Genomic DNA, 57671 nt, shown 5'->3' with positions numbered 1-57671 from the left:
GGTCGAACGACCGGTCACAGCCTGATCACGTCATGGCATCGGGATGCGCCGCCGGTCATCGCGGCCTTCGACGCCGTGCCATCATCGAGCTTCGATCGACCAAGTGGAGCCTAGTTGGGAGGGCGCGTGGCGATGGAGGCCGGCCCTCGCGACACCGCACGAAGTGCCGAGCACCTGACCACTGAGGGTGACGATCCAGGCCGGGGCGAAGCCCGCCCGGACGAGGACCGCCCCCGGGTGAACGGTCTGCGCGAAGGCCTGCGGCCGACCGGCGCCCAGGCGTCCGGTCCGCACGAGAACGGCCTGATGAGCGACGGCCCGACCGAGGACCGTCTGTCCGGAGACCGTCTGTCCGAGGTCCGCTCGGCCGAAGACCGTCTGGTCGGGGACCGTCTGTCCGGAGACCGCCTGGCAGGGGACCCTCTGACCGAGGACCGTCTGGCGGGGAACCCCCTGGCCGCGGACCCCCTGGCCGAGGACCCTCTGGCCGACGACGGGCCCGACGACACCGCGGGCGGCGTCACCGCCGACGGACCGGCGCCCGAGGAGATGTATCCGAGCGGGCCGGAGGTCGAGGTCGAGCTCCGCCCGCAGGGCCGGCTGCGCATCTGGCAGCTCGCCCCCATCGTCGCCCTCGCCGCCGTCGGCTCCCTGATGTTCGCCTTCCCGCTCGCCTTCGACTTCGGCGACAGCGGCGCCGTCATCGCCATGCTCGGGCTGCTGATCTGCTCCTGCGCCGCCGGCTGGGGCATGATGGCCGCCCGCAGGGTGGGCTACACCTGGCCGGGGCTGCCGGCACGCGGTTCGGGCCGCCGGCCCGACTGGCGCGTCGTACTCGGATACGTCCTCCTCGTGGCCGTTGTGGCGGTCCTCGCCGTCTGGCGGGTGGCGAGGCTCCGCTGAGGTGACGGGCGCGGACGACAGCGCCCCTGGGACCCGCCGACCGGTACGGACCCACCGTCCCACCAGCCACTCCCCGCCATCGGCCCCCCGGCGGAGCGACCCCGTACGATCGAGGAATGAGCACACCGATCGCCTTCCTCAAGGGGCACGGCACCGAGAACGACTTCGTGATCGTCCCGGACCCCGAGAACGCCCTCGACCTCTCCCGGGCAGCCGTGGCCGCCCTGTGCGACCGCCGGGCGGGCATCGGCGGCGACGGCGTGCTGCACGTCGTGCGGTCCGCGGCGCACCCGGAGGCCCGGGCGATGGCCGGCGAGGCGGAATGGTTCATGGACTACCGCAACGGCGACGGCTCCGTCGCCGAGATGTGCGGCAACGGTGTGCGTGTGTTCGCGCGCTACCTCCAGCACGCGGGACATGTGGCCGAAGGCGACCTCACCATCGCCACGCGCGCGGGCGTGAGGACCGTCCACATCGCGAAGGACGGTGACGTCACCGTCGGCATGGGCCGCGCCCGTCTCCCCGAAGGGGACGTCACGGTGACCGTCGACGAGCGGAGCTGGCCCGCGCGCAACGTGAACATGGGCAACCCGCACGCGGTGGCCTTCGTGGCCGACCTGGCCCACGCCGGCACCCTGTACGACGCGCCGCCGGTCAGCCCGCGGGCCGCCTACCCGGACGGGGTGAACGTCGAGTTCGTCGTCGACCGCGGCCCCCGCCACGTCGCCATGCGCGTGCACGAGCGCGGCTCCGGCGAGACGCGTTCGTGCGGCACGGGCGCGTGTGCCGTCGCCGTGGCCGCCGCCCGCCGGGACGGCACCGACCCGGCCGTCACCGGCACCCCGGCGACGTACACCGTCGACGTGCCCGGCGGGCGCCTGGTCATCACCGAGCGGCCTGACGGCGAGATCGAGATGACCGGACCGGCCGTGATCGTCGCCGAGGGCGCGATCGACGCCGACTGGCTGGCCCGGGCGTCCGGCTGACCCGAGGAGCGCGGACGGCCCCGGCCCCGGGTCCCGTCCGTCCGGTCCGTCGGTCGCGGCGGGCCCGGAGGCCGGGGCGTTCGAAACCGCGGCCGACAACAGGGCACCTGACGCAGACTCTAAACCTCGATTTCATCGCTCGAATGGGTGATCCGTTTCACGCTCGGCGAGAGGCGGTCCGTCGTACGTGGTGGGCTCGGTAGCATCAAGCACCGGCACGGACGGGGGAACGTCGCCAACCCTGAGCCGCGTGTGCCATGGGGCTCCGTCCGCCGGTCCACGAGCCGGAGGTGCCCATGAGTGCGGAGGCCACGAATCCTGCGACGGCTGGTCCTGTGGCGCCCACAGCGCCACAAGCGCTCACAGCGTCCGCGGTGCCGCGCAGAAAGGCCCGGCCCCGGATCGACCTGCGTCGGCTCGGCCGCGCCGCACTGCTCGGCTCCGCCGCCCGCGACAAGCTGCCCGACGCCATCAGCCACGTCGTGGAGGCGCACCGCGCCCATCACCCCGACGCGGACCTCGAACCCCTGCGCCGTGCCTATGTCCTGGCGGAGTCCTCGCACCGCGGCCAGATGCGCAAGAGCGGCGAGCCGTACATCACGCACCCGCTCGCCGTGACCCTGATCCTCGCCGAACTCGGCGCCGAGACGACGACGTTGACGGCCTCCCTGCTGCACGACACCGTCGAGGACACCGAGGTGACGCTGGATCAGGTGCGGGAACAGTTCGGCGAGGAGGTCCGTTATCTGGTCGACGGCGTCACGAAACTGGAGAAGGTCGACTACGGAGCCGCCGCCGAACCGGAGACCTTCCGCAAGATGCTCGTCGCCACCGGCAACGACGTGCGCGTGATGTCGATCAAACTCGCCGACCGCCTGCACAACATGCGCACCCTCGGCGTGATGCGCCCCGAGAAGCAGGAGCGGATCGCCAAGGTCACCCGAGACGTCCTGATCCCGCTCGCCGAGCGCCTCGGCGTGCAGGCGCTCAAGACGGAGCTGGAGGACCTGGTCTTCGCCATCCTCCACCCCGAGGAGTACGAACACACCCGCGAACTCATCGCGGAGAACGCCGCCCGCCCCGGCGACCCGCTCGCCGAGGTCGCCGAGGAGATGCGCCGGGTGCTGCGCGAGGCCGACATCCCGGCCGAAGTCCTCATCCGTCCACGGCACTTCGTCTCCGTCCACCGTGTGGCGCGCAAGCGCGGCCGGCTGCGTGGCACCGACTTCGGACGTCTGCTGGTGCTGGTGAACGAGGACGCGGACTGTTACGCCGTCCTCGGTGAGCTGCACACGTGCATGACACCGGTGGTCGCGGAGTTCAAGGACTTCATCGCCGTACCGAAGTTCAACCTCTACCAGTCCCTGCACACCGCCGTCGCCCTGTCCCGGAAGCGAACCGATCCGCCCGGGGGGACCCCCGGTGCCGCCCAGGTCGTCGAAGTCCTCATCCGCACCCACCAGATGCACAAGGTCGCCGAGGCCGGTGTGGTGGCCCTCGGCAACCCGTACGCGCCCGCGTCCGAGACCTCCGCCGCCGGAGCCGCCACGACCCCCGCCGGCACCTCCGTCCCCGAGACCGCCGACGCCCCTGCCGACGGCGAGCGCGCCGACCCCACCCGTCCCGGCTGGCTCTCCCGCCTCCTCGACTGGCAGCGGGCCGCCCCCGACCCCGACACCTTCTGGTCCACCCTGCGCGAGGACCTCGCCCAGGACCGCGAGATCACCGTGTTCCGCCCCGACGGCGGCGCCCTCGGCCTGCCCGAGGGCGCCACGTGCGTGGACGCCGCGTACGCGGCGTACGGCGAGGACGCCCACGCCTGTATCGGCGCCCGTGTGGGCGGCCGCCTGGCCACCCTCAGCACCGTCCTGCGCGACGGCGACACCGTGCAGCTCCTGATGGGCCAGGACCCGGAATCCGAGCCCTCCCGCGAATGGCTGGAGCACGCCCACACGCCGGCCGCCCGCATCGCCATCCAGCGCTGGCTGGCCACGCACCCCGGCGCCGGCACCGACCCGGACGACGGCACCGACCCGGCCGGGCCGGACGGCACCGGCACCGTCCCCGGCGAGACGGCCGGCGCGGCCCGTACCGCCTCGGCGGGGGCCGGGAAGGCCGCCTCCGCCGGCCCGCCCGACGTGGCCGCCTCCGCCTCCCGCCCCGACCCGGCCGCCCCCGCAGCGCGCCCCACGGGCGGCGCCCCCGCCCCCCGCCCCCGGCGCGCCGACGTCCTCGCGGACCCGCCGGGCACCGCCGTACGGCTCGCCGGGTGCTGCACACCCGTACCGCCGGACGAGATCACCGGCTTCGCCGTGCGTGGGGGAGTGGTGACCGTGCACCGCGCGGAGTGCGCCGCGGTGGCGCACATGAAGAGCCGGGGGCGCGCGGAGATCGGCGTGCGCTGGGGGGACACCGCCGAATGCCGGGTCACCCTGGTCGCCGAATCGTTCGGCCGCCCCCATCTGCTCGCCGACCTCACCGAGGCGATCGCCCTGGAGGGAGTCGAGATCGTCTCCGCCACCGTCGAACCGCCCAGCCAGCAGCGGGTGCGCCACACCTACACCCTCCAGCTCCCGGATGCGGCCGGCCTCCCGGCCCTGATGCGCGCCATGCGGGACGTACCGGGGGTGTACGACGTGAGCAGGGCCCAGCACCAGGCACCGGCCTCCTGACGACGGCGCCCGGCCCACTCGTTCGGGTGGGCCGGGCGCGCGTCGCCGCCGTACGGCGGGCGCGCGCTGGTAGCGGTGGTGCAATGCTGCTCACCCCCCGCCCTCGCCCCCGGCCCCAGCCTGAGACCTCCCAGCAACCGGCCCAACCTGAGACCTCCCGGCAACCGGCCCAGCCCGAGACCTGCCAGGACCAGCCTCAGCCCGGGACCTCTCAGCACCGGTTCCGGCCCGCCGCCCGGCGCCGGACCCGGTCCGGGCCCACCCGGCACCGCAAGGCGGCCCTGCTCGCCTCCGCCGTCTCCGTCTGCCTCGTCGCCGCCGCGGCCCCGGCCGAACCGCTCGGCGTCGGCGACCGGCTCTACCCGTACCTGGGCAACCCCGGGTACGACGTCACCTCGTACGACCTGTCCCTCACCTATACCGGCGCCAACGACAAGCCGCTCGAGGCCGTCACCACGATCGACGCCCTGACCACCGCCGGCCTGGAGCACCTCAACCTCGACTTCGCCCACGGCACCGTGCGCTCCGTCGAGGTCGACGGACGTCCCGCCGGCTTCACCGGCGCCGGCGAGGACCTGGTCGTCACGCCGGAGCACCCCCTGGCAAAGGGCAGGTGGGCCCGGATCACCGTGCGGCACACCAGTGACCCCGTCTCCGGCAAGGACCAGCAGGGCGGCTGGGTGCGCACCTCCGACGGCCTCGCCATGGCCAACCAGGCCGACGCCGCCCACCTGGTGTTCCCGTGCAACGACCATCCGTCCGACAAGGCCATGTTCACCTTCCGGATCAGCGTGCCCGACGGCTACACCGCCGTCGCCAACGGCCTGCCCGCCGAAGCCGTCCGGAGCGGAAGCACCACCACCTGGACCTACCGCACCCGGCACCCCATGGCCACCGAACTGGCCCAGGTGTCCATCGGCCGCTCCGCCGTCGTGCACCGCGAGGGACCGCACGGGCTGCCCGTGCGCGACGTCGTGCCCGCCGCCGACCGCAAGGCCCTCGAACCCTGGCTCGCGAAGACGCCCGACCAGCTCGCCTGGATGGAGAGCAAGGTAGGCCGGTACCCCTTCGAGACCTATGGCGTGCTCATGGCACAGGCGTCCACGGGCTTCGAACTGGAGACGCAGACGCTCTCGCTCTTCGAGAAGCACCTGTTCACCGAGCCCGCCTACCCCAAGTGGTACATCGAGTCGATCATGGTGCACGAGCTGTCCCACCAGTGGTTCGGCGACAGCGTCACCCCGCGCAGCTGGTCCGACGTCTGGCTGAACGAGGGGCACGCCACCTGGTACGAGGCGCTCTACGCCGACGAGACCGCGAAGCGGCCCATGGAAGAGCGGATGAAGGCCGCCTACGGTGCCTCCGACCACTGGCGCGAGGCCGGCGGCCCGCCCGCCCGGCCCAAGCCCCCGGCCGCCGGGCAGAAGATCGACATCTTCCGGCCCAACATCTACGACGGCGCCGCCCTCGCCCTCTACGCCCTGCGGCAGGAGATCGGCCGGCCGGCCTTCGAGCGGCTGGAGCGGATCTGGGTGCGGGAACACCGCGACGCCACCGCCACCACCGCCGACTTCGTCCGGCTGGCCTCGACCGTCGCCGGCCGCGACCTCGGCGGTTTCCTGGAGCCCTGGCTGTACGGCGAGAAGACCCCTCCGATGCCCGGTCACCCGGACTGGAAGCCGGCGGCGTCGGTCAAGGCGGCCACGCCCCACACCCGGCGTTAACCCGATGACGAGACGCGCCGTGCCGTGCGACCATCTAAGGGTCGGCGCGGGCACGGGACCCGGGAATCTCCCGGGGTACTCGTGCGTTGACCAAGGCGAGCGGTCCAGATGACCGCCACCGACGCCGTAACGGCACTCTCATCGACGTAAGGATCCAATGACCTCCTCTTCTTCCCCTTCCCAGGACACCAAGCGCCTCGCGCACGCCTACCCCGAGGGTCTTCGGGCCGATGCCCTGATGGAAGAGGACGTCGCCTGGAGCCAGGAGATCGACGGCGATCGGGACGGCGAACAGTTCGACCGCTCCGAGCGCGCCGCCCTGCGCCGCGTCGTAGGCCTCTCCACCGAGCTGGAGGACGTCACCGAGGTCGAGTACCGCCAGCTCCGCCTGGAGCGGGTCGTGCTCGTCGGAGTGTGGACCACCGGCACCGCCCAGGACGCCGACAACTCCCTCGCGGAGCTGGCCGCCCTCGCGGAGACCGCGGGCGCGCTCGTGCTCGACGGCGTCATCCAGCGCCGCGACAAGCCCGACGCTGCCACCTACATCGGCTCCGGCAAGGCGCTGGAGCTGCGGGACATCGTCCTCGAAACGGGCGCGGACACCGTCATCTGCGACGGTGAGCTGAGCCCCGGCCAGCTGATCCAGCTGGAGGACGTGGTCAAGGTCAAGGTCATCGACCGTACGGCCCTGATCCTGGACATCTTCGCCCAGCACGCCAAGTCCCGGGAGGGCAAGGCGCAGGTCGCGCTCGCGCAGATGCAGTACATGCTGCCGAGGCTGCGAGGCTGGGGTCAGTCGCTGTCCCGGCAGATGGGTGGTGGTCGCGGCGGCCTCGCCACGCGTGGCCCCGGTGAGACCAAGATCGAGACGGACCGGCGCCGGATCCGCGAGAAGATGGCGAAGATGCGCCGGGAGATCGCGGACATGAAGACCGGCCGCGAGATCAAGCGCCAGGAACGCCGGCGCAACAAGGTGCCGTCCGTCGCCATCGCGGGCTACACCAACGCCGGTAAGTCCTCCCTGCTCAACCGCCTCACGGGCGCAGGCGTCCTGGTCGAGAACGCCCTGTTCGCGACCCTGGACCCGACCGTCCGACGGGCGGAGACCCCGAGCGGCCGGCTGTACACGCTGGCGGACACCGTCGGCTTCGTCCGGCACCTGCCGCACCACCTGGTCGAGGCGTTCCGCTCCACCATGGAGGAGGTCGGCGACTCCGACCTCATCCTGCACGTGGTGGACGGCTCGCACCCGAACCCGGAGGAGCAGCTCGCCGCCGTACGCGAGGTCATCCGGGACGTCGGCGCCACCAAGGTGCCCGAGATCGTCGTGATCAACAAGGCGGACGCGGCCGACCCGCTGGTCCTCCAGCGGCTGCTCCGGGTCGAGAAGCGCTCGATCGCCGTCTCGGCGCGCACCGGCCGGGGTATCGAGAAGCTGCTCGCCCTGATCGACGACGAGCTGCCCCGCCCCTCGGTCGAGGTCGAGGCGCTCGTGCCCTACACGCACGGCAAGCTGGTCGCCCGCGCCCACACCGAGGGCGAGGTGATCTCCGAGGAGCACACCGCGGAGGGCACCCTGCTCAAGGTCCGGGTGCACGAGGAACTGGCGGCGGACCTGGCGCCCTACGCACCGGTCTCCGCGGCCTGACCCACGGCAGCACGAACGCGGCAGCACGAAGGCCGCGGTGCGAACGCCACAGCAGTAGGGCCGCAGCACGAAGGCCCGCCACCCCAGTCGGGTGGCGGGCCTTCGTCACGCTCACCGTCCGGCGAACTGCTTGCTCACCGAGTCGTACACGCCCTTGGCGACATCACCCAGCCGGGGACCGGCCAGCCAGCCCGCGGTCACCGGGCCGATCGAGGTGTTGGACACCAGCATGGGCTTGCCGTCCGCGCCCGTCTCGACCCAGCCGCCACCGGAGGAGCCACCCGTCATCGTGCAGCCGATCCGGTACATCGTCGGGTCGGACTCCTCGATGGAGAGCCGGCCCGGCTTGTCCTTGCACTGGTACAGCAGCTGACCGTCGTACGGTGCCGCCGCCGGGTAGCCGGACGCGGTGATGTTCTGCACCTTCGGCACGGCCGGCGCGTCGAAGTTCACCGGCAGCGCCCCGCCGACCGTCTCCTCCAGCGACTTGCCATCGCTGCCCTGCTCCGGTGTCACGTGGATGACCGCGAAGTCGTACGAGGCGCCGTCGCCGCCCGTCGAACCGCCCTTGTTGATCCACTGCTGCGAGGTCTTGGCCGCGTCGGCCCACCACACGCCGTACGGCGCGATCTCGGACCGGCTCGCGTTCTCCAGCTCGGCCGACGACTTGCCCTGGTTGTTGTACGACGGCACGAAGGCGAGGTTGCGGTACCAGCCGCCCTTCTTGCCGGCGTGCACACAGTGACCGGCCGTCCAGACGAGGTTGGACTTGCCGGGGTGCGCCGGGTCCTGCACGACGGTCGCCGAGCAGACCATCGTGCCCTCGGGAGAGTCGAAGAGCAGCTTGCCGGAGGTGGCCGCGTTGGTGTGGTACGGCGCCGAGACCGTCTGCGCCTTCACCGGCTGCGGAGTCGGGTCCGTCACGCCCTGGTCACCGGAGATGTCGTTGTCGTCGACGCCCTGGTCCGGGTCGTCGGCGTCGCGCATCCGGTCGGGGTCCCACAGGCCCTTGATGATCGGGTTGATGAAGTCGTTGGCCTCGCGCAGCCACTCTTCCTTGTTCCAGTTCTTCCAGGCGCCGTTCTTCCACTTGTCGATGTCGATCCCGTGCTCCTTGAGCCTCTTCTTGAGGTCCTCCGGGATCGTGATCTTTCCGTCGCCGGTGCCCGCGGCGGTCGCGGTGGCGTTCACATCGCCGTTGGCGTTGTCGTCACCGTCGTCGTTGCAGGCGGTGGCGGTCAGCGCCAGCGCCGAGACGAGCGCGACCGCCGTCAGCGAGGTCGAGGTGCGGCGACCGCCCCTTCCTCGCCGAGCGGTGAACGACGGCCGTATGGATCGCATGTTCTTGACTCCCCTTGCTGTGAAAGGAACTCGGCGCTTCGGCCCTGACACCGGCGGCGAACTCATGGAAGGTTCAAGCCGGTCCCACGACCTTCTGGGAACGGCATCACACACTATGCGGTCGCTGTGGGGGAGTTCTGCCGGGACGGCAACGGTTCCGTCACAGGCTGCCTGAACAGGGCCTCGGCTCCCGACGGGCGTCGGGCGGGTGCCGGGCGGACAACGGGCGCGCATCGAGCGGCCGTTGCAACGGCCGCCGCGAGGGCGTACGGGGCCGCGCGTGGGGACGTCGTCGGGGACGGTGGCGGGGACGGTGGTGGAACCGGGGCCGGGCGCCGGAACCGGTCCTCGGCCTCCCGGTTCCGTCTCCTGACCGGCATGCGGCGGCCGTCGTGCAGCGACCGGACCGGCCGTCGGCAGGACACCGCCGGACGCCACCCGCGCCGCCCGGCCAAGGATTCCAAGACGACCCCGTAACCGCCCGAACCGTCCGGGGTTGTAGCCGGTGGGGACCGCTGCCTGTGTCCGGTCCCGAGGGACAACTCGCCGTCGAGCAGCGGGAGGGACAGCGCGCCGTGGCCGTTACGGAGTCGATGGCCGGAGGCACGCCCGGGCAAACGCCGGCCGTGCACGAGGGCATCCTGAAGCGCCAGTCGGCGCGTGAGTCGTCGGCGCGCACCTACGCCCGCGCGCTGCCCATCGTGCCGGTGCGGGCACGAGGGCTCACCATCGAGGGCGCCGACGGCCGCCGGTACCTGGACTGCCTCTCGGGCGCCGGCACCCTCGCCCTCGGCCACAACCACCCGGTCGTGCTGGAGGCCATCCGCTCGGTCCTCGACTCCGGCGCCCCCCTGTCCGTCCTCGACCTCGCGACACCCGTCAAGGACGCCTTCATCACCGAGTTGTTCCACACCCTCCCGCCCGGCCTCGCCGACCGCGCCCGCGTCCAGTTCTGCGGACCGGCCGGCACCGACGCCGTCGAGGCCGCCCTCAAGCTGGTCCGGGCCGCGACCGGCCGCACCGGCATCCTCGCCTTCACCGGTGCCTATCACGGCATGACCGCCGGTGCCCTCGCCGCCTCCGGCGGTGCCCGCGACGTCCAGGTGACCCGCCTGCCCTACCCGCAGGACTACCGCTGCCCCTTCGGCGTCGGCGGCCCGCCCGGCGCCGAGCTCTCGGCCCGCTGGACCGAGTCCCTCCTCGACGACCCCAAGTCCGGCGTACCGCTGCCGGCCGGCATGATCGTCGAACCCGTCCAGGGCGAAGGCGGAGTGATCCCCGCGCCGGACGACTGGCTGCGCCGCATGCGCCGGCTCACCGCGGACCGTTCCGTCCCGCTGATCGCCGACGAGGTCCAGACCGGGGTCGGCCGCACCGGCGCGTTCTGGGCCGTCGACCACAGTGGCGTCACCCCCGACGTCATGGTCCTGTCCAAGGCCATCGGCGGTAGCCTCCCGCTCGCCGTGATCGTGTACCGCGACGACCTCGACACCTGGCAACCCGGTGCCCACGCCGGCACCTTCCGCGGAAACCAGCTCGCCATGGCCGCGGGCACCGCCACCCTCGGATTCGTCCGCGAGAACGCCCTCGCCGAACGAGCCGCCGCCCTCGGCTCCCGCATGCTGTCCCAACTCAGGGAACTCAGCGCCGCGTACGCCTGTGTGGGAGACGTACGAGGACGCGGGCTGATGATCGGTATCGAACTGGTGAACCCGGAAGCCGACCCCGCCCCCTCCGGCGAGAGCCCCCGCGCCGACGCCGCCGATGCCCCCGGCGCCACTGCCACCACCAGCGGCTTCGGCGTTTCCGGCGACCGGGGCGTCTCCGGTGGCGTTGCCGACCCCGGCGGCTTCGGCGCTTTCGCTGATCTCGGCTTCTCCGGTGGTGTCGGCGTCTCCGGTGGCGTCGTTGGTCCTGGAGGTCCTGGAGGTCCCGGCGGTCCGGCCGGTCCCGGCGCCGCGCCGTCCTGGCCGGGACCCGGTCGGACTCCGCACCCGGCCGCGCCCGGACTCGCCACCGCGGTGCAGCGCGAGTGCCTCCAGCGCGGTCTGATCGTCGAACTCGGCGGCCGTCACGCGTCCGTGGTCCGGCTGCTTCCGCCCCTGACGATCAGCGACGAACAGGCGACGGCGGTACTCGACCGCCTGGCCGACGCCGTCGCGGCGGTGGCTCGCCACCACAAACCCCACGAGCCACGCCAGCAACGACACCCCGGCCCTGCCCAGCACACCGGCTGAACCCCACGCACGCGCCACCGACGCCCAGGCTCCGGCAAGCGCCTCACGACCCGCCACCCCCCGTCCCCTCCGCATTCCGCCCCTTGGCATCCACGCCGGAATCGATCCCCGGCGACAACCTCACAGCCATCTCGTACACGCCCCGCTCTGCCGTCCCACCCGCCCCACCCAGCCGCTCCGCCGCCCGGCAACCGCGCCTAACCGGCGAGGGCCACCGGGCGGACGACGGAAACGAGTCCGCCCCACCTCACCCCAGCCCCAGAGGAGCCGTCATGAATGCCACCCCATCCCCCGACGGCCGCTCCGACGCCTCCGACGACCAGGGAGACTCCGACATCCCCCCGTGCGCCGTACCGCTCCCCGACTCGGTCCCCCAGCAGAAGAAGCGGGAGGTGGGTGCCACCCGACGGGCCGCTCCCGGTGCCGACCCGCTGGAGGACACCGACCCCCGTGCCGCGGCCCAGGCCGCAGCCGTCGAGAACCTCCTGCGGTGCTGGGTCCGGGAGACCGGCCTCACCGCTCCCACGGCCGCGAACCTCCGCGTCCCGCTGCCCGCCAGCGGCACCGCGCTGATCGCACCCGTCCGGTACTGGTCCCCGACGGGCTGGCACCGCTTCGGTCCGCCGCGTCTCGCCTACGCTCCCGACACCGCGCCCCCCGTCGACGCCGTCACCCTCGCGGCCCTGCTCAGCAGGGAATCAGCCGACGCGCCGTCCGTCACCCCGCGGATTCCGACCAGCACCCCGCCCGACCCCACCGACGGCACGGCCCCTGACTGCGCCGAGAGCACGGCCCTTGACTGTGCCGAGGGCACGGCCCCTGGCTGTGCTGACGGCGCGGTTTCCGACCCCGCCGAGGGCACGGTCCCTGGCTGTGCTGACGGCGCGGTTTCCGACCCCGCCGAGGGCACGGTCCCTGACTGCGCTGACGGCGCGGCTCCCGACCGCACCGAGGGCACGGTCCCTGACTGCGCTGACGGCGCGGCTCCCGACCGCACCGAGGATGCGGCCCCTGACTGTGCCTACGGCGCGACTCCCGACCCCGCCCAGTACGCGGCCCCTGGTCTCGCCGACGGCGACGCCCCCGGCACCACCCCCGGTTTCGCAGGGGGCAGCATCCCCCGCCAGGGTGGCGGCACCAGCCCTGCCTCCACCGACTCCGGTGTCTTCCGAGACCCCGGCGATCTCGTCGCCAGGGTGGCCGACTCCGTCCGCCGCACCGCGGACTTCATCCGGCACCGGCGCGAACACCCTGCCGACACCGCCGACCTCTTTCTCAGTGCCGAACAGGCCCTCCTCCTCGGGCACCCGCTGCATCCGGCGCCGAAGAGCCGGGAGGGCATGACCGACGCCGAAGGCGGCCGCTACTCACCGGAGTCGCGTGGCTCCTTCCCCCTGCACTGGCTCGCCGTCGCCCCCTCTCTCCTCGCGGCCGACTCGGCCTGGACCGAGCGCGGCCGTCCCGTTCCCGCCGAGCAGCTCATCCGACGGGTCGCCGGAGCGGACCTGCCGCTGCCCGACGGCTACACCGCCCTTCCGCTGCACCCCTGGCAGGCCCGCGAGGTCCGGCACCGGGCGTCCGTCGCCGCACTGCTCGACTCCGGGCTCCTCCACGACCTCGGCCCCCTCGGCACTCCCTGGCATCCCACCTCCTCCGTACGAACCGTCCACCGCTCCGGTGCTCCCGCGATGCTCAAGCTGTCGCTGGCCCTGCCGATCACCAACTCCCGCCGCGAGAACCTGCGCAAGGAACTCCACCGGGGAGTCGAGGTGCACCGGCTGCTGCGCACCGGTCTCGCCGAGCAGTGGCAGTCCGCTCATCCCGGCTTCGGCATCGTCCGCGACCCGGCCTGGCTCGCCGTCGACGGCCCGGACGGCCTCCCCGTGCCGGGCCTCGACGTGATGATCCGGCACAACCCGTTCAGCCCGGCCGACGACGTCGGCTGTGTCGCCGGACTCGTCTCGCCCCGCCCACTCGCCGTACCGCCGGCCGACGCCACGCCCCGGCAGAGCGTCTGGCCGGCGCGGTCCCGCCTGGCCCTGCTCCTGGCCCGCCTGGCCGGCCGCACCGGCCGGCCCGTCGGTGCCGTCGCGGCGGAGTGGTTCCTGCGCTACCTGGAGCATGTCGTCCGCCCCGTTCTCTGGTTGGACAGCGAGGCCGGCATCGCCCTGGAAGCCCACCAGCAGAACACCCTGCTCCTCCTGGACGGTGACGGCTGGCCCGCCGGCGGCCGCTACCGGGACAACCAGGGCTACTACTTCCGCGAGTCGCGTCGGGCCGAACTGAGTGCCCGGCTGCCCGGAATCGGCGAGCGCAGCGACACCTTCGTCTCGGACGAGGTCACCGACGAACGCTTCGCCTACTACCTCGCCGTCAACAACGTGTTCGGCCTGATCGGTGCCTTCGGCTCCCAGCGCCTCGCCGACGAGCGACTGCTCCTCGCGGCCTTCCGCCGCTTCCTGACCGCCCTGGCGTCAGGACCCGCTCCCCTGCGCGCCGCCCTGCCCGGCCACCTGCTCGACTCACCCGTGCTGCGCTGCAAGGCCAACCTGCTGACCCGGTTGCACGGCCTGGACGAACTCGTCGGCCCGGTCGACACCCAGTCCGTCTACGTCACCATCGCCAACCCCCTTCACTCCTGAACGGCCCACCTCCGCGCCCCACCTGTGCGGACCGCGCCCTCCGCGAGCCGCACCGCCTTCCCGCACATCCGAGGAACATGACCCACCTCGTTTCCTGAGAGGAGCGCACCGTGCCTCCCACCGACGCGACCGCCGGAACCGGCCCCGCGCCCACCCACCCGGACAGCACCGGCCCCCGACCGGCCACCGGAGATCCCCGGACCTCTCCGTTCGGCCGCTTCCCCGTCGAGGACGACGACCCGGACAGCGACGACACGCTGGACCTGCAACTGCCGGCCGAGTACGTCGCCCTGGGCGCCGGGACGACGGCCGGTCTCCTCGGCCGACTCGCCACGTGGGGCCCGGTCACGACGCCCGCCGGCGCCTTTCGACTGGTGCCCGTACGCATCGATCAGGATCTGCCGCTCGTCCACCGCTGGATGAACGACCCCGCCGTCGCGGCCTTCTGGAAACTGGCCGGGACCCCGGACCGGACGGAGCGCCATCTGCGGGCCCGTATGCACAGCGACGGTCGCTGTGCACCGTGCCTCGGTGTGCTCGACGGCACTCCGATGAGCTATTGGGAGATCTACCGCGCAGATCTGGACCTCCTCGCCCGCCGCTACCCGGCCCGGCCGCACGACACCGGGATCCATCTCCTCGTGGGTGAGGCCGCCGACCGGAGCCGTGGGCTGGGATCCGCCCTGATCCGAGCCGTGGCCGACCTGATCCTCGACCGGCGTCCGGCCTGCGCACGTGTGGTGGCAGAACCCGACCTTCGTAACACCCCCTCCGTCGCCGCTTTCCTGAGCGCCGGCTTCCGGTTCGCGGACGAGATCGACCTGCCCGGCAAACGGGCCGCCCTCATGATCCGGGACCGAGTCCTGCGCGATGTGCTGTAGCGTCAGGTGATCGGACGCTCACAATGAGATACGAACGGCGGCGCCGCGGTGTTCCCGCGACGGAGAGAATTTCTCGGCCGGTGACTCGCACCGACCGGACACACAGTCCTCCGCGGCCACCGGGCCGAGGTCTCCCACCGGGCCGCAGGTCTCCCGCGGCCACCGAACGCAGATGTCCTGGGCCAGCCCCCGAGCCCCTCCGCCTCCGAGCTCCTGAGCCGCCTCGCCCCGAGCTCCCTAGCCCGCGAGCCTGTCCGCGCCCACCACCGGCCGAGCCCACCACCGGCTGAGCGCCCCACCAGCCGAGCCCACGACCCTCAGGAGCCCCGGTCTTGATCCCGCCGCCCGCCTCCGGCGTGACCCCCCGTTTGTCAGTGCAGGGCCGTAGGGTGGTCAGGCTATGACGAAGCCCTCCCTCTCCGAGCTCCTGCATGCCGCCGTCTCCGCCGTCGGCGGTGCGGAGCGCCCCGGCCAGGTCACCATGGCCGAATCCGTCGCCGAGGCGATCGACGACGGATCCCACCTGCTGATCCAGGCCGGCACCGGTACCGGTAAGTCGCTGGGCTATCTCGTGCCCGCGCTCGCGCACGGAGAAAGGGTGGTCGTCGCGACGGCCACGCTCGCCCTGCAGCGTCAGCTCGTGGAGCGCGACCTGCCGCGCACGGTCGACGCCCTGCACCCGCTGCTGCGTCGCCGTCCGGAGTTCGCGATGCTCAAGGGCCGGTCGAACTATCTGTGCCTGCACCGCCTGCACGAAGGCATGCCGCAGGACGAGGAGGACGGGCTCTTCGACCAGTTCGAGGCCGCCGCACCCACCAGCAAGCTGGGCCAGGACCTGCTGAGGCTGCGCGACTGGGCGGACGAGACCGAGAGCGGCGACCGGGACGATCTCACCCCGGGTGTCTCGGACCGCGCCTGGGCCCAGGTGTCCGTGTCGTCGAGGGAGTGCCTGGGCGCGTCGAAGTGTGCGTACGGAGCCGAGTGCTTCGCGGAGATGGCCCGTGAGCGGGCCAAGCTCGCGGAGGTGGTGGTCACGAACCACGCCCTGCTGGCCATCGACGCCATCGAGGGCGCCCCCGTGCTGCCGCAGCACGAGGTGCTGATCGTGGACGAGGCGCACGAACTCGTCGGCCGGGTCACCGGCGTCGCCACCGGCGAGCTCACGCCCGGTCAGGTCAACCGCGCCGTGCGCCGTGCCGCCAAGCTCGTCAACGAGAAGGCCGCCGACCAGCTCCAGACCGCCGCCGAGGGCTTTGAGCGGCTCATGGAACTCGCTCTGCCGGGCCGCCTGGAGGAGATCCCGGAGGACCTCGGCTACGCCCTGATGGCGCTGCGGGACGCCGCCCGCACGGTGATCTCCGCGATCGGGACGACGCGCGACAAGTCGGTGCAGGACGAGGACGCGGTCCGCAAGCAGGCACTCGCCTCGGTGGAGACGGTGCACGACGTGGCGGAGCGGGTACTGAACGGCTCGGAATGGGACGTCGTCTGGTACGAGCGGCACGACCGTTTCGGCGCGTCCCTCCGGGTCGCCCCCATGTCGGTCTCCGGCCTGCTCAGAGAGAAGCTCTTCGCCGACCGGTCCGTCGTCCTCACCTCGGCCACGCTCAAGCTGGGCGGCGATTTCAACGGCGTCGGCGCCTCCCTGGGACTCGGCCCGGAAGGCACGGAGGGCGACGACCTGCCGCACTGGAAGGGCGTCGATGTCGGCTCGCCGTTCGACTACCGCAAGCAGGGCATCCTGTACGTCGCCAAGCATCTGGCGCGTCCCGCGCGCGACGGTGAGCGGGCCGACATGCTGGACGAGCTGACCGAGCTGATCCAGGCGGCCGGCGGGCGCACGCTCGGTCTCTTCTCGTCCATGCGGGCCGCACAGCTCGCCGCGGAGGAGCTGCGCTCCCGGATCCCCGAGTTCCCGATCCTGCTCCAGGGCGAGGAGACGCTCGGCGAACTGATCAAGAACTTCGCGGCCGACCCGAAGACGTGTCTCTTCGGCACGTTGTCGCTGTGGCAGGGCGTGGACGTCCCGGGCCCCAGTTGTCAGCTGGTCGTCATGGACAAGATCCCGTTCCCGCGTCCCGACGATCCGTTGATGAGCGCGCGCCAGAAGGCGGTGGAGGACGCCGGCGGCAACGGCTTCATGGCGGTGGCCGCGACCCATGCGGCCCTCCTGATGGCGCAGGGCGCCGGCCGGCTCGTCCGGGCGTCCGGTGACCGGGGTGTGGTCGCCGTACTGGACCAGCGGCTGGCCACAGCGCGCTACGGCGGTTACCTCAAGGCGTCGCTTCCGGACTTCTGGTTCACCACGGACCGTAACCAGGTGCGCAAGTCGCTCGCAGCGATCGACGCGGTGGCGCAGCAGGCGGAGGCCAAGTGAGTCCGAAGGCCTGACCGGCGCGGGTCAGGCCCCCAGGAGTGCCGCCCCTGCGGCCACGCCGACATGTGCAGGGCCCCGGAACCGGCGCAGGGGTTCCGGGGCCCGGTCAGGGAGCGAGTCCGCCGACTCGCCCGCGGCAGCGGTCACACGCGCCGCAGCACCGCGACGACCTTGCCGAGGATGGTCGCGTCGTCGCCGGGGATCGGCTCGTAGGCCGCGTTGTGGGGGAGGAGCCACACATGGCCGTCCTCGCGCTTGAAGCGCTTGACGGTGGCTTCGCCGTCGAGCATGGCGGCCACGATGTCGCCGTTCTCGGCAACCGGCTGCCGACGCACGGTGACCCAGTCGCCGTCGCAGATCGCGGCCTCGATCATGGAGTCGCCCACGACCTTCAGGACGAACAGTTCGCCGTCACCGACGAGCTGGCGGGGGAGAGGGAACACGTCCTCGACGGACTCCTCCGCGAGGATCGGGCCACCGGCGGCGATGCGGCCGACCAGCGGAACGTACGACGCGGCGGGCTTGCCGGCGGTGTCCGTGGGCTGCACGGTGACGGCCTGGTCCGATCCGCGCACCTCGTAGGCACGCGGGCGATGCGGGTCGCGGCGCAGGAAGCCCTTGCGCTCCAGTGCCATCAGCTGGTGGGCGACGGACGACGTGCTGGACAGGCCGACGGCCTGGCCGATCTCTCGCATCGACGGCGGATAACCGCGTCGCTGCACGGAGTCCCTGATGACTTCGATCACCCGCCGCTGCCGGTCGGTGAGTCCGGAGCTGTCCGCCCGGATGCCTGGAGGTCGGCCCGGCAGGGAGCGCTTGTGTCCCTCGGGATTCGTGGCTTCGGTCATCGCGTGTACCGGCTCGACTCGGCCCTGGGAGCGGTCCTGGGCGGTAATGGTGGCGCTGTCTGCGGTGGTGGTCACGGCGGCCCCTCTCGATGGTCTCCCTGCTGCACAACGGTAGTTGCTTTCGAAAGGTTGCGCCAAACACACGTTCGAGTGAAAAAGTGCGTTTCACCTGACGCGATCATGTGTCTGGGTGTATGGCCTCACGTGACACCTGGCGGACAAAAGCGCCCATTGTTGTACTCTTCAGCGCCGGGGTTGCCCGCCTCGTGAGCTGCGTCCCCAGTCTGCCATCCGGAATCCCTCGGTCCGGGATTCGGGGCCCTTTCTGTGCGGCAGTGCCACGCGTCCTCCGTGTGGCGCCCACGGTATCCCCCCAAGTGCCGCTGCGGTGCGGCTCGGCGCCCGCGTGTCCGCGCTGGTCGCCGCGGGTACCCGCAGCCGTGTTCGGCCGCGACACGCGTATCTGCCTCGGTGTATGAGCCAATCCCCACATGTAGTGGTTGGATGGCTACAGCAGCCCACAAGTTGTGGTCCCCCCGGTCGGAGTCGGCTCTCCGATCGCCTATGCTTAGGGCTGCTTCGCGAGGCCCATGGGTCCGGCGAGGCTGACGAGTCTGCTGTGAGGAGGGTTGGAGAAACATGCACTGCCCCTTCTGCAGGCACCCCGACAGCCGCGTGGTCGACAGTCGTACGACCGACGACGGCACGTCCATCCGCAGGCGCCGCCAGTGCCCTGACTGCTCCCGTCGTTTCACGACCGTGGAGACGTGCTCGCTCATGGTGGTGAAGCGGTCCGGAGTCACCGAGCCGTTCAGCCGCACCAAGGTCATCAACGGCGTGCGCAAGGCGTGCCAGGGACGGCCTGTCACGGAGGACGCACTCGCCCAGCTCGGCCAGCGGGTCGAGGAAGCGGTGCGCGCCACCGGAAGCGCCGAGCTGACCACCCATGACGTGGGTCTGGCCATACTCGGCCCGTTGCAGGAGCTCGACCTCGTCGCCTTTCTGCGGTTCGCCTCCGTCTACCGGGCGTTCGACTCGCTCGAGGATTTCGAGGCGGCCATCGCGGAGCTGAGAGAGACGACGCGTGACCCCGCCGCGGACGAGAAGGACGCGGGAGCGGGGAGCCGGCAAGACGATCGCGGGCCCGGCGGGACCACTCAGGTCCCCGTGCCCGCCCACGCCGCCGACTGACCGGCGGGCTGGGAACCGGGAGGAGACCCGGGTTCCGGCCGGAGGGCGGCGAACCAGGACCTGTTGCGGGCGGCGGCTGAGGGTTGCCCGCAGCGCATGACAGAAACACGTGCCCATGGAAACAAATGGGCACTTCAGGGCGTTTTTGCCCGTACAGGGAGGCGGCATGACAGAGACGGCGAGCGGTCCGGCACGAGGTTCCCGAGCCAAGGGCGCCAAGGCCACCAAGGGGCTGCGTATCGAGCGCATCCACACCACTCCCGGCGTGCACCCGTACGACGAGGTGACGTGGGAGCGCCGTGACGTCGTCATGACCAACTGGCGCGACGGCTCGGTCAACTTCGAGCAGCGTGGCGTCGAGTTCCCCGACTTCTGGTCGGTGAACGCGGTCAACATCGTCACCAGCAAGTACTTCCGGGGCGCCGTCGGCACCCCGCAGCGCGAGGTCAGCCTCAAGCAGCTGATCGACCGCATCGTGAAGACGTACCGCAAGGCCGGTGAGGACTACAAGTACTTCGCCTCGCCCGCCGACGCCGAGATCTTCGAGCACGAGCTGGCGTACGCCCTCCTGCATCAGATCTTCAGCTTCAACAGCCCCGTCTGGTTCAACGTCGGCACCCCGCAGCCCCAGCAGGTCTCCGCCTGCTTCATCCTGGCCGTCGACGACTCCATGGAGTCGATCCTCGACTGGTACAAGGAAGAGGGCATGATCTTCAAGGGCGGCTCCGGCGCCGGCCTGAACCTCTCCCGCATCCGCTCCTCCAAGGAGCTGCTCTCCTCCGGCGGCAACGCCTCCGGCCCGGTCTCCTTCATGCGTGGCGCCGACGCCTCCGCCGGCACCATCAAGTCCGGTGGTGCCACCCGCCGCGCCGCCAAGATGGTCGTGCTCGACGTCGACCACCCCGACATCGAGGACTTCATCCAGACGAAGGTCAGCGAGGAGGAGAAGATCCGCGTCCTGCGCGACGCGGGCTTCGACATGGACCTGGGCGGCGACGACATCACGTCCGTCCAGTACCAGAACGCCAACAACTCGGTCCGCGTGAACGACGAGTTCATGACGGCGGTCCAGGACGGCGGCCAGTTCGGCCTGCGCGCCCGCATGACCGGTGAGGTCATCGAGGAGGTCGACGCCAAGGCGCTCTTCCGCAAGATCGCCGAGGCCGCGTGGGCCTGCGCCGACCCGGGCATCCAGTACGACGACACCATCAACAACTGGCACACCTGCCCCGAGTCCGGCCGGATCACCGCGTCGAACCCGTGCAGCGAGTACATGCACCTGGACAACACGTCCTGCAACCTTGCCTCGCTGAACCTGATGAAGTTCCTGAAGGACGACGGCAAGGGCAACCAGTCCTTCGAGACCGAGCGCTTCCAGAAGGTCGTCGAGCTGGTCATCACCGCGATGGACATCTCGATCTGCTTCGCGGACTTCCCGACCCAGAAGATCGGCGAGAACACGCGCGCGTTCCGCCAGCTCGGCATCGGCTACGCCAACCTCGGCGCCCTGCTGATGGCCACGGGTCACGCCTACGACTCCGAGGGCGGCCGCGCCCTGGCCGGTGCCATCACCTCCCTGATGACGGGCACGGCCTACCGCCGCTCCGCCGAGCTGGCCGCCGTCGTCGGCACCTACGACGGCTACGCGCGCAACGCAGACGCCCACAACCGCGTCATGAAGCAGCACTCCGACGCCAACGGCACGGCCGTCCGCATGGACGACCTGGACACCCCGGTGTGGGCCGCCGCCACGGAGGCCTGGCAGGACGTCCTGCGTCTCGGTGAGAAGAACGGTTTCCGTAACTCCCAGGCGTCCGTCCTCGCGCCGACCGGCACCATCGGCCTCGCGATGTCCTGCGACACCACCGGTGTCGAGCCCGACCTGGCGCTGGTGAAGTTCAAGAAGCTGGTCGGCGGCGGCTCGATGCAGATCGTCAACGGCACCGTCCCGCAGGCCCTGCGCCGCCTGGGCTACCAGGAGGAGCAGATCGAGGCGATCGTCGCCCACATCGCCGAGCACGGCAATGTGATCGACGCCCCGGGTCTCAAGCACGAGCACTACGAGGTGTTCGACTGCGCCATGGGCGACCGTGCCATCTCCCCGATGGGCCACGTCCGCATGATGGCCGCCATCCAGCCGTGGATCTCCGGCGCCATCTCCAAGACGGTCAACATGCCGGAGACGGCGACCGTCGAGGAGGTCGAGGAGATCTACTTCGAGGCCTGGAAGCTCGGCGTCAAGGCGCTCGCGATCTACCGCGACAACTGCAAGGTCGGCCAGCCGCTCTCCGCGAAGACCAAGGAGAAGGAGAAGGCCGAGGTCACCGAGAAGGCCGAGGCGACCATCCGCGAGACGGTCGAGAAGGTCATCGAGTACCGCCCGGTCCGCAAGCGCCTCCCGAAGGGCCGTCCCGGCATCACCACCTCCTTCACGGTCGGCGGTGCCGAGGGCTACATGACCGCCAACTCCTACCCGGACGACGGTCTCGGCGAGGTCTTCCTGAAGATGTCGAAGCAGGGTTCCACCCTCGCGGGCATGATGGACGCCTTCTCCATCGCCGTCTCGGTCGGTCTGCAGTACGGCGTTCCGCTGGAGACGTACGTCTCGAAGTTCACCAACATGCGCTTCGAGCCGGCCGGCATGACGGACGACCCGGACGTGCGGATGGCGCAGTCGATCGTCGACTACATCTTCCGCCGCCTGGCGCTGGACTTCCTGCCCTTCGAGACCCGCTCCGCGCTCGGCATCCACTCCGCCGAGGAGCGCCAGCGCCACCTGGAGACCGGTTCCTACGAGCCGGCCGACGACGAGGTCGACGTCGAGGGCCTGGCCCAGTCGGCGCCGCGCGCCCAGGAGCTGAAGGCCGTGGCCACGCCGAAGTCCGACGCCGGCGCGACCAAGCCCGCTCCGCAGCAGGCCCACACCAACGCGGAACTGGTGGAGATGCAGCTGGGCATCCAGGCCGACGCCCCGCTGTGCTTCTCCTGCGGCACCAAGATGCAGCGGGCCGGTTCCTGCTACATCTGCGAGGGCTGCGGCTCGACCAGCGGCTGCAGCTGATGACACGCCGTTGATCAAGTAAGGGGCGCCGGCCAGGGCCGGCGCCCCTTACTCGCGCGGTACGACCGCGGAACGAACGTCAGGGCTGGTGTGCCCTGCCCATGACCCGGGGGAAGCCCGCCGGATCCTCGTCGAAGCCGTGCACCCCGGGGCGGAACGTCCACTCGCCGGAGTCGTCCCGGACGAACTCGGCGATCGTGGCGGCCGTCGCGCCGAGTACCGAGCCGAAGTCGTCCTCCGCGAGCACGGTGTACCCCTCACGGATACGCATGGCCGGATTCAGCACGTGGACGAACGTCTTGTGCTCGGATCGCTGCTGGATGACGACGCCGACCACCACGCGCGCGTAGCGGTCGGAGAGGCGCTCCAGTTCCAGCGTCATGACCTCGTCCCAGCCGAAGCCCCGGCCGTCCGTGCTGTCACGGTTGAGCACGATCGTGCCGTCCGGCGAGCGGCTGTCGAAGTGCACCAGATAGGCCGGAGTGCCGTACGCGTCACCGGAGACGAAGGTCGCGGCGACGATGTCGAGATCGGTCGGCGGCCGACCCCCCGGACTGGGGTCCCACTTGAGCGCGACCTCGACCTTGCGGATTCCCTTGCTGAAGCCGGTCACCAGGCTTCCCCTTCCCCCTGTGGCAGGCTCGACCCCAACTCCCCTTCAGCCGGGGCCTCTTGTCCATCGTGCCATGTACGCGGGGGCGCACGCGCGGGCGATCTCCGCCGGAGCGTGACCGACGCCACGCCCGGGGGCCTTACGATGGCGCGGTGCTGGTCAAGTGGATTCGCTGCACCGTGGTTGACCGCCGGGGCTTCGAGCGGGGACAGCGAAAATGGGCGGGGCTTCTGGGGGAGCCGGGTTTTCGGGGGCAGGGCGGGGGCTGGAGCCGGCAGCGACCGGGAGTGGCCCACATCTTCGCCTTCTGGGAGAGCCGTGCCTTCTACGACTCCTTCATGGCCCGCTCCCACGACCGCCTCGCCGCCGCCCAGTCCGGCAGTTTCAAGGACGCGCAGGTCAAGCTGTTCGAGTACCGCTTCGACGTGAAGACGGGGTTCGAACCGCGCTTCACCGACACCGACCTGATCCGCGTGGCGCTGTGCCGGGTCCACGAGGAGCGCGTCGAGCACTACACGCTCATGCAGGAGAAGGTCTGGAATCCCGCGATGGCCGGCTCGCCCGGCATGATCCGCGGCATGTTCGCCGAGGCGCCCGAGCAGGAGTTCCTGATCCTTTCGATGTGGCGGTCCGCGGCCGAGCACGGAAAGTACCGCACGGAACGCATCGAGCGCCTGGCTCTGCGCGCCCAGACCGAGGCGGACGTCGCGGCGCTCTCGGGTGACATCGTGGATCTGGAGCCGTCCTGGACGGTCTGAAGCACATCGGTCCGACAATCAAACGCACTGCCTGGCGTCACCGCACGGCGTGTCCGGAAGCGGGAGTTTGTGTGACCTACGCCGTATGGAGCCCGTACGGGTGCTCGACTCCCCCCGATTCGATCTAGGGTTTCGGCATGGCACGACCACGGCGCATCGTCCTTGTCCGGCACGGCGAGTCAACGGGCAACGTCGACGACTCCGTGTACGAACGCGAGCCCGACCATGCCCTCGGGCTGACCGAGCGCGGATGGCGGCAGGCCGAGGAGACCGGCAGACAGCTGCGGGAGCTCTTCGGCCGGGAACCGGTGAGCGTGTACGTCTCCCCGTACCGCCGCACCCTTGAGACGCTCCGTGCCTTCCACCTCGACCCGGACCTCATACGTGTCCGGGAGGAGCCCCGGCTGCGCGAGCAGGACTGGGGCAACTGGCAGGACCGCGACGACGTGCGCCTCCAGAAGACCTACCGGGACGCCTACGGTCACTTCTTCTTCAGGTTCCCGCAGGGCGAGTCCGGCGCCGACGTGTACGACCGGGTCGGCGGTTTCCTGGAGAGCCTCTACCGCAGCTTCGAGGCCCCCGACCACCCTCCGAACGTGCTCCTGGTGACCCACGGGCTCGCGATGCGGCTGTTCTGCATGCGCTGGTTCCACTGGACGGTCGCGGAATTCGAGTCCCTGTCGAATCCGGGGAACGCCGAGGTGCGGATGCTCGTTCTCGGGGAGGACGGCAAGTACACGCTCGACCGGCCTTTCGAACGCTGGCGGGAGCCCGTTCCCTACTGGGTGACCGGATAGAGTGGCAGAGCGATGACCGCTGACTCCTCTTCCCTCGGGCGCCTGGAGCGCGCCCTGACGAGCCTGCGCGGACTGGCCGTGGGGGACGCGCTGGGCTCCCAGTTCTTCGTCCCCGCGAACTATCCGCTGCTCAAGCGCCGCGAACTGCCCGCGGGCCCGTGGCAGTGGACGGACGACACCGAGATGGCTTGCTCCGTGGTCGCCGTCCTCGCCGCCCACCACCGCGTCGACCAGGACGCGCTCGCCCGCTCCTTCGCCGAGCACCACGACTTCGACCGCGGCTACGGCCCCGCCGTCAACCGGCTGCTGCGCCTGGTCCGGGAGGGTGAGGACTGGCGCAAGCTGGCCGCCGAACTCTTCAACGGGCAGGGGTCCTGGGGCAACGGCGCCGCGATGCGGATCGCCCCCCTGGGCGCGTGGTACGCGGACGATCCCGAGCAGGCGACCCACCAGGCGGAGATCTCGGCCTATCCCACGCATCAGCACCGGGAAGCCGTGGTGGGGGCCATGGCCGTGGCCGCGGCGGCGGCGCTGGCGGGCTCGCCGGACGGGCCGCCCGCCCCCGAAACCCTCCTCGACGGGGTCATCGCGCTCGTGCCGAAGAGCGCGGTCGGCCAGGGCCTCCGTCGTGCCCGGGACATGCTCGACTACGGCGACGCGGCCACCGTCGCGGCCGTCCTCGGCTGCGGACGCCGTACGACCGCTCATGACACCGTCCCCTTCGCCCTGTGGTCCGCGGCACGGGCCCTCGGCGACTACACCTCGGCCTTCTGGACCACGGCCCAGGTCGGCGGGGACGTTGACACGACCTGCGCGATCGTGGGGGGCGTGCTCGGCGCGGGAAAGGCGGGAGCACCGCCCGCCGAGTGGGTGCGGCACACCGAGGCACTGCCCGACTGGGTGCCCGCGGGATTCTGAGGGCCTCGTTGCCCGGGACGTCCGCCTGTGCCGGCGGTCCCGGGCTGGCCGCCTGTCCTTGCGGTTGGAAACTCTCCGTGCATGCCGGGAACTCTCCGTGACCGCCCCTCGTTGTTCCGGTGTCCGCTGTTCACCGCGACTGTGACCGGGGGAAGTCCCGCGGAACCGCGGCGACGAGGGAGGGGGTGCGCGATGGCGTTCACGTCACTGATGCCCGTGCTGTTTCCAGGGCCGGGCCCGGGGCTGTTCTCGGCCGTCTTCCCGGCCTTGTTGTCGGCGTTGTCGGCGTTGTCGTGTCTGCCGGCGGCCGTCGTGCGGCCGGCCGGACCGTCGCGTGCGCCGACCGTGCCCCGGCGGCGGCGGTCCGGCCGGCCGCGGCTCCCCGCGGCGCGGCCTGAATCAGCCCATGTGCGGGGTCGCCGAGCCGGAGAGCGGGTCGAGGTCGTCCTTGCGGACCCGCAGCACCAGCCAGGCGGTGAAGAAGGCGAGCGCGGCCATCGCGGCGGCCGGTATGAACGCAGTGGAGATGCCGTGCGCGAGCACATCATGCCCCCAGGGCGCGGGCAGCTGGTGCGTCTTGGCGAACTGTGCCTTCTGCTCCGGAGAGGCGTCGGAGAGGAACTTCGGCAGCTGCTTCTTCGCCTCGTCCGTGCTGGCCGACCCGAAGACGGTCGTCAGGATGGACAGCCCGAGCGAACCGCCCACCTGCTGCATGGCGTTGAGCAGTCCGGAAGCCGCACCCGCCTCGTGCTGGGCGACCCCGGACACGGCGGTGACGGTGGCCGTCACGAAGTTCAGGCCCATGCCGAAGCCGAACGCCAGCATGGGGCCGAGCACGCCGCCCACATAGGTGCTGTCGGGCCGGATGAAGGACTGCCAGACCAGGCCGATCACCACGAGGGCGGTACCGGTCATCATGAACGGCTTGGGGCCGAGCGCCGACAGGAAGCGCTGGGACAGACCCGCGCCCACCGCGATCGCGACGGTCACGGGCAGGAAGGCGAGACCGGCCTTGATGGCGCTGTAGCCGAGCACGTTCTGCACGAACAGCACGATGTAGAAGAACATGCCGAACATCGCCGCGGCCAGGCACAGCATGATCACGTACGTTCCCCAGCGGTTCCGGTCGGCGAACATCCGGAGCGGCGTGATCGGTTCCTTGGCCCGCATCTCGGTGAAGACGAAGGCGAACAGCAGCACCACGGCCGCGCCGAAGGACCCGAGCGTGAGGCTGTCCCGCCAGCCGTCCTCCGCGGCGCGGATGAACCCGTACACCAGCGAGGCCATGCCGACCGTCGAGGTCAGCGCGCCGGTGATGTCGAAGCGTCCCGGGTGGCGCTGGGACTCGTTGATGTACAGCGGTGCGAGCACGGCGATCAGCACGCCGATGGGCACGTTGACGAACAGCACCCACCGCCAGTCGAGCCAGTCCGTGAGCATGCCGCCCGCGAGCAGGCCGATGGCGCCACCACCCGCGGACACGGCGGCGAACACACCGAAGGCCCGGTTGCGTTCCTGGCCTTCGGGGAAGGTCGTGGTGATCAGTGCCAGCGCCGTGGGGGACGCGATCGCGCCGCCCACACCCTGCAGGGCGCGTGCGGCCAGCAACTGCCAGGGCTCCTGGGCCAGGCCGCCCAGCAGCGAGGCGAAGGTGAACAGCAGGATGCCGGTCATGAACACCCGGCGGCGGCCGAGGATGTCACCGGCCCGCGCACCGAGCAGCAGCAGACCGCCGAAGGTGAGCGTGTAGGCGCTGACCACCCACGTCAGGTCCGTGGTGCTGAACTCGAGAGCTTCTTGAATGTGCGGGAGCGCGATGTTCACAATCGTCGCGTCCAGTACCACCATGAGTTGGCAGGCCGCGATGACGGTGAGTGCGATGCCGGGATGCCCCTCCCGGCGGGCCACACCCGGTTTCTTGTCATCCTTGAGCAACTGAGAGGTCGTCACTATGGGTCCCCCTGAAGGCGGTTAGTGAACGAATGCGTTCACTTTCCCGTCCACGGTAGTGAGTCCCCAACAGTGAACGCAAGCGTTCACTTAATCGTGCGCCGCGCCTGCGTCCCCCTCTTGCTGCAGCGCGGCGCCACCGCCCCGGAACACCCGCTTCCCTCGCATGCTGGAGAACACAGATGGTTACCTCGCGCTGGACGGCCGCGCCTGCAGGGGCGGCTTCCCCCCGTCGGCGCGGTGCGGTGCTGGAGCGCGCGATCCTCGACGCCGCCCTGGAGCAGCTCAGTACGGTCGGCTGGAAAGGGCTGACCATGGAGGGCATCGCGGCCGGTGCTCAGACGGGCAAGGCGGCGGTCTACCGTCGCTGGCCCTCCAAGGAGGATCTGGTCGCCGACGCCCTGAAGTCCGGACTGCCCCGGGTGGAGAAGGCGCCCGACCTCGGGAGTGTGCGCGAGGACCTCCTCGCCCTGTGCCGGCAGGTGCGGGAGATCATGTATTCGCGACCTGGCGTCGCGCTGCGGTCGATCATTCACGAATGCGACAGCGAGCAGGCGGAGCGCTTCGGGGAGGTGATCGTGGGAAGCGTGGTGGGACCGACCGTCAAACTGCTTCGCGAGGTCATCTGTCGCGGAATAAACCGTGGTGAAGTTCGCTCGGACGCCGCCAACGGGTATGTCTTCGACGCCATCCCGGCCATGATGATGTACCGGTCAAAGATGTGCGCAAGCGAATGGAACGACCGGGATCTCGAAGAGATGGTCGACCTGCTGATGCTCCCGCTGCTGCGGCCCTACGGGGCGTGATCCCCGGCACCGGCGCCCTCGGGGCCGGTGGGGCGACCGGGGTGTCCTCCGAGGATCGCGGCGGCGTAGTCTAAGGGCGCCATGCCGTACGAACCACCTACTCACACCGTCGAGCGCTCCCTGCGCGCCACGACCGGAGCGAAGGTCATTGCCGGTGTCGACGAGGTGGGGCGCGGCGCCTGGGCCGGGCCCGTCACAGTCTGCGCGGCGATCACCGGACTGCGCCGCCCGCCCGTGGGGCTCACCGACTCCAAGCTCCTGACGGTCAAGCGCCGTACGGAACTCGCCGAGACGCTGCGGTCATGGGTGACGGCCTACTCGCTGGGGCATGCATCTCCCGAGGAGATCGACGACCTGGGGATGACGGCCGCGCTGCGGCTCGCCGCGGTCCGCGCACTGGATGTCCTGCCGGTCCGCCCCGACGCCGTGATCCTCGACGGGAAGCACGATTACCTCGGCGCCCCCTGGAAGGTACGCACGGTGATCAAGGGCGATCGGTCGTGTGTAGCGGTCGCCGCGGCGTCGGTGATCGCCAAGGTTCAGCGCGACAAAATGATGGCCGAACTGGGTATCGACCATGCAGACTTCAGATTTGCGGACAACGCCGGGTATCCGTCACCCGTGCACAAGGCCGCGCTGGAGGAGTGGGGGCCCACCCCGCACCACCGTTTGTCCTGGGCGTATCTTGATGCGTTGCCTCAGTGGCGGCACCTCAAGAGGGTCCGCAGCTGGGCGGATGGAAGCGTTCCGGAAATCGAGGGCCAGCTCGGCTTCGATTTCTGACGGTTCCGCTCGCACTGATGTGCCCCCCGGTCGTCCGCACCGCACCAATGTTTGATAAATATCAGCTCATGCCTCTCATTCCCGAGGAGCCTCAGATTCACGAGAGTGCCCAGGGTCCCCGCGCCACGCCGTCCAGCGGCCGCACCGCGCCGACCCCTCGCCCCGTACCCGGCCCCCGCCCCGCAGCTCCGTCCCGCCCCGGTCGCCCAGGCCCTCTGCGGCCCACGCCGCCGGTGCAGCGCACGCCGCGTGACGTGGCTCCGGCCAAGCCAGGCCCCTCCGGCCCGGCCGCTCCCGCCGCCACGGCGGGTCCGCAAGTCCAGCTGATCCCGGCCTCGGCGGAGGGCGCGCTCGACGCCGCCGAAGAGGCGGTGGACCTGCTCCTGGACTCGGGCCGTGCCCCCGGCGACGTGCTCGTGATCACCACGGGTGCCCAGCACCCGTGGGCCGAGCACGAGCTGTCCTTCGGCGAAGCGTCCTACTGGGCGCAGCACGACGCCGGTGACGACGTCTTCTACGCGGACGCCGCCGTCGCCTCCCGCGCCGGGTCCCGCCCGGTGGTCGTCGTGGCCGTCAACGGGGGTCCCGACTCCGCTGCCGGCACCGTGCTGCCGGTCGCCCAGTCACGTGCCGATGCACTGCTGATCGTCTGCGGCGACCCGCAGCAGATCAACTCGGTGCTGGGCGCCGGCGTCTGACCCGCGTCCGGCACCTCGGGACACCGAGGTGCCGCTTCGGCGGACTCCGCCCGGTGTGGCTTCTGGCGTGCCCGGACGACGGGCCGCGGCCGAGCCGCCGGCGGATCTGCTCCTGGAGACGCCGGAGGGAGTGCGGGCAACGGACGTTCCGCGGCCCTGATCCCGGTCACCGCGACGATGCGTGCGAGGCCGGGCAGGTACGCCGTCGGCGCGGCCGTGTACCCGGCGGGGGACCGCGCAGGGGCACGCCGGAGCTGATGTCGTAGGTCCGTCGGCCCACCCGCCCGTCTGAGCTTCTCGGCCGTGCTCGTGGCGCCCGCCGGATCGGCCGGAACTCCTCCGACACCCGCCGGTCGTGCCGCGCCTACCGCGGCACGGAGCGTCGCGCCGTCCGTGGCCCGGAGCGTCGTACCGTCCGCGCCGCGCGGATCAGCGAGCCGCCGCCCGGCGCAGCACCTCGGAGACCGGGCCGCCGGTGCGCGGGATGAGCGCCGGGGCCTCCGACGTGGCGAAGGGCTCAGGCGCGGAGTGCGCGTTGGGCCGGCGCCCGCCGCGTCCCTCGCCGAGGACCTGCCAGCCGTCCTGGGTCAGCGTGATGTATGCCCCGCAGCGCAGCCCGTGCAGTGTGCAGGCATCGCGCAGCCCCCACATCCAGGCGCCGTCCTCCTCGGTCCAACGCGCCTCTCCCTCGCGGCAGTAGAGCAGGACGGCGGTGCGCACGGGGGTGCGGCGACGCAGGTCGTGCGGAATCACCCGGCGCAGCTGATCCAGCAGCGCGTTGCGGAACATCCAGCCGTCGGCCGGCGCCGGACGGCGCGTGAAGGAGGCGCTGGCCCGCAGCCGCTCGTCCGGGTCGAGAACCGCGACGATCGCCGTCAGCGGCCTCGGGTGGTGGCGGGCATGCAGCCCGCCCACGATCTCACGGGGGTTGCGCAGCAGCGGGATTCCGGCGGACGCCCACTCCGCCGGCTCGAGCAGGCGACTGGCAGAAGCGGCGGACGTGGACGTCGACAACGAGGCCGCCGAAGACGATGCGAATCCGAAGGTCACGTTCCTCCCTTCGGCTACGCGCCCATACTGCGGGCGAGGTCGGATTCGGGGGAGCGCGCACCGCAGCGGAGCCCAACCGGAATGCGGAGGAGCCGTGCGGGTAGCGGACCTCAATTCTTCCTGTCGAACTTGGATGCGGCAACGAGCAATTGGGGCCACCGACTGTTATCTGACGGTGCGAGGCTTATATCCCTACCCAAAGGTCGGCCGATGACGCCTGCGGCGCCCGGTCCCGGTCCGACGAGCCGTCGCAAGCCCCCGTGCGGGTCCCCGGAGGGCGAGGGCCAGCGGCAACACACCGCATGTCCTGGACGGCCGGGGACCAGTGACAACGCGTCGCTCATCCCGCCCGGGGAGGGGCCGGCGGCGACGCGTCGCTCGTCCCCGGATGGCCAGGAATCAGCGACAAGCGTTGCTCATCCCTGGACGGCGAGAACCAACGGCAGTACGCCACGCGCTCCGGACCGCCTGAGCAGCCGTGCCGCGATCGCCAGGGTCCAGCCCGTCTCCGTGAAGTCGTCGACCAGCAGCACCGGACCGTCGGCCTCGGCGAGCGCCGACGCCAGGGCGGGCGGCACCGTCAACGCGCCGTCGAGGGCCTTCAGTCGCTGCGCGCTGTTGCTCCGTGGCGATCGGGGCGTGTCCCCCGCGTACTCCACCGAGCCGAGCATGGGCAGCCTGCCGATCTCGGCGATCCGGGAGCCCAGGGAGCGGATCAGCAGAGGCCGGCTGCGCGAGCCCACCGTGACCACGCCCACCGGCCGGGCAGGGGCGTCGGACGCGCCGGAGGCCCAGCCGCCGGGACCCCGGGCCCAGTCGGCCAGTACGTCGACCACGGCGCGCGCCACGTCGTCCGGCACCTCGGCGTCCGGCGTCCGGGGCGCGAGCAGCGGACGCAGCCGGTTGCCCCAGCCGATGTCCGACAGACGCCCCAGAGCCCGGCCCGGCGAGGCCTGTTCCCCGGCCGGAATGCGCCCCTTGAGCTCGATGCCGATGGCCGGGAGCCCGGTCGGCCACATGCGGCGGGGCTCCACTTCCACCCCGGCACGGCCCAGGTCGCTGCGCGCCGCGTCCAGGGCCGCCGCGGACAGGCCGGAGGCGAAGCGCGGTTCCGTGCAGTTGTCGCAGCGGCCACAGGGCTTGGCGCCCTCGTCGTCCAGCTGGCGCTGAAGGAACTCCATCCGGCACTCGGTGGTGGTCGCGTACTCACGCATCGCCTGCTGCTCGGCCGAGCGCTGCCGGGCCACCCACGCGTAGCGCTCGGCGTCGTACGACCACGGCTGCCCGGTGGCGATCCAGCCGCCCTTCACCCTGCGCACGGCTCCGTCCACGTCGAGGACCTTGAGCATGGTCTCCAGGCGTGAGCGGCGCAGCTCGACCAGCGGTTCCAGGGCGGGCAGGGACAGGGGGCCGTCCGCTTGGGCCAGGACGTCCAGGGTGCGCCGCACCAGGTCCTCGGAGGGGAACGCCAGCGACGCGAAGTACTCCCAGATCGCCTCGTCCTCCTTGCCCGGCAGCAGCAGTACCTCGGCGTGTGCCACGCCGCGCCCGGCCCTGCCGACCTGCTGGTAGTAGGCGATGGGGGAGGAGGGCGAGCCGAGGTGGACGACGAAACCGAGATCCGGCTTGTCGAAACCCATACCGAGCGCGGAGGTGGCGATCAGTGCCTTGACGCGGTTGGCGAGCAGATCGTCCTCCGCCTGCTGCCGGTCGGCGTTCTCCGTCTTGCCCGTGTAGGAGGTGACGGCGTGCCCGCGCTGCCTCAGGAAGGCGGTGACCTCCTCGGCGGCCGCGACGGTGAGGGTGTAGACGATGCCGGAGCCCGGCAGGTCGTCGAGATGGTCGGCGAGCCATGCCATCCGGTGCGCCGCGTCCGGCAGCCGCAGCACGCCGAGGCTCAGGCTCTCCCGGTCCAGTGGCCCACGCAGCACCAGCGCGTCGGACGTGCCGCCCGTGCCGAGCTGTTCGGCGACGTCCGCGGTCACCCGTGCGTTGGCCGTGGCGGTGGTGGCCAGCACCGGGACGCCGGGCGGGAGGTCGCCGAGCATGGTGCGCAGCCGGCGGTAGTCGGGCCGGAAGTCGTGGCCCCAGTCGGAGATGCAGTGGGCCTCGTCCACGACCAGCAGGCCGGTGGCGGCGGACAGCTTGGGCAGCACCTGGTCACGGAAGTCGGGGTTGTTCAGTCGCTCCGGTGAGACCAGCAGCACGTCGACGGCGCCGGCCGCGATCTCGGCCTGGACGGCGTCCCACTCGTCGGTGTTGGCGGAGTTGATGGTCCGGGCGTGGATACCGGCCCTGCCCGCGGCCTCCACCTGGTTGCGCATGAGCGCGAGCAGCGGCGAGACGATCACCGTGGGCCCGCTTCCTCTGGCCCGCAACAGCGAGGTCGCCACGAAGTACACCGCGGACTTGCCCCAGCCCGTGCGCTGTACGACCAGGGCCCGGCGCCGGTCGGCGACCAGCGCCTCGATCGCCCGCCACTGGTCCTCGCGCAGCCGGGCGGCGCCCGTGGCATCCCCGACGAGCCGGGCGAGGACGGCGTCGGCCTGTGCCCGGAGATCCGCGTTGCTCGTGTGTTCCATGCGTTCCATACAACAGGACGGGACCGACAACCGGGCGGGCCCGGGCCGGGGCTGTGGACGGCGACGTGGGCTTTGTCGTGTCCCTGATTCGACTTATCCACAGGCCCAACCGGAATCTCGCGATCCGCGAGATCGTCGGCGCATGACGAACCACAGCGGAACCACCGGACCTTTCGGAAACAACGACATCCCGGCGCAGGAGCCGCCGGCCGGACCGAGCGAGCACGCCGCTCAGGTCACCCTGCGCACCCCGGCCGAGCTGGCCGACGCTCTGCCCTACCTGCTCGGCTACCGCCCGGAGGACAGCATGGTGCTCGTGGCCCTGCACGACCGCGGCGGCCGTGGCAGGTTCGGTGGCCGGGCCCGGCTCGGAATCCCCGCGGGCGAGGAGGACTGGGAGGCGGCCGCCCGGCAACTCGCCCGTGGGCTGGTGACCGGCAGCGAGCGGCGCGGCACCCGGCCCGAGCGGATGGTGGCCTACGTCTGCCAGGAGCCGGGCCCCGGGGAGTCCGGCCGGGACGTCAAACGACGGCTGGAGAGGCTGGCCCATCTGATGCGTACCGAGTGCGGCAGTCTCGACGTCCCGGTCGTCGAGGCACTGTGCATCTCGGACGGCCGTTTCTGGTCGTACTGCTGCCCGGTCAAGGACTGCTGCCCCGAGGACGGCTCGCCGATGGGCCTGCCCGGCACCTCCGTGCTCGCCGCGGCCGCCACCTACGCCGGCATCCAGGTGCGCGGCACCCTGAGGGAACTGCGCACGAGGCTGCAGCCCTGGGAGACCACCGCGGCCCTGGAACAGGAGATCGCCCTGGACGCGGCCGGCATGAGCCTGGTGCCCCGCATCCTGGACGAGACGACCCGCGGGGAGGTGGCGGAGGAGACCATCGGTCTCGCCGAGCGGCTCATCCACCGCTTCGCCGCGGCGGCGCCGGTCTCCGGCACCCATCCGGCGGACGTACGCGACGACGGGCTGCTCGGGGACGAAGAGGCGGCGACCCTCATCCTCGGCCTGCAGGACCGCACGACCCGGGACAGGGCAGCCGCCTGGATGGAGGGGGACGAGGCGGATCCTGCGCTCCGGCTCTGGCGCGCCCTGTCCCGGCGCTGCGTCGGGCCCTACGGCGAGCACGCCGCCGCTCCGCTGACCCTCGCCGGCTGGGTCGCCTGGTCCACGGGTGACGAACTGGAGGCGCGGGAGGCATTGGCCATGGCTCTGGGGGCGGATCCCGACTACCTCTTCGCCCGTCTGCTGCACCAAGCGTGCAACGAGGGCCTCGACCCCGAAGCGGTCCGCCGCTGCCTGCGCGCCGAGACCGCGCAGCGCACGCCCGCGCAGAGCACGGAGGATGTGCCCCAGGCAGCACGGCCCGCTCTCGCCGAGCCCCCGCACACGCCGGCCCCGCAGATCCCCGGCCCGCAGACCCCGACCCCGACATCCGGAATCTCCGCCGACGACCGGATTCCCGGCTCCCGCGCCGGCGTGCGGCGTCGCCGCCGTGCGCGCGGCGCGGACGGCGGCGACGGCCGCCCGGCGGCCCGGGTGAAGGCAGCACGACGGAGGCCGGCCGACTCCCGTCCCCGCTCGTCCGCCGCCGAGGCCACCCGGCCCGCCACCCACGGCCCGGGCATCACGCGCACGCGTGCGACAGCCGTGGACGACGCCACGACCGGTGGCGCCCCGTCGGACAGCGGCCGCTCGCAGTCCGAGGGAGACGGATGAGCCTCTGCCGATGTGAGTCCGGGCGGTCAGCCGCCCGCACCGGAAGAGTCGGCCCACCGCCCACCCAGACCCCAGGCGGCTCCGCCCCCGCCCAAGCGCACTCCCGGTGCGGTGCCGTGGCCGATGGGGGAGAGCGCTCCGCACGGCGCCGCAGAGAGGCGCCCGTGAGGTGCCGGGCACCACGGGGAGGGCGCCACCGCCCGCCATCGGAGCGGACCTCCGGTGTGATGCAGGCGGGGAGTGCGCCGGCGGTCACCCCGCCGGCCGTTCACCTCGCCGGCCGGTCGGCTTCCCGCATCGCGGGCCGTGACCCTGACGAGTCCCGCTCCGTTCACCTGAGTGGCGGAACGCCCGGACGGGCCCCGCCGCCGCACCACGCCTGCCCCCTGGGACGACCCACCGGCCGCGCAGTACGTACGAGGCGCACCGAGCACAGAAGAAGCCACCCCATGCATCAGCAGCCGAGTCCGCCCTCCACCGCCGGCGACCGTCCGCCCCGGGGCCGGCACGAGCCGTTCGCGACGGACGGCGTCCGCCCCCGCACACCGAAGCCCGCCGGCCCGCCACCTGCGCCGACCCCTGGCCCACGTCCGAGGCCGCCGGCCACCTACGACGGTCCCTCTTCCCCCGCCCCCGCGCGGTCGAGCCGGCCCGTCGCGGCCCCACCGCCGCGCACGCCCCCGGTCAGCCGCCCGGCATTCGAGCTGCCGCCCACGCACACGGCGCTGATCTGCGTGGCACTGCCCGGCCTCGCCGTCTCCGGCGAGCTGGGACAGCTGACCGGCCGGGGGCTGGACGGGTTCTACCGAGGCGGCAGACGGCTGCTCTCCCGATGCCAGGTCCGTGTGGCAGGGCGTGAGCCACTGGCCGTGCAGGCCAGGATGACGGGAGCCGACAGCGCCCGCTTCGTGGGCACGCTGCGCGTCTCCCCGGCAGCCGGCCCCGATCCCGATGTCGTCGTCGAACGCACGCGTCACGCCGACGGGACGGAACGGATCACACTCCGCAATGCGGCCACGCGCCCGCTGCGCCTGTCCGTCGAGGTGGCCCTCGGCACCGACCTGGCGGAACTCGGCGCCATCGCCGCAGGCACGGCGGGCCCCGAACTCCCGGCCAGCGTCCACGACTCGGGTCTGCGCTGGGCCACGGCCGACGCCGCGGCCTGCGTCACCGCCGAACCGCCGCCCTCCGACGCCCTGGCATCCGCCGGACTGCTGCGCTGGGAAGTGGAACTCCCACCGGGCGGGACGACAGCCGTGGAACTGAGAGTGCGACCCGAAGGCGCAGGACCCCTGCGAGCCGCGGGACGTGCCGCCACCAGCCCCCTCGCCCCTGCGAGGGCGGAGGGCGACGACCCCCGGCTGACCCCGCTGCTGCACTCGGCGGTCGCCGACCTCCAGGCACTGCTCCTGCGGGACCCGGCACACCCCGCCGACACCTATCTCGCGGCCGGCGCCCCCTGGCGCTGCGGAATGGCGCCGGCCGAGGCCCTCGCCGCCGCCCGTATGACCCTCCCCCTGGGCACCCGCCTCGCCGCGGGCACCCTGCGCACCCTCGCCCGCACCCAGCTCCCGGGCCCGGGCCCCCGGGCCGGCCTGATCCCCGGCCCGCGACGGGACGCCGGCCCGCATCTCCCGCCGAGCTGCACAGGAACGGAGGCCACCCTGCTCTTCCCCGTCCTGCTCGCCGAGGCCCGCCGCTGGGGGCTGCCCGACCAGGACACGGAGGAACTGCTGCCCGCGGCCGAGCGCTGCCTGACCTGGCTGCGGACCACCGTCGGCGACGGCACCTACCTCACCGACCCAGGCCCCGCCGGCCCGGCCCGCTGCGAGACACAGGCCCACGCGCACCGCGCCGCCCTGCTCGGTGCCGAACTCCTCGATGCCTGTGGCAGACCGGGCGCCACGGAGCTGCGCCACTGGGCCGAGACCCTCACGGCGGCCTTCCGGACCGGCTTCTGGGTCGAGGACCGCAGCGGTGGACGCCCGGCCGCGGCCCTGGCACCGGACGGCCGGCCCGCGCCCCACCTGACGGCCGCCGCTGTCCACCTCCTCGACACCGGTCTGCTCGGTGCCGGCCGGCTCGCTCCGGGCCTGCTCGACAAGGTGCGGACCGAACACCTCGCCCGGCTGCTGGGCACCCCCGCCATGGACGCGGGCTGGGGCCTGCGGGGTCTCGGAGCCAAGGAGGCGGGATACAACGCGTTCGGCCACCGGGCAGGGGCCGTGCGGGTCCAGGAGACCGCCCTCGCAGTCGCCGGCCTGTTGGCGGCGGGCTACGAGAAGGAGGCCGCCGGCCTGCTGAGAGGGCTGATCGACGCCGCGGCACACTTCGGGTACCGGCTGCCGGAGATGTTCGCGGGCGAACAGCGCTCCGCCGGCTCCGCACCCCTCGCGCACCCCGCGGCCTGCCGCCCGGCGGCCACCGCCGCCGCATCCGTGATCCTGCTCCTCACCGCCCTCGCCGGCATCCGCCCCGATGCCCCGGCCCGCACGGTCACCCTGCGCCCCGTGCGCACCGCTCCGCTGGGCGAGCTCGGCCTCAGCGGGCTGCGCGTCGCGGGCGGCCCTTTCGCCGTGCGCGTCAGCCGGCTGGGGCTCGCGATGGTGGAGGAGGCGGCGGAGGGCCTGCAACTGGGCGCGTGACGTCCCCGGACGAGAAGGGCGACCTCGTACGACGCCACCGGATCGACGGACGGGAGCCCGTCCCCGTCTTGCACCGCCGGAAGGGAGCGAACCGCCACGGATGCGGCCGACCAGGGGAGTGTTTATCGTCAGGCAGACGACTATGATCGCCGCATGCCCTACGACCCGTCAGCGTTTCCGCCCTTCGCCGTCACTGTGGACCTGGTCGTGCTGACCGTGCGGCGCCATTCCCTGTGCGCGCTCGCGGTACGCAGGGGCGAGCCCCCCTTCCAGGGGCGCTGGGCACTGCCCGGCGGCTTCGTACGGGACGACGAGGACCTGTCCCAGGCGGCGGCGCGCGAGCTGGCCGAGGAGACCGGGCTGTGCGCCCACGACCCTGCGGCCCCGGCCCAGGACAACGGAGCCCACCTGGAGCAGCTCGCCACCTACGGCGACCCCAAGCGGGACCCGCGCATGCGTGTGGTCAGCGTCGCGCATCTGGCGCTCGCGCCCGACCTGCCCGCCCCGCGTGCCGGCGGTGACGCGAGTAACGCGCGCTGGGCGCCGGTCGAGGAACTTCTCGCGCAGGGCGGTTACGGCCGTGACGGCGAACCCGTGGCACCGCTCGCCTTCGATCACGCCCAGATCCTCGCCGACGGAGTGGAACGCGCCCGCTCCAAGATCGAGTACTCGTCACTGGCCACCGCCTTCTGCCCGCCCGAGTTCACCGTCGGGGAACTGCGCCGGGTGTACGAGGCGGTGTGGGGAGTGGCGCTCGACCCGCGCAACTTCCACCGCAAGGTCACCGGAACCCCCGGCTTCCTCGTCCCGACGGGAGGGACGACCACACGCCAGGGAGGCCGGCCGGCCCAGCTCTTCCGAGCCGGAGGCGCCACCCTGCTCAACCCGCCGATGCTGCGCCCCGAGGTGTGAGACGCGGGGGCGACGGCTCCGCTCGGCGCTGATCGCGCCGGGGTAGGGGCGGCCGGGGCCGGGCTCCAATTCCATCGAACGGCGGACAAGAGCGGGGTCAGGCCGCACGGGATTCCCATGCAAGCCGCCTTATACCGGAAAAAAGGGATATGTCGCGCTATCTTGCTGCAGGTGATCCAGGCCTTCGGACTGACCAGCAATCCCCGCAAGGCGCATCCGCCCGCCGTCGACGACATCTCCTTCGAAGCGCGCGCCGGGCATGTCACCGCGCTCCTCGGGGGCGCCGACGCGGGTAAGACGACGACGCTCAAACTGATGCTTGAGCTCCAACCCGGGCGCGGCAGCACCTACTTCAGAGGCCGGCCCCTGCACCGGATCGCCCACCCGTCGCGCGAAGTCGGCGTACTCCTCGGCGACGTGCCGGGCCATCCGGCCCGTTCGGTCCGCGGCCATCTGCGCATGCTGTGCGCGGCGTCGGGAGTTCCCGCGCGGCGAGCCGACGAAGTCCTCGAAGTGGTCGGGCTCGTCAGCTTCCGAGAGGAACGCCTCGGCACGCTGTCGCGCGGCATGGACCGAAGGCTCGGCCTTGCCTGCGCCCTGCTGCCCGACCCGCACACGCTCGTCCTGGACGAACCCACCGACGGTCTCTCCACCCGGGAGGCCCAGTGGCTGCACGGCATGTTGCGGGCCCACGCCGCTCAGGGCGGCACGGTGCTGTTCACCACGGCCGACCCCAAGGAGGCCGCACGCACCACCGACCGGGTCGTCACGCTCGACGGCGGCAGACTCGTCGCCGACCAGGAGACCCGGGCTTTCGCCCGCACTCGGTTGCGTCCGCGGGTGGCCGTCCGCAGCCCCCACGCCCCGCGTCTCGCGGCCCTCCTCACCAAGGACGCCCGCACCGCACGCCGCTCCGTCGAGGTCGTACGCGAGGGCGGCAACCGCCTCTCGGTGTACGGCAGCACGACGGCCGACATCGGCGAGATCGCGTTCCGCAACGGGATCCTCGTCCATCAACTGGCCGACGAACTGGGCGACATGGGGCCGGGCGCCGGAGCCGACGGCGGAGCATGGTCCGCCGAGCCCGGGCAGGCCGAACCGGACTCGCCGCAGGCGGACCGGCGGGCCACGCCGGAGCGCGGAGAGGAACGACGGGGCCCGGCGGCCTCCGGCGGCCCGCACGCGGACCGGGAGCGCGCACCGGCCGGCCACGGGCGAGCAGGGCGCGGACGCGCGCTCCCCGGCCGCCCAGCCGGACAGTCGGCACCGGCCTCGGCGTCGGAACCGGGCCGGGCCGCGCTCGTCGGCTCGGCCGAAGGCCAGAGCCGTGCCGCGGACGCTTTGCCGACGGAGCCCGCGCGCGCGAGGCCCGCGACGCCGCGCGAGGCCACCACGGCCGGATTCCCGGCGACGGAGCCGCGCACCGCGGGGCCGGCCGGGGAGCCGGACACCGAGGCACTCGGCCTGTCCCCGGCCGCGGCGGCCCGGGACAGGTCGGCGCGGGAGCCGGACATCCGGGCGCCCGGTCTCCCGTCGGAGCACGTCACGGCATCCGGGTATCCGCCGGGACAGCGGGAGCACACCCCCGCCGACCCGTCGGCGACGATGACGGAGCGGGCCGCGCCCGGGCCGCTCCCGGTCGACGAAAGGCGATCGGCGGCCGGTTCTCCTGCGCCGGAACGGGTCCGTGTCACCGACGGCGCACGGTCCGCGTCCGGCCGAACTCCTGAGCAAGGGGCCGAGCCGGATCGCCCGGTGACCGTCTCCGGTGCCCCGGTCCAGCACGCGTCGCCGACCGCCGCGTCCGCCGCGACCTCCTCGGCGGACGGCGCGGTGTATGACGTCTCCACGTCCGAGGGGGAGAGCGCGCCCGACGCGGCGCCGGGCAGAGCCGTCGGCCGGTCCGCGGATCCGGCGCCCGCCTCGGATGCCGCTCTCGGCGGGGACGCGTCCGCCGCCGAGCGGCAGACCGGCGGCACGGGCGCCCCCGCGGCGACCGTCGCCGGAGCCCGCAGCCTGCTGCCGGGTGCCAGGAACCCCGGCGCCGGGCAACCACAGGCCGACCGCCCCGGCCGCACCGACGAGCCCCGCACTCCCGCTGCCTCCTCCGCTCTCCCGCCCCCTATCACGGTCCGCCCCGGCCGTAGCCCCCTGCGCCCCCTTCGCTACGAGATCCGGCGTGCCGCAGGCATCGGCACCGGCTTCCTCACCTGCGGCGCCGTGCTGGTCGTATCCGCGCTCACCGCCGTACTCCTGGCGCGGATCGGTCACACCCCGCAGGCGCGGCTGTTCGCGGCATGGCCGCGGGAACTGCCGCTGCCACCCGCGGCGCTCGCGGCGGGGCTGCTCGGCGCGCTGGCCTTCGGAGACGAGTTCCGCCATCCCGCCCTGGCGGCGGACCGCGGCACCGTCCCCCGCCGGCTGGGGCTGCTCACCGCGAAACTGCTCGTCTCCGGAGCCACCGCGGTGCTGCTCGCCTTCCTCACCGTGGGCTGCGACGCCGAAGTGCTCTACGTCGTCTACGGACGGGAGCTGACGGAAGCTCCCGCGGACTGGCTCTCACTGACCGCGAGTTGGTTCGGGCTGGTCGTCGGCTGCGCCTGGGCCGGTGTACTGGCGGCCGGCGTGTTCCGGTCCACCACGGCCGGACTGGCCGCCGTCCTCGCCGTACCCGTCCTCATCGGTCCCGTCGTGCACAAGGCGCTGCAGGGTCCGGCAACGCGGATGGCGGCCGACTTCCCCGTGCGGCTGCGGGAGGTCTTCCTGCTGCAGTGGCCCTTCGGCGGGGACCGGTACCTGCTCGCGGCCGCCCGGATCCTCGCCCAACCGGTCGCCGCGGCATTGGCGTTGTCACTCACGGGACTGCTCTGTGCGTATCTCCTCACGGCACTGCGTACCAGGCTGCGATGACAGCTGCCCGCACGCTTCCGGTCCTGCTCTGCGCACAACTCCCCGCAGTGAGCTCATTTCTTTCCGATAAGGCGTCAATTGCGACGGTGTGAGCGATCACCCTTTCGTGTGCTTTTCACCAAAGACCTCAAGGGAGTTGAAAGCGACGCCGACAAAGGATCCGTGAGTACCCTTGCGCACACCATGATGACCGCCGCCCGCTCCGCCGACTCAGGTCTGGCCGGCCCGGGCGAACTCGACCGCTACCCCTACGCCGAAAGCACGGTTGCCGACCGCGTCGGTGCGCCCGTCTGGGACGGCGGGGATCCGGATCTGGGCCGGGTCGGCCGGCGGCCCGCGGGCAGCCGCGGACGCGGGCTGCACGGCCAACTCGTACAGCAGCTCGGACAGATGATCGTCTCCGGCGATCTGGGCGCGGACCGTCCGCTGGTGCCGGAGGAGATCGGCCAGCGCTTCGAGGTCTCCCGCACCGTCGTCCGCGAGTCCCTCCGCGTCCTCGAGGCCAAGGGCCTGGTCAGCGCCCGCCCGAACGTCGGCACACGTGTGCGTCCCGTCAGCGACTGGAACCTTCTCGACCCGGACATCATCGAGTGGCGCGCCTTCGGGCCGCAGCGCGACGACCAGCGCCGGGAGCTGAGTGAGCTGCGCTGGACGATCGAGCCGCTCGCCGCCCGCCTCGCCGCCGGGCACGGGCGTGAGGAGGTGCAGCAGCGCCTCTGCGACATGGTCGAGATCATGAGCCACGCCATGGCCCAGGGCGACGCGCTCACCTACTCGCGTGCCGACACCGAGTTCCACGCGCTGCTCATCCAGATCGCCGGCAACCGCATGCTGGAGCACCTCTCCGGCATCGTCTCGGCGGCCCTCCAGGTCTCCGGCGGCCCGGTCACCGGCTGTGACCGGCCGAACGAGGCGTCCCTCGCCCAGCACGCGCGGATCGTCGACGCCCTCGGCACGGGCGACGGCACGGCGGCGGAGACGGCCATGCGGCAGCTGCTCACGACGCACCCCGAGGTGGAGCGGGTGGTGCCCGCCCCGCGCGAGCACTGAGCCCGCGAGGGGCGCGGTGCGGTCGCCGGTGTGCGGCGTCCTCGTAGTGGTCATGGCGGCGCCGGGCCGGGTACCGGTCGTCGCCGGACCCCGCCGGACCCTTTTGAGTCCGGCGGGGTCCGGCGGGGTCCGGCAGCGCGACGGATCGCCCTGGGCATGGCTTCGCGACCGGGTCGTAGGCTGTTGGTGATCTCATATGTGTATGTCTGACCGCTTTTGACCGCTTACGGGGTGTGACTCGGGCCACGCAGATTGGGCGTAACGCTTGTGGAGACAGCGCGATGACCTAAGAGGTGACAGCCGCGGAGGGAATACGGACGCCAGACAAGGCGCTGTGCATCCTCCCGGCCCCCGCCCGCGCCGTCGGCCCATCCCCAGGCCGGTGGTCGGCTCCTGTCCGCAGTGGACGGTGCCGGAAGCCGTTTTCCAACGTTCCGAGAGGTTGTTCGTGTCGGCCAGCACATCCCGTACGCTCCCGCCGGAGATCGCCGAGTCCGTCTCTGTCATGGCGCTCATTGAGCGGGGAAAGGCTGAGGGGCAGATCGCCGGCGACGATGTGCGTCGGGCCTTCGAAGCTGACCAGATTCCGGCCACTCAGTGGAAGAACGTACTGCGCAGCCTCAACCAGATTCTTGAGGAAGAGGGTGTGACGCTGATGGTCAGTGCCGCAGAGCCCAAGCGCACCCGCAAGAGCGTCGCAGCGAAGAGCCCGGCAAAGCGCACCGCCACCAAGACGGTCGCGGCGAAGACGGTGACCACCAGGAAGGCCACCGCCACCACGGCCGCCCCCGCGGCGCCCGCCGCTCCGGCCACAGCCGATTCCGCCGAGGAAGCCGCACCCGCGAAGAAGGCCGCCGCGAAGAAGGCGGTCGCGAAGAAGACGGTCGCCAAGAAGGCCGTCGCGAAGAAGACGGCCGCCAAGAAGACCGCGGCCAAGAAGGACGATGGCGAGCTCCTCGAGGAAGAGGTGCTCGAGGACACCAAGGTCGCCGACGAGCCCGAGGGCGCCGAGAGCGCCGGCTTCGTCCTGTCCGACGAGGACGAGGACGACGCGCCCGCGCAGCAGGTCGCCGCGGCCGGTGCCACCGCCGACCCGGTCAAGGACTACCTGAAGCAGATCGGCAAGGTCCCCCTGCTCAACGCCGAGCAGGAGGTCGAGCTGGCCAAGCGCATCGAGGCGGGCCTGTTCGCCGAGGACAAGCTGGCGAACGCCGACAAGCTCGCCCCGAAGCTCAAGCGCGAGCTGGAGATCATCGCCGAGGACGGCCGGCGCGCCAAGAACCACCTCCTGGAGGCCAACCTCCGTCTGGTGGTCTCCCTGGCCAAGCGCTACACCGGCCGCGGCATGCTCTTCCTGGACCTCATCCAGGAGGGCAACCTCGGTCTGATCCGCGCGGTCGAGAAGTTCGACTACACCAAGGGCTACAAGTTCTCCACGTACGCCACCTGGTGGATCCGTCAGGCGATCACCCGCGCCATGGCCGACCAGGCCCGCACCATCCGTATCCCGGTGCACATGGTCGAGGTCATCAACAAGCTCGCGCGCGTGCAGCGTCAGATGCTCCAGGACCTTGGCCGCGAGCCCACCCCGGAGGAGCTGGCCAAGGAACTCGACATGACCCCCGAGAAGGTCATCGAGGTCCAGAAGTACGGCCGTGAGCCCATCTCCCTGCACACCCCGCTGGGTGAGGACGGCGACAGCGAGTTCGGCGACCTCATCGAGGACTCCGAGGCCGTCGTCCCCGCCGACGCGGTCAGCTTCACGCTGCTGCAGGAGCAGCTGCACTCCGTGCTGGACACCCTGTCCGAGCGCGAGGCCGGCGTCGTCTCCATGCGCTTCGGTCTCACCGACGGTCAGCCGAAGACCCTCGACGAGATCGGCAAGGTGTACGGCGTGACGCGTGAGCGCATCCGCCAGATCGAGTCCAAGACCATGTCGAAGCTGCGCCACCCGTCGCGTTCCCAGGTGCTGCGCGACTACCTCGACTAGGTCGCGGTCGTACGACGGCGAAGGCCCGGCCCCCTCGGGGGCCGGGCCTTCGTGCTGCGCGCCCACGTCCGTTGGATCACTCTTGGTGCCCCAGGAGGAGCTCAGAGTGAGGAGCATGCATGCGCCGTTCTGTTGCCCGGGCACTGATCCGGCCGCTGGTCCTGGCGGCCACCGTCGCCTCGATACCCCTGGTGGACGCGGCACCCGCGGTCGCCGGCGGCGTGGTCGTCGGGGGGTTCCCGATAGATGTCTCCCAGGCCCCGTGGACGGTGGCACTGGCCAGCCGTGACCGGTTCGGAGGTATGCGAGCCGGGCAGTTCTGCGGGGCTGTGGCCGTCGGCCGCAGCACGGTGCTCACCGCGGCCCACTGCCTCTCCGAGGACGTCCTCGGAGGACCGCCGAGCCGGGTGCGCGACCTCAAGGTCATCGCCGGGCGCACGGACCTGCTGTCACCGGACGGCCGGGAGATCGCCGTCCGGGAGGTCCGGGTCAACCCCCGGTACGACGTCAGGACCAACTCCGGCGACTTCGCGGTCATCACACTCGCCGAACCGCTGCCGCAGAGCGCGGTCGTCACCATGGCACACGCGGGTGACCCGGCCTACACGCCCGGCACGGAGGCGCTGGTGTCCGGATGGGGCGACACGACCGGCGAAGGGGACTACGCGCGGCGGCTGCGCGCCGCACGCGTGCGCGTGCTCCCCGACGAGCTGTGCGCCCGCGCCTACCCCGGCGGCCCGGACGGCACCTATCAGGCCGGCACCATGCTGTGCGCCGGCGAGGCCGCCGGCGGCCCCGACGGCTGCCAGGGGGACAGCGGCGGGCCTTTGGTGGCCGGGGGACGGCTGATCGGCCTCGTGTCGTGGGGGAGCGGTTGCGGGCGGCCTGGGCTCCCCGGCGTCTACACGCGCCTCTCCGAGGTCGTAGGGGCGCTGGAGCCGCCCTCAGGGGCCCGGCAACGCGCCCGCCGAGGCTCCTGAGCGCACGCGCGGGCATGAGCACGGGCGGCCACTCCTCGTGAGGGGAGTGGCCGCCCGTTCACCGGCCTGGGCCGGGGCTGGCTCGTCGTGGGTGCGAGATTCAGCGCTCTTCTTCGGAAGCGGTGTTCGGAACGGTCGTCAGTCGTTCCGACTCGTCCTGTATCTCAGCGGCGATCTTCTTGAGTTCCGGCTCGAACTTGCGACCGTGGTGGGCGCAGAAGAGCAGTTCTCCGCCGCTGAGCAGGACCACGCGCAGGTATGCCTGGGCGCCGCAGCGGTCGCAGCGATCGGCGGCCGTCAGCGGGCTCGCGGGGGTCAGAACAGTAGTCACGTCGCCTCTTCTCTAGCTCGACGAGCTGTCGTACCAGGGTCAACATCCAACCAGCCCGAAAACGTTCCCGCTCGTGGCTTTTCCTCGAAAAAATCTCTCCGGGGCGGCTGTCTGCTGCCGGTTGGCGGCGAATGTGCCGTAGTGCGTGTCTTGTGTGCGTACGGGTTCGCGCTGTCTTTGCTGTCTCGTCCTCCCGGCTGGGTTGCCGGTTGTTCATGAGGACGTGCCCGGAGCCTAAATGGTTCATGCCCCGAAGGGAACGTGATATGTACTTCACTCCATCGAGGGATCGAACACTCATGCGAGCCTGGACTAGTGTGAGTCCCCGACGAGGGTGGCGTTACACCGGCTCTACCAGGGCTCGGTACCCTCTGAGCGGCGACCGAAGCCGCCCCCTTACCCAAAAGGGGGCCACCTGAAATTCAGCGAGGAGCGAACCGCGTGACCGCCGATACGTCCGTGCCGTCCACAGCGCTGCTGGCAGGAGCAGACCGGGACGGTTCCAACTACACCGCGCGGCACCTGCTCGTCCTCGAGGGCCTCGAGGCCGTGCGCAAGCGCCCGGGTATGTACATCGGCTCGACCGACAGCCGCGGTCTCATGCACTGCCTGTGGGAGATCATCGACAACTCCGTGGACGAGGCCCTCGCGGGCGTCTGCGACCACATCGAGGTGATCCTTCACGACGACGGCTCCGTCGAGGTGCGGGACAACGGCCGCGGCATCCCCGTGGACGTCGAGCCCAGGACCGGCCTGTCCGGCGTCGAGGTCGTCATGACCAAGCTCCACGCGGGCGGCAAGTTCGGCGGTGGCTCCTACGCCGCCTCCGGCGGTCTGCACGGCGTCGGTGCCTCCGTGGTCAACGCCCTCTCCGCGCGCCTCGACGTCGAGGTGGACCGCGGCGGCCACACGCACGCCATCAGCTTCCGGCGCGGCGTGCCCGGTGCCTTCGCCGCCAGTGGTGCCGACGCGAAGTTCGAGGCCAAGAGCGGCCTGCGCAAGGCGAAGAAGATCCCCAAGACCCGCACCGGCACGCGCGTGCGCTACTGGGCCGACCGGCAGATCTTCCTCAAGGACGCCAGGCTCTCCCTGGAGACCCTGCACCAGCGCGCCCGGCAGACCGCGTTCCTGGTCCCCGGCCTGACCATCGTCGTGCGCGACGAATTCGGCCTCGGCGACGGTGGCAGCAAGGGCGAGGAGTCCTTCCGCTTCGATGGCGGCATCAGCGAGTTCTGCGAGTACCTGGCCAATGACAGGGCGATCTGCGACGTCCTCCGCTTCTCGGGCAAGGGCACGTTCAAGGAGACCGTCCCGGTCCTGGACGAACACGGCCAGATGACGCCGACCGAGGTCACCCGCGAGCTCGGCGTCGACATCGCGCTGCGCTGGGGCACCGGCTACGACACGGCGGTCAGGTCGTTCGTCAACATCATCGCCACCCCCAAGGGCGGCACCCATGTCGCCGGCTTCGAGCAGGCGCTCACCCAGACGATGAACGACGTGCTGCGCGCCAAGAAGATGCTGCGCGTGGCCGAGGACAACATCGTCAAGGACGACGCCCTGGAGGGCCTCACCGCCGTCGTCACGGTCCGGCTGGCCGAGCCGCAGTTCGAGGGCCAGACCAAGGAGGTCCTCGGCACCTCGGCGGCCCGCCGCATCGTGAACAACGTGGTCACCAGCGAGCTGAAGGCGTTCCTGACGGCCACCAAGCGTGACGCCGCCGCCCAGGCCCGGGTCGTCATGGAAAAGGTCGTCGCCGCCGCCCGCACCCGGGTCGCGGCCCGCCAGCACAAGGACGCCCAGCGCCGGAAGACCGCCCTGGAGTCCTCGTCCCTGCCGGCCAAGCTCGCCGACTGCCGCAGCGACGACGTGGACCGCAGCGAGCTGTTCATCGTCGAGGGCGACTCCGCGCTCGGTACGGCCAAGCTGGCGCGGAACTCCGAGTTCCAGGCCCTGCTGCCGATCCGCGGCAAGATCCTCAACGTCCAGCGCTCGTCCGTGACCGACATGCTCAAGAACGCCGAGTGCGGCGCGATCATCCAGGTCATAGGAGCGGGCTCGGGCCGCACCTTCGACATCGACCAGGCCCGGTACGGCAAGATCATCATGATGACCGACGCCGATGTGGACGGCTCCCACATCCGCTGCCTGCTGCTCACGCTGTTCCAGCGCTACATGCGGCCCATGGTCGAGGCGGGCCGGGTCTTCGCCGCCGTGCCGCCGCTGCACCGCATCGAGCTGATCCAGCCGAAGAAGGGGCAGGAGAAGTACGTCTACACGTACTCCGACCGCGAGCTGCGCGACAAGCTCATGGAGTTCCAGAGCAAGGGCATCCGGTACAAGGACTCCATCCAGCGCTACAAGGGCCTGGGCGAGATGGACGCCGACCAGCTGGCCGAGACCACGATGGACCCGCGCCACCGCACCCTGCGTCGCATCAACCTCTCCGACCTGGAGGCCGCCGAACAGGTCTTCGACCTGCTGATGGGCAACGACGTGGCTCCCCGCAAGGAGTTCATCTCCAGCTCGGCGGCCACGCTGGACCGGTCCCGCATCGACGCGTGACCACTGCGCCGGGCTTCGGCTTCCGGGCCGGGGCTCGGCTTCCGGGTTGAGGCCGGTCTGCTGGTCGGGCTCGGCTTCCGGGCTGTGACCGGCTTGCCGGCCGGGACCCGGCTCCCCGGCCGGCTTGGGCTTCGGCTTCTGGGACAGGGCTCGGCTGCGGGCGGCCTGGACGTTCCGGGCCCGGCCTCACCTGCCGGCCCGGGGCTCGGCTGACGGGCCGCGGCGGCGTTCCGTCAGGGGACGCCCCGCCGCCGAGATGCCGGTGTGACAGGGGGCCTCCACCCGTGGGTGGAGGCGGACCGCTCGGCGATTCCACCCGTGATCCACCCAGGGTCCGATCCTGTGACCAGCGAATTTCCGTAGCTTCGAAGGTGTCGGCAGCACTCGCTCCGGCAAGACCTTCTCGCTCACGGAGGCTGAGATGCCCGGGCTCGTCAACGCGCTGGTGATCGTGGCCGTCGCCGCCCTGGTGATAGCGCGGCAGTTCCGCGCCCGCGCGATCGACACGGACCGGCGCTGGTGGCTGCTGCCCGTGATCCTCGCCGTCGTCGCGCTGCGCGAGCCCGGCATCCTCGGCGCCCACCACCGCGCGGAATCCGCCGTACTGCTCGCGGTCGAACTCCTCATCGGCCTGGCGACCGGCGCTGGCTGGGGCTGGACCACCCGGGTCTGGACGGCGGCGGACGGCATCGTGTGGACCAGGAGCACCAAGGCGAGCATCGCCGTCTGGACCGTGGGCATAGCCCTGCGAGCCGGCGTCTTCGCGCTCGGTTCCACGCTCGGCCTGCACCAGGACAGCTCCGCGCTGCTGCTCGGCCTCGCCGTCACCCTGCTGGTCCGCAGCGGGATCCTGGCCTGGCGGGCCCAGTCCCTCGGCGCCGCGAGCCGTCCCGCCCCGGCGTACGGTGACGACAAGCCGTCGGTCTTGAAGGAGCGCGTGTGACAGAGAACGCCTGGACGCGCTGGCCGTCACGCGAGGCGCTCGGCCGCGCGGGAATCTCCCGGCCCCGGCGCCTTCTCACCTGGGCGATCCGGCTGCTCGCCCTGGCGATGCTTCTGTGGGCCGCCTTCCACCAGCGGCACGTCGGCCTGTGGGGAGCGCTCGCGGCAACGGCGGGAGTCCTCCTCACCGCTCTCGTCTCCTGGGCCTTCTTCCGGACGACCTATGCGCACCGGCTGGTGCCCTCCCTCGCCCTCATGGGGGTGCTCCTCGGCACCGCGGTCGCCGCCGATGCCACCGGATTCAGAGGGCCGGCCCTCGTGATCTGGTGCGCCTGTGGAGTGGGCGCGCTGGAGCGGCTGCCGCTCGGCGCGGCGGTCCCCGTCGCGTCCGTGGCGCTGGCCTCGTACTCCGCTTCCACCAACGACCTCTGGTTGACCACGGCCGCCACCGTGGCCGGTCTGGCCCTCGGCGGGTACGTCCTGCGGCTGGACGCCGAGGCCCGGGGCAGCGCGCAGCGGCTGCTCGCCCAGGAGCGGGCCGCCCGCGCGGCCGAGGCGGAGTCCGCGGCGCTGGCCGAACGGGCGCGTATCGCACGGGAGATCCATGACGTGCTGGCCCACAGCCTTTCGGCGCAGCTCGTCCACCTGGAGGCGGCCCGGCTGCTGATCGAGAACGGCGCGGAGCGCGAACGGATCCTGGAGCGGGTGGTGGCCGCCCGGGGGATGGCCCGCGACGGCCTCGCCGAGACCCGGCAGGCGCTGTCCGCGCTGCGGGGCGAGCTGACCCCGCTGGAGGACTTCCTGACCGCACTCGTCAGCACGGCGGACGGCGCCGGGGTCACCGTCACCGGTGAACGCAGACCCCTGCCGGCCGAGGCGTCCCAGGCCGTGCGGCGGGTGGCCCAGGAGGCGCTGACGAACGTCCGCAAGCACGCCCACGGCGCCCAGGTGGATGTGCGGCTCGACTACAGCGAGCACGAAGTGACGCTGAACGTCCGGGACTCGGGCGGGCGGCCGGGCGAACTCAACGGTTCCGGAGGCGGATACGGTCTGCTGGGTATGCGTGAGCGCGCCGAGCTGCTGGGCGGTTCGCTGGACGCGGGACCGGACGAAGAGGGGTTCGTGGTGACGCTGAAGGTGCCCGTATGAGCGCGACGGAGGGGGAGAAGAAGTCCGCACGGGTGGTGGTCGCCGACGACCAGACGGTGGTTCGCGAGGGCATTGTGATGCTCCTCGGCCTGTTGCCCGGGGTGGAGGTCGTGGGGGCCGCCGGAGACGGGGAGGAGGCGGTGCGGCTGGTCGGGGAACTCGCTCCGGACGTCGTCCTGATGGACCTCAGGATGCCGCGCTGCGACGGGGTGGAGGCCACCCGGCGGATCCGGGCGCAGTACCCCGGAACCCAGGTGGTGGTGCTCACCACCTTCGCGGACGACGAGTCGCTCTTCCCCGCGCTGCGGGCCGGGGCCCGCGGATACCTGACCAAGGACGCGGGCGGTGACGAGATCGTACGCGCCGTGCACAGTGTGCTGTCGGGAGACGCGGGGCTGTCGCCGAGTGTCCAGCGACGGCTGCTGGAGCGGCTGTCGCGGTCCGAGGCCGAGCCCGCACCGGCGGCGGCCGAGGCGCCCGACGGACTGACCGCGCGGGAGACCGAGGTCCTGGTGCTGATCGCCGAAGGCCTCAGCAACCAGGAGATCGCCCGTCGGCTGCATGTGTCGACGGCAACGGTGAAGACACACATCAACAACCTCTTCGCCAAGACAGGCCTCAAGGACCGGGCGCAGGCCGTGCGTTACGCCTATGGCAAAGGGCTGGTACGGCCGCCCACCGGCTGAGTCACCTGATGGGGTGAAGAGCCGGAGGAAGAAGAGTCAGGGATCTTCCCGTTCTGTCCATCCTTGGGCATGCAGTCAAGCAACGATCGTTCCGGCAGAGCCGAGGGCGGTCCCGAGAGGTCGGGCGGGAGCCGGGAAGACCATGGCGCGCCCTCCCACGACATGACGTACGAGGACCCTTGGTACGACGCGCTGGCCTCGGGCTGGGGCGGACTGGACGGGACCGGCAGGCCGGCAGTGGCTGTGCCGCCCGCGCGCGGAGAGCCCGACGCGGCGGGGACGCGCGCCCGCGACGTGTACGTCGAAGTGCAGCGCAGTCAGGCGTTTCAGGAGGTGCGCGGCAGGTACCGGCGGTTCGTGGTGCCGGGGACCGCCGCCTTCCTGGTCTGGTACGTGGGGTACGTGGTCGCCGCGACGACCGCGCCCGGACTCATGGCGCGGCCCGTGGCGGGGGCGGTGAACGTGGCGATGGTCGCGGGGCTCGGGCAGTTCCTCACCACGTTCCTGCTCACCTGGGCCTACTCCCGGCATGCGCGGCTGCGCCGGGACCGGGCCGCGCTGGACCTGCGCTGGGACACACAGGAACTGGCCCGTGGAGCGCAGGGGGGCGCCCTGTGACGGGCGACCATCAGGCTCTGGCGCTGTTGCTGTTCAGCGGTTTCGTGGCGGTCACTCTCGGAATCACGACCTGGGTGAGCCGCAGGCGGCGCGGCTCGGCGGAGGAGTTCTACGCCGGAGGGCGGCTGTTCACCCCCATGGAAAATGGTTTTGCCATCGCGGGCGACTACATGTCGGCCGCCTCCTTCCTCGGGATCAGCGGCCTCATCGCGCTGTACGGGTACGACGGGCTGCTGTACGGCGTGGGTTTCCTGGTGGCCTGGCTGGTCGTGCTCTTCCTGGTCGCCGAGCTGGTACGCAACTGCGGGCGGTTCACCCTGGCCGACGTGGTGGCCGCACGGATGAGCGAGCGGCCGGTGCGGATCGCCGCGGGAACGTCCTCGGTCGTGGTGTCCGTTCTGTACCTGGTGGCGCAGATGGTGGGAGCGGGCAGCCTGGTCGCGCTGCTGCTCGGGCGGACGAGCGGTGCGGCCCAGGTCTGGGCGGTCATCGGCGTCGGCGCGCTCATGGTGATCTATGTGTCGCTCGGAGGGATGCGGGCCACCACCTGGATCCAGATCGTGAAGGCGGTCCTGCTGCTCGGCGGGACGGTCGTCCTGACCGTGCTCGTCCTGGTGCGCTTCCACGGCGACGTGGACCGGCTGCTGCTCACCGCCGCGGAGCGCAGCGGCCACGGGAGGGCGTTCCTGGCGCCGGGCCTGAAGTACGGCGGGGACTGGACGGCCCGGCTCGACTTCATCAGCCTGGGGCTCGCGCTGGTGCTGGGTACGGCCGGGCTGCCGCACATCCTGTCCCGCTTCTACACCGTGCCGACCGCGCGGGCCGCCCGTCGGTCCGTGGTGTGGTCCATCGGTCTGATCGGCAGCTTCTACCTGATGACGATCGTCCTCGGATTCGGTGCGGCGGCGCTGGTGGGACCGCAGGCCGTGCGCGCCTCCAACGCGGCCGGGAACACCGCGGTGCCCCTCCTCGCGCTCGACGTGGGCGGCGGGGCGGGCTCCACGGGCGGCACCGTCCTGTTCGCGGTGGTCGCCGCCGTGGCCTTCGCCACGATCCTCGCGGTGGTCGCGGGCATCACCCTCGCCTCGTCCGCCTCGGTGGCCCATGACCTGTACGCATCGTTGCGTCGCCCCCGCGGCGGGGCCCCACGCGGCGAGGTGGCCGTCGCGCGCTGGGCTGCGGTCGGCGTCGGTGTCGTGGCGATCGCCCTCGGTCTGCTGGCCCGGGATCTCAACGTCGCCTTCCTCGTCGGCCTCGCCTTCGCGGTGGCCGCGTCGGCGAACCTGCCGGCCCTGCTCTACTCGCTGTTCTGGCGCGGCTTCACCACGCGGGGTGCGGTGTGGGCCGTGTACGGCGGGCTGGTTCCGGCGATCGGGCTCGTGCTGCTGTCCCCGGTGGTGTCCGGCAGCCCGGACTCGCTGTTCCCGGGCGTCGACTTCCAGTACTTCCCGCTGGAGAACCCGGGCGTCGTCTCCATCCCGCTGGGCTTCCTCGCCGGCTGGCTGGGCACGGTCACCTCGGACGAGGTCGCGGACGAGGGCAGGTACGCCGAGACGGAAGTGCGTTCGCTGACCGGGGCCGGAGCCGCTTAGCCGCGCCATGGGTGTCGCTACGGCGCCACCCAGGCGTACCGGTGCTCCGGGCGGCCGGTGTCGCCGTACTTCAGGGAGAGGCTGAGCCGGCCCGCCTGTTCCAGGTGGCGCAGGTAGCGCTGGGCGGTGGAGCGGCTCAGCCCGGTCCGGGCGGCCACTTCGTGGGCCGAGAGCGGATGGCCGGCGCGGTGCAGGACGCCGCAGATGAGGTCGGTCGTGGGCTCGGTGTGGCCGGTCGGCAGGCCCGGTGCGGAAGGGGCGGGGGCGGTGCGCAGGGCGCCGAAGATCCGGTCGATCTGTTCCTGCCCCGTCAGCCCGTGGCCGCCCACCCGGTCGACCGTACGGCGCAGGGCGGCGTAGGAGTCCAGGCGGGCGCGCAGCGCGGCGAAGGTGAACGGCTTGACCAGGTAGTGCAGGGCGCCCAGGCGCATGGCCTGCCGGACGGTCGTCACATCGCCGGCGGCGGTGATCATGATGACGTCGGTGCCGTGGCCCTGCTCCCGCATGCGGTGGACGAGTTCCAGGCCCGTCCCGTCGGGCAGGTAGTGATCGAGCAGGACCAGGTCGATGGTCCCGCGTTCGACGGCGGTCAGGGCCTGGGCGGCACTGTGTGCGCGGGCGGCCACCCGGAAGCCGGGAACCTTTCCCACGTACTTGGCGTTGATCTCGGCGACACGGAAGTCGTCGTCGACCACCAGGACGTCAATCATCAGGCCTCTCCTTCAAGGCCGGCGAGCGTGAAGCCCGTGTTTTCGGCTCCGCAGTTGTAGCGCGAGCAAAATGAGCACAACAGGTCCTTGCGAGCAAAAGAACGGCTTGTTCTCACAAGACTCCTGTGGTGGCCGGATCCACACCTACCGTCCCGGCCCATGAGCGCACACACCAGCCCCGCCATCGAGCTGCGGGGCGCGAGCAAGACCTTCAGAACCCCGTCCGGGGGACTGCACACGGCCGTGCGCGGTCTGGACCTCACCGTGGGGCGCGGGGAGTTCGTGGCCGTCGTGGGCCCGACCGGGTGCGGCAAGTCCACCACGCTGACCCTGGTCAGCGGTCTGGAGGAGCCCACCGAGGGCGACGTGCTGGTGGCCGGGGTGCCGGTCGCCGGTGTCGGCGACAAGGTCGGCTTCGTCTTCCAGCAGGACGCCACCTTCCCCTGGCGGACGGTCCTGTCGAACGTCATGGCGGGCCCGCGTTTCCGGGGCGTCCCCAGGGCGGAGGCCAAGGAGAAGGCCCGCGAGTGGCTGGCCCGGGTGGGACTCGCCGCGTTCGAGGACCGCTATCCGCATCAGCTCTCCGGTGGTCAGCGCAAGCGCGTCGCCCTGGCGGCCACGTTCGTCAACGACCCCGAGATCCTGCTGATGGACGAGCCGTTCTCGGCGCTCGACGTACAGACCCGGGCGCTGATGTCGGACGAGCTGCTGGAGCTGTGGGAGGGCACCGGCGCCTCCGTCGTCTTCGTCACCCACGACCTGGAGGAGTCCATCGCGCTGGCCGACAAGGTCGTCGTGATGACCGCCGGACCCGCGACCGTGAAGCAAATCTTCGACATCGACCTGCCCCGCCCGCGGAAGGTCGAGTCGGTGCGCCTGGAGCCGCGGTTCATCGAGATCTACCGCGAGATCTGGGAGTCCCTCGGCGAAGAGGTCCGCATCACCCGTGAGAGAGGTGCCGCCCATGTCGCCTGAGGTTCTTCAGCCCCCGGTCGTCGACACCGCGAAGACACCCGGCCGCGCGCAGACCCGCGCCCGGGCCGCGCGCAGGCGCAGGGTCCTCGTCAACGCCGCGCGCGTGGTGCTCCTGGTGGCGGTCCTCGGACTGTGGGAGGCGCTGTCCCGCACCAAGGTCATCGACCCGTTCAACTTCTCGATGCCCTCGAAGATCTGGGACCAGATCCATGTATGGGTGACCCATGGGACAGCGTTGGGATCCCTGGGCGAACAGATCTGGTACACGCTGTACGAGGCACTGCTCGGCTGGGGCCTCGGTGTGGTCACCGGTGTACTTCTCGGCATTGCGCTCGGGCGGATCAGATTGCTCGCCGAGATTCTTGGTCCCTACATCAAGGTGCTCAACTCGATCCCGAGGATCGTCCTGGCGCCCATCTTCCTGATCTGGTTCGGCCTCGGTCCGTCCTCCAAAGTGGCCTCGGCCGTGGTGCTCGTCTTCTTCCCCGTGTTCTTCAACGCCTTCCAGGGCGCCCGCGAAGTGGACCGCAACCTCGTGGCCAACGCCCGGATCCTGGGCGCGAGCGACCGCCGGGTGACCCTTCAGGTGGTCGTTCCGTCGGCCACCTCCTGGATCTTCACCAGCCTGCACGTCAGCTTCGGCTTCGCGCTCATCGGCGCCATCGTCGGCGAGTACATCGGCGCGACCAAGGGCATCGGCCTGCTCGTCGCGCAGTCGCAGAACACCTTCAACGCGGCCGGTGTGTACGCCGCGATGGTCATCCTCGCCGTCGTCGCTCTGGTCGCGGAGGGTCTGCTGACCTTCGCCGAGCGCCGCGTCTTCCGCTGGAAGCCGGCCGGCTCCGACAGCTGAACGGCCCCTGTCTCCGCCCCGCACCGCTCTCCCACAAGGACGTGAACCCCATGCGCAAGACCGCCCGATACGCCCCCTTGGCCGTGGCCGGACTGCTCGCCCTCTCCTCGCTCACCGCCTGCGCCAACGACGCGGCGAGCTCCACGGCCGACACCGGCAGCGGCGGGGGCGGCAAGGGCGAGTCCGTCAAGATCATGGTCGGCGGCCTGGACAAGGTCATCTATCTGCCCGCGATGCTCACCCAGCGGCTCGGCTACTTCCAGGCCGAGGGGCTGAACGTGCAGCTCCTCAGCGAGCCCGCCGGCGTCCAGGCCGAGACCGCGCTCGTCTCCGGCCAGGTGCAGGGAGCGGTCGGGTTCTACGACCACACCCTCGACCTGCAGGTGAAGGGCAAGGCGGTCGAGTCGGTCGTGCAGTTCTCGCACGCGCCCGGCGAGGTCGAGATGGTTTCGGACGAGGCGGCCGGCGACCTCACCTCGCCCGAGGACTTCAAGGGCCGCAAGCTGGGCGTCACCGGGCTCGGCTCCTCGACCGACTTCCTCACCAAGTACCTCGCGGTCAAGAACGGAGTGAAGGTCAGCGACTTCACGCCGGTCGCGGTGGGGGCCGGCCCGACGTTCATCGCGGCGCTCCAGCAGGGCGCGATCGACGGCGGCATGACCACCGACCCGACCGTCGCGACGATCCTGGACAAGAAGGCCGGGAAGATCCTCATCGACATGCGCACCCCCGAGGGTTCGCAGCAAGCGCTGGGCGGGCCGTATCCGTCGTCAAGCCTGTACATGCAGACGGACTGGGTGAACGGACACAAGGACACCGTCCAGAAGTTGGCCAATGCATTCGTCAAGACGCTCAAGTGGATGTCCACGCACAGCGCCGACGAGATCGCGGCCAAGATGCCCGCCGACTACTCCCAGGGCGACAAGGCCCTGTACGCGCAGGCCGTCAAGAGCACCCTTCCCATGTTCACCGACGACGGTGTGATGCCCCAGGGCGGCCCCGAGACCGTTGAGAAGGTCCTCAAGGCGTTCAACCCCAACATTCAGACCGCGAAGGTCGACTTGAGCAAGACCTACACGACAGAGTTCGTCAAGGCGGTCAAGTGACCACCGCATGAACCCCGCTCAGGCGCGGGTCGCCCACACGTAACGGTGTTCCGGGCGGCCCGCGTCGCCGTACTTGAGGCTCAGCCGGGCCCGGCCGGTCCGTTCCAGGAGCTTCAGATACCGTTGCGCGGTCTGCCGGCTCACCCCCGTCCGCTCCGCGATCTCCTGGGCGGACAGGGGGCCTTCGGCGCTCAGCAGCGCCTGACGCACCAGCTCGGCCGTCGTGGGGGAGTGCCCCTTGGGCAGCCGGGGTTCCGACGGAGCGGACAGGGCGCCGAAGATGCGGTCCACCTCCGCCTGCTCGGCCTCGCCCCCGCCGTCCAGGGTCCGCCGCAGCTCGGCATAGGCCTCCAGCTTGGCCCGCAGGCCGGCGAAGGCGAACGGCTTCACCAGGTACTGCAACGCCCCCTGCCGCATGGCGGCCTGCACCGTCGACACGTCCCGCGCCGCCGTCACCATGATCACGTCGGT

The 57671-nt window shown here is 71.6% G+C and carries 43 protein-coding genes (2 of these 43 only partly in view); 34 read left to right on the top strand and 9 right to left on the bottom strand.

What is annotated here, in order from left to right; all coding sequences use genetic code 11:
• The 6 genes from miaA to hflX all read left to right on the top strand — a co-directional run.
• On the top strand, positions 1-25 hold the final stretch of the coding sequence (miaA, locus tag FHS34_RS27100; RefSeq protein WP_184970030.1) for a tRNA (adenosine(37)-N6)-dimethylallyltransferase MiaA. Its footprint begins 914 nt before the window's first position; the window shows 25 of its 939 coding nt (coding positions 915-939); its start codon lies beyond the left edge, outside the window; it ends in the stop codon at positions 23-25.
• A 281-nt stretch (positions 26-306) separates the two neighbouring features.
• Positions 307-903, top strand: a complete 597-nt coding sequence (locus FHS34_RS27095) for a hypothetical protein (RefSeq protein WP_184970137.1) — start codon at positions 307-309, stop codon at positions 901-903.
• 116 nt (positions 904-1019) lie between these two features.
• A complete protein-coding gene (gene dapF, locus FHS34_RS27090; protein WP_184970028.1) occupies positions 1020-1889 on the top strand; it encodes a diaminopimelate epimerase in 870 nt (289 codons plus the stop codon).
• A gap of 296 nt (positions 1890-2185) precedes the next feature.
• Positions 2186-4561 (top strand): RelA/SpoT family protein, encoded by a 2376-nt coding sequence (locus tag FHS34_RS27085; protein WP_184970026.1) that lies wholly within the window; start codon positions 2186-2188, stop codon positions 4559-4561.
• A gap of 83 nt (positions 4562-4644) precedes the next feature.
• Positions 4645-6285 carry a M1 family metallopeptidase gene (locus FHS34_RS27080; protein WP_184970024.1) on the top strand — a complete coding sequence of 547 codons (1641 nt, stop codon included), beginning with the start codon at positions 4645-4647 and terminating at the stop codon, positions 6283-6285.
• Between the two features lie 157 nt (positions 6286-6442).
• Positions 6443-7933: a GTPase HflX gene (gene hflX / locus FHS34_RS27075; RefSeq protein WP_184970022.1), complete on the top strand. Its 1491-nt coding sequence runs from the start codon at positions 6443-6445 to the stop codon at positions 7931-7933.
• A 111-nt stretch (positions 7934-8044) separates the two neighbouring features.
• Here hflX and FHS34_RS27070 read toward each other — a convergent pair whose 3' ends face one another.
• Positions 8045-9274, bottom strand: coding sequence for a trypsin-like serine peptidase (locus tag FHS34_RS27070; protein WP_184970020.1), 1230 nt, complete (start codon positions 9272-9274; stop codon positions 8045-8047).
• 593 nt (positions 9275-9867) lie between these two features.
• Here FHS34_RS27070 and FHS34_RS27065 point away from each other — a divergent pair.
• The 4 genes from FHS34_RS27065 (at position 9868) to FHS34_RS27050 (ending at position 17411) form a co-directional block, all read left to right on the top strand.
• Positions 9868-11511, top strand: a complete 1644-nt coding sequence (locus FHS34_RS27065) for a diaminobutyrate--2-oxoglutarate transaminase family protein (protein WP_184970134.1) — start codon at positions 9868-9870, stop codon at positions 11509-11511.
• 272 nt (positions 11512-11783) lie between these two features.
• Positions 11784-14153 carry an IucA/IucC family protein gene (locus tag FHS34_RS27060; protein WP_245002409.1) on the top strand — a complete coding sequence of 790 codons (2370 nt, stop codon included), beginning with the start codon at positions 11784-11786 and terminating at the stop codon, positions 14151-14153.
• Positions 14154-14263: 110 nt separating this feature from the next.
• Positions 14264-15034 carry a GNAT family N-acetyltransferase gene (locus tag FHS34_RS27055; RefSeq protein ID WP_184970018.1) on the top strand — a complete coding sequence of 257 codons (771 nt, stop codon included), beginning with the start codon at positions 14264-14266 and terminating at the stop codon, positions 15032-15034.
• Positions 15035-15434: 400 nt separating this feature from the next.
• Positions 15435-17411: an ATP-dependent DNA helicase gene (locus FHS34_RS27050; RefSeq protein ID WP_184970016.1), complete on the top strand. Its 1977-nt coding sequence runs from the start codon at positions 15435-15437 to the stop codon at positions 17409-17411.
• A 143-nt stretch (positions 17412-17554) separates the two neighbouring features.
• Here the strand turns inward: FHS34_RS27050 and lexA are convergent, their stop codons facing one another.
• Positions 17555-18334 (bottom strand): transcriptional repressor LexA, encoded by a 780-nt coding sequence (gene lexA, locus FHS34_RS27045; protein ID WP_184970014.1) that lies wholly within the window; start codon positions 18332-18334, stop codon positions 17555-17557.
• Between the two features lie 564 nt (positions 18335-18898).
• On the opposite strand from lexA, the gene nrdR reads away from it, so the two are divergent.
• Entirely contained in the window at positions 18899-19450 is a 552-nt protein-coding gene (gene nrdR, locus FHS34_RS27040) for a transcriptional regulator NrdR (RefSeq protein ID WP_184970012.1), read from the top strand.
• Positions 19451-19616: 166 nt separating this feature from the next.
• Positions 19617-22511 carry a vitamin B12-dependent ribonucleotide reductase gene (locus FHS34_RS27035; protein ID WP_184970010.1) on the top strand — a complete coding sequence of 965 codons (2895 nt, stop codon included), beginning with the start codon at positions 19617-19619 and terminating at the stop codon, positions 22509-22511.
• Between the two features lie 79 nt (positions 22512-22590).
• On the opposite strand, the gene FHS34_RS27030 is transcribed toward FHS34_RS27035, so the two are convergent.
• On the bottom strand, positions 22591-23124 hold the full coding sequence (locus FHS34_RS27030) for a TerD family protein (protein WP_184970008.1): 534 nt from the start codon (positions 23122-23124) through the stop codon (positions 22591-22593).
• A gap of 152 nt (positions 23125-23276) precedes the next feature.
• Between FHS34_RS27030 and FHS34_RS27025 the strand changes: the two genes are divergently transcribed.
• From FHS34_RS27025 to FHS34_RS27015, 3 genes are all read left to right on the top strand, one after another.
• Positions 23277-23882 (top strand): YdbC family protein, encoded by a 606-nt coding sequence (locus FHS34_RS27025; protein ID WP_184970006.1) that lies wholly within the window; start codon positions 23277-23279, stop codon positions 23880-23882.
• A gap of 137 nt (positions 23883-24019) precedes the next feature.
• The gene (locus FHS34_RS27020) at positions 24020-24679 is read left to right on the top strand and encodes a histidine phosphatase family protein (protein WP_184970004.1); all 660 of its coding nucleotides are present in this window, start codon (positions 24020-24022) and stop codon (positions 24677-24679) included.
• 12 nt (positions 24680-24691) lie between these two features.
• Positions 24692-25597, top strand: a complete 906-nt coding sequence (locus FHS34_RS27015) for an ADP-ribosylglycohydrolase family protein (RefSeq protein WP_184970002.1) — start codon at positions 24692-24694, stop codon at positions 25595-25597.
• Positions 25598-25996: 399 nt separating this feature from the next.
• Here FHS34_RS27015 and FHS34_RS27010 read toward each other — a convergent pair whose 3' ends face one another.
• On the bottom strand, positions 25997-27547 hold the full coding sequence (locus tag FHS34_RS27010) for an MFS transporter (RefSeq protein ID WP_184970000.1): 1551 nt from the start codon (positions 27545-27547) through the stop codon (positions 25997-25999).
• A 182-nt stretch (positions 27548-27729) separates the two neighbouring features.
• Here FHS34_RS27010 and FHS34_RS27005 point away from each other — a divergent pair, with 182 nt between their 5' ends.
• The 3 genes from FHS34_RS27005 (at position 27730) to FHS34_RS26995 (ending at position 29834) form a co-directional block, all read left to right on the top strand.
• Entirely contained in the window at positions 27730-28353 is a 624-nt protein-coding gene (locus FHS34_RS27005; RefSeq protein ID WP_184969998.1) for a TetR/AcrR family transcriptional regulator, read from the top strand.
• A gap of 81 nt (positions 28354-28434) precedes the next feature.
• Entirely contained in the window at positions 28435-29136 is a 702-nt protein-coding gene (gene rnhB / locus FHS34_RS27000) for a ribonuclease HII (RefSeq protein ID WP_184969996.1), read from the top strand.
• Between the two features lie 68 nt (positions 29137-29204).
• Positions 29205-29834, top strand: a complete 630-nt coding sequence (locus tag FHS34_RS26995; RefSeq protein WP_184969994.1) for a hypothetical protein — start codon at positions 29205-29207, stop codon at positions 29832-29834.
• A gap of 429 nt (positions 29835-30263) precedes the next feature.
• On the opposite strand, the gene FHS34_RS26990 is transcribed toward FHS34_RS26995, so the two are convergent.
• Both FHS34_RS26990 and FHS34_RS26985 read right to left on the bottom strand, forming a co-directional pair.
• Positions 30264-30884, bottom strand: a complete 621-nt coding sequence (locus FHS34_RS26990; RefSeq protein WP_184969992.1) for a hypothetical protein — start codon at positions 30882-30884, stop codon at positions 30264-30266.
• A gap of 416 nt (positions 30885-31300) precedes the next feature.
• Positions 31301-33466 carry a RecQ family ATP-dependent DNA helicase gene (locus FHS34_RS26985; RefSeq protein WP_184969990.1) on the bottom strand — a complete coding sequence of 722 codons (2166 nt, stop codon included), beginning with the start codon at positions 33464-33466 and terminating at the stop codon, positions 31301-31303.
• A gap of 142 nt (positions 33467-33608) precedes the next feature.
• On the opposite strand from FHS34_RS26985, the gene FHS34_RS26980 reads away from it, so the two are divergent.
• From FHS34_RS26980 to FHS34_RS26950, 7 genes are all read left to right on the top strand, one after another.
• Positions 33609-35186, top strand: coding sequence for a DUF4192 domain-containing protein (locus FHS34_RS26980; RefSeq protein WP_184969988.1), 1578 nt, complete (start codon positions 33609-33611; stop codon positions 35184-35186).
• 734 nt (positions 35187-35920) lie between these two features.
• Entirely contained in the window at positions 35921-37831 is a 1911-nt protein-coding gene (locus FHS34_RS26975) for a glycogen debranching N-terminal domain-containing protein (RefSeq protein ID WP_225817615.1), read from the top strand.
• A 153-nt stretch (positions 37832-37984) separates the two neighbouring features.
• Entirely contained in the window at positions 37985-38743 is a 759-nt protein-coding gene (locus FHS34_RS26970) for an NUDIX hydrolase (RefSeq protein ID WP_184969985.1), read from the top strand.
• A gap of 171 nt (positions 38744-38914) precedes the next feature.
• Positions 38915-41653 (top strand): ABC transporter ATP-binding protein, encoded by a 2739-nt coding sequence (locus FHS34_RS26965; RefSeq protein ID WP_184969983.1) that lies wholly within the window; start codon positions 38915-38917, stop codon positions 41651-41653.
• A 162-nt stretch (positions 41654-41815) separates the two neighbouring features.
• Positions 41816-42703: a FadR/GntR family transcriptional regulator gene (locus tag FHS34_RS26960; RefSeq protein ID WP_184969981.1), complete on the top strand. Its 888-nt coding sequence runs from the start codon at positions 41816-41818 to the stop codon at positions 42701-42703.
• A gap of 448 nt (positions 42704-43151) precedes the next feature.
• Positions 43152-44693, top strand: coding sequence for an RNA polymerase sigma factor (locus FHS34_RS26955; RefSeq protein WP_184969979.1), 1542 nt, complete (start codon positions 43152-43154; stop codon positions 44691-44693).
• Positions 44694-44812: 119 nt separating this feature from the next.
• Positions 44813-45673, top strand: coding sequence for a serine protease (locus FHS34_RS26950; RefSeq protein ID WP_184969977.1), 861 nt, complete (start codon positions 44813-44815; stop codon positions 45671-45673).
• Between the two features lie 100 nt (positions 45674-45773).
• Here the strand turns inward: FHS34_RS26950 and FHS34_RS26945 are convergent, their stop codons facing one another.
• Positions 45774-46004, bottom strand: a complete 231-nt coding sequence (locus FHS34_RS26945) for a DUF7455 domain-containing protein (RefSeq protein ID WP_184969975.1) — start codon at positions 46002-46004, stop codon at positions 45774-45776.
• Between the two features lie 441 nt (positions 46005-46445).
• On the opposite strand from FHS34_RS26945, the gene FHS34_RS26940 reads away from it, so the two are divergent.
• From FHS34_RS26940 to FHS34_RS26915, 6 genes are all read left to right on the top strand, one after another.
• Positions 46446-48569, top strand: a complete 2124-nt coding sequence (locus FHS34_RS26940) for a DNA gyrase/topoisomerase IV subunit B (protein WP_184969973.1) — start codon at positions 46446-46448, stop codon at positions 48567-48569.
• Between the two features lie 421 nt (positions 48570-48990).
• On the top strand, positions 48991-49512 hold the full coding sequence (locus FHS34_RS26935) for a DUF1453 domain-containing protein (RefSeq protein ID WP_184969971.1): 522 nt from the start codon (positions 48991-48993) through the stop codon (positions 49510-49512).
• Positions 49509-50660, top strand: a complete 1152-nt coding sequence (locus FHS34_RS26930) for a sensor histidine kinase (RefSeq protein WP_184969969.1) — start codon at positions 49509-49511, stop codon at positions 50658-50660. The genes FHS34_RS26935 and FHS34_RS26930 overlap by 4 nt, the downstream gene beginning before the upstream one ends.
• A complete protein-coding gene (locus FHS34_RS26925) occupies positions 50657-51346 on the top strand; it encodes a response regulator transcription factor (protein ID WP_184969967.1) in 690 nt (229 codons plus the stop codon). The genes FHS34_RS26930 and FHS34_RS26925 overlap by 4 nt, the downstream gene beginning before the upstream one ends.
• Before the next feature lie 162 nt (positions 51347-51508).
• Positions 51509-51964: a DUF485 domain-containing protein gene (locus FHS34_RS26920; protein ID WP_225817617.1), complete on the top strand. Its 456-nt coding sequence runs from the start codon at positions 51509-51511 to the stop codon at positions 51962-51964.
• The gene (locus FHS34_RS26915) at positions 51961-53556 is read left to right on the top strand and encodes a monocarboxylic acid transporter (RefSeq protein WP_184969962.1); all 1596 of its coding nucleotides are present in this window, start codon (positions 51961-51963) and stop codon (positions 53554-53556) included. The genes FHS34_RS26920 and FHS34_RS26915 overlap by 4 nt, the downstream gene beginning before the upstream one ends.
• Positions 53557-53573: 17 nt before the next feature.
• Here FHS34_RS26915 and FHS34_RS26910 read toward each other — a convergent pair whose 3' ends face one another.
• Positions 53574-54266 carry a response regulator gene (locus FHS34_RS26910; RefSeq protein WP_184969960.1) on the bottom strand — a complete coding sequence of 231 codons (693 nt, stop codon included), beginning with the start codon at positions 54264-54266 and terminating at the stop codon, positions 53574-53576.
• Positions 54267-54425: 159 nt separating this feature from the next.
• Here FHS34_RS26910 and FHS34_RS26905 point away from each other — a divergent pair, with 159 nt between their 5' ends.
• From FHS34_RS26905 to FHS34_RS26895, 3 genes are read left to right on the top strand one after another with little or no spacing between them, the layout of a single operon-like run.
• Complete coding sequence (locus FHS34_RS26905) at positions 54426-55241, top strand: ABC transporter ATP-binding protein (RefSeq protein ID WP_184969958.1); 816 nt, start codon at positions 54426-54428, stop codon at positions 55239-55241.
• On the top strand, positions 55231-56094 hold the full coding sequence (locus tag FHS34_RS26900; RefSeq protein ID WP_184969956.1) for an ABC transporter permease: 864 nt from the start codon (positions 55231-55233) through the stop codon (positions 56092-56094). Before FHS34_RS26905 ends, FHS34_RS26900 begins: the two co-directional genes overlap by 11 nt.
• 50 nt (positions 56095-56144) lie before the next feature.
• Positions 56145-57200, top strand: a complete 1056-nt coding sequence (locus tag FHS34_RS26895; protein ID WP_184969954.1) for an ABC transporter substrate-binding protein — start codon at positions 56145-56147, stop codon at positions 57198-57200.
• Positions 57201-57218: 18 nt separating this feature from the next.
• Here the strand turns inward: FHS34_RS26895 and FHS34_RS26890 are convergent, their stop codons facing one another.
• Positions 57219-57671, bottom strand: partial view of a response regulator gene (locus tag FHS34_RS26890; protein WP_184969952.1) — the 3' portion only. The gene runs 228 nt beyond the window's last position; 453 of the gene's 681 nt are visible here — the last part of the coding sequence; its start codon lies beyond the right edge, outside the window; it ends in the stop codon at positions 57219-57221.

Origin of the sequence: Streptomyces echinatus, assembly GCF_014203595.1 — a bacterium.
GTDB classification, from domain to species: Bacteria; Actinomycetota; Actinomycetes; order Streptomycetales; family Streptomycetaceae; genus Streptomyces; species Streptomyces echinatus.
Note: the sequence above shows the minus strand (reverse complement) of the source record. Positions and strands in the feature narration are given on the sequence as shown.

Excerpts from the sequence above, each read along its gene's own strand:
- FHS34_RS27095 (WP_184970137.1), top strand. The coding sequence starts at position 307 with ATGAGCGACGGCCCGACCGAGGACCGTCTGTCCGGAGACCGTCTGTCC.
- dapF (WP_184970028.1), top strand. The coding sequence starts at position 1,020 with ATGAGCACACCGATCGCCTTCCTCAAGGGGCACGGCACCGAGAACGAC.
- FHS34_RS27085 (WP_184970026.1), top strand. The coding sequence starts at position 2,186 with ATGAGTGCGGAGGCCACGAATCCTGCGACGGCTGGTCCTGTGGCGCCC.
- FHS34_RS27080 (WP_184970024.1), top strand. The coding sequence starts at position 4,645 with ATGCTGCTCACCCCCCGCCCTCGCCCCCGGCCCCAGCCTGAGACCTCC.
- hflX (WP_184970022.1), top strand. The coding sequence starts at position 6,443 with ATGACCTCCTCTTCTTCCCCTTCCCAGGACACCAAGCGCCTCGCGCAC.
- FHS34_RS27070 (WP_184970020.1), bottom strand. The coding sequence starts at position 9,274 with ATGCGATCCATACGGCCGTCGTTCACCGCTCGGCGAGGAAGGGGCGGT.
- FHS34_RS27065 (WP_184970134.1), top strand. The coding sequence starts at position 9,868 with ATGGCCGGAGGCACGCCCGGGCAAACGCCGGCCGTGCACGAGGGCATC.
- FHS34_RS27060 (WP_245002409.1), top strand. The coding sequence starts at position 11,784 with ATGAATGCCACCCCATCCCCCGACGGCCGCTCCGACGCCTCCGACGAC.
- FHS34_RS27050 (WP_184970016.1), top strand. The coding sequence starts at position 15,435 with ATGACGAAGCCCTCCCTCTCCGAGCTCCTGCATGCCGCCGTCTCCGCC.
- nrdR (WP_184970012.1), top strand. The coding sequence starts at position 18,899 with ATGCACTGCCCCTTCTGCAGGCACCCCGACAGCCGCGTGGTCGACAGT.
- FHS34_RS27035 (WP_184970010.1), top strand. The coding sequence starts at position 19,617 with ATGACAGAGACGGCGAGCGGTCCGGCACGAGGTTCCCGAGCCAAGGGC.
- FHS34_RS27020 (WP_184970004.1), top strand. The coding sequence starts at position 24,020 with ATGGCACGACCACGGCGCATCGTCCTTGTCCGGCACGGCGAGTCAACG.
- FHS34_RS27015 (WP_184970002.1), top strand. The coding sequence starts at position 24,692 with ATGACCGCTGACTCCTCTTCCCTCGGGCGCCTGGAGCGCGCCCTGACG.
- FHS34_RS27005 (WP_184969998.1), top strand. The coding sequence starts at position 27,730 with ATGGTTACCTCGCGCTGGACGGCCGCGCCTGCAGGGGCGGCTTCCCCC.
- rnhB (WP_184969996.1), top strand. The coding sequence starts at position 28,435 with ATGCCGTACGAACCACCTACTCACACCGTCGAGCGCTCCCTGCGCGCC.
- FHS34_RS26995 (WP_184969994.1), top strand. The coding sequence starts at position 29,205 with ATGCCTCTCATTCCCGAGGAGCCTCAGATTCACGAGAGTGCCCAGGGT.
- FHS34_RS26985 (WP_184969990.1), bottom strand. The coding sequence starts at position 33,466 with ATGGAACACACGAGCAACGCGGATCTCCGGGCACAGGCCGACGCCGTC.
- FHS34_RS26980 (WP_184969988.1), top strand. The coding sequence starts at position 33,609 with ATGACGAACCACAGCGGAACCACCGGACCTTTCGGAAACAACGACATC.
- FHS34_RS26970 (WP_184969985.1), top strand. The coding sequence starts at position 37,985 with ATGCCCTACGACCCGTCAGCGTTTCCGCCCTTCGCCGTCACTGTGGAC.
- FHS34_RS26950 (WP_184969977.1), top strand. The coding sequence starts at position 44,813 with ATGCGCCGTTCTGTTGCCCGGGCACTGATCCGGCCGCTGGTCCTGGCG.
- FHS34_RS26935 (WP_184969971.1), top strand. The coding sequence starts at position 48,991 with ATGCCCGGGCTCGTCAACGCGCTGGTGATCGTGGCCGTCGCCGCCCTG.
- FHS34_RS26925 (WP_184969967.1), top strand. The coding sequence starts at position 50,657 with ATGAGCGCGACGGAGGGGGAGAAGAAGTCCGCACGGGTGGTGGTCGCC.
- FHS34_RS26920 (WP_225817617.1), top strand. The coding sequence starts at position 51,509 with ATGACGTACGAGGACCCTTGGTACGACGCGCTGGCCTCGGGCTGGGGC.
- FHS34_RS26910 (WP_184969960.1), bottom strand. The coding sequence starts at position 54,266 with ATGATTGACGTCCTGGTGGTCGACGACGACTTCCGTGTCGCCGAGATC.
- FHS34_RS26905 (WP_184969958.1), top strand. The coding sequence starts at position 54,426 with ATGAGCGCACACACCAGCCCCGCCATCGAGCTGCGGGGCGCGAGCAAG.
- FHS34_RS26900 (WP_184969956.1), top strand. The coding sequence starts at position 55,231 with ATGTCGCCTGAGGTTCTTCAGCCCCCGGTCGTCGACACCGCGAAGACA.
- FHS34_RS26895 (WP_184969954.1), top strand. The coding sequence starts at position 56,145 with ATGCGCAAGACCGCCCGATACGCCCCCTTGGCCGTGGCCGGACTGCTC.